Annotated in this window: 33 protein-coding genes, 1 tRNA gene and 1 pseudogene (1 of these 35 running past the window's edge); 9 read left to right on the forward strand and 26 right to left on the reverse strand. The window is 42.3% G+C overall.

Annotated features, from left to right (window positions below):
• The 8 genes and pseudogenes from recB to L2703_RS08235 all read right to left on the reverse strand — a co-directional run.
• On the reverse strand, positions 1-2,335 hold the 5' portion of the coding sequence (gene recB, locus L2703_RS08200) for an exodeoxyribonuclease V subunit beta (protein WP_248970615.1). 1,403 nt of this gene lie to the left of the window's left edge; 2,335 of the gene's 3,738 nt are visible here — the first part of the coding sequence; the start codon lies at positions 2,333-2,335; the stop codon falls past the left edge of the window.
• Entirely contained in the window at positions 2,332-6,063 is a 3,732-nt protein-coding gene (gene recC / locus L2703_RS08205; protein ID WP_248970616.1) for an exodeoxyribonuclease V subunit gamma, read from the reverse strand. The genes recB and recC overlap by 4 nt, the downstream gene beginning before the upstream one ends.
• A gap of 90 nt (positions 6,064-6,153) precedes the next feature.
• Entirely contained in the window at positions 6,154-8,205 is a 2,052-nt protein-coding gene (locus tag L2703_RS08210) for a transglutaminase TgpA family protein (RefSeq protein WP_248970617.1), read from the reverse strand.
• Positions 8,205-9,299: a DUF58 domain-containing protein gene (locus L2703_RS08215; protein WP_248970618.1), complete on the reverse strand. Its 1,095-nt coding sequence runs from the start codon at positions 9,297-9,299 to the stop codon at positions 8,205-8,207. Before L2703_RS08215 ends, L2703_RS08210 begins: the two co-directional genes overlap by 1 nt.
• Before the next feature lie 21 nt (positions 9,300-9,320).
• Entirely contained in the window at positions 9,321-10,232 is a 912-nt protein-coding gene (locus tag L2703_RS08220) for an AAA family ATPase (RefSeq protein WP_248970619.1), read from the reverse strand.
• 158 nt (positions 10,233-10,390) lie between these two features.
• Positions 10,391-12,319, reverse strand: coding sequence for a transglycosylase SLT domain-containing protein (locus L2703_RS08225; protein WP_248970620.1), 1,929 nt, complete (start codon positions 12,317-12,319; stop codon positions 10,391-10,393).
• A 108-nt stretch (positions 12,320-12,427) separates the two neighbouring features.
• On the reverse strand, positions 12,428-13,930 hold the full coding sequence (gene rmuC / locus L2703_RS08230; protein ID WP_248970621.1) for a DNA recombination protein RmuC: 1,503 nt from the start codon (positions 13,928-13,930) through the stop codon (positions 12,428-12,430).
• 226 nt (positions 13,931-14,156) lie between these two features.
• Positions 14,157-14,378 (reverse strand): annotated as a pseudogene (locus L2703_RS08235) (hypothetical protein).
• Positions 14,379-14,473: 95 nt separating this feature from the next.
• On the opposite strand from L2703_RS08235, the gene msrP reads away from it, so the two are divergent.
• Positions 14,474-15,511, forward strand: coding sequence for a protein-methionine-sulfoxide reductase catalytic subunit MsrP (gene msrP, locus L2703_RS08240; protein WP_248970622.1), 1,038 nt, complete (start codon positions 14,474-14,476; stop codon positions 15,509-15,511).
• On the forward strand, positions 15,511-16,116 hold the full coding sequence (gene msrQ / locus L2703_RS08245; protein ID WP_248970623.1) for a protein-methionine-sulfoxide reductase heme-binding subunit MsrQ: 606 nt from the start codon (positions 15,511-15,513) through the stop codon (positions 16,114-16,116). Before msrP ends, msrQ begins: the two co-directional genes overlap by 1 nt.
• Positions 16,117-16,139: 23 nt before the next feature.
• On the opposite strand, the gene L2703_RS08250 is transcribed toward msrQ, so the two are convergent.
• Positions 16,140-16,469, reverse strand: coding sequence for a hypothetical protein (locus tag L2703_RS08250; RefSeq protein ID WP_248970624.1), 330 nt, complete (start codon positions 16,467-16,469; stop codon positions 16,140-16,142).
• A gap of 411 nt (positions 16,470-16,880) precedes the next feature.
• A complete protein-coding gene (locus L2703_RS08255; RefSeq protein ID WP_248970625.1) occupies positions 16,881-18,098 on the reverse strand; it encodes a benzoate/H(+) symporter BenE family transporter in 1,218 nt (405 codons plus the stop codon).
• Positions 18,099-18,276: 178 nt separating this feature from the next.
• Here L2703_RS08255 and L2703_RS08260 point away from each other — a divergent pair, with 178 nt between their 5' ends.
• On the forward strand, positions 18,277-18,813 hold the full coding sequence (locus L2703_RS08260) for a helix-turn-helix domain-containing protein (RefSeq protein ID WP_248970626.1): 537 nt from the start codon (positions 18,277-18,279) through the stop codon (positions 18,811-18,813).
• An 8-nt stretch (positions 18,814-18,821) separates the two neighbouring features.
• On the opposite strand, the gene L2703_RS08265 is transcribed toward L2703_RS08260, so the two are convergent.
• The 7 genes from L2703_RS08265 to L2703_RS08295 form a co-directional block, all read right to left on the reverse strand.
• Positions 18,822-18,998, reverse strand: coding sequence for a DUF6435 family protein (locus tag L2703_RS08265; RefSeq protein WP_248970627.1), 177 nt, complete (start codon positions 18,996-18,998; stop codon positions 18,822-18,824).
• A 136-nt stretch (positions 18,999-19,134) separates the two neighbouring features.
• Complete coding sequence (locus L2703_RS08270; protein WP_283107837.1) at positions 19,135-20,130, reverse strand: response regulator; 996 nt, start codon at positions 20,128-20,130, stop codon at positions 19,135-19,137.
• A gap of 3 nt (positions 20,131-20,133) precedes the next feature.
• Complete coding sequence (locus L2703_RS08275; RefSeq protein ID WP_248970628.1) at positions 20,134-23,484, reverse strand: MHYT domain-containing protein; 3,351 nt, start codon at positions 23,482-23,484, stop codon at positions 20,134-20,136.
• A gap of 356 nt (positions 23,485-23,840) precedes the next feature.
• The gene (locus L2703_RS08280; RefSeq protein ID WP_248970629.1) at positions 23,841-24,776 is read right to left on the reverse strand and encodes an alpha/beta hydrolase; all 936 of its coding nucleotides are present in this window, start codon (positions 24,774-24,776) and stop codon (positions 23,841-23,843) included.
• A 695-nt stretch (positions 24,777-25,471) separates the two neighbouring features.
• Positions 25,472-25,548: transfer RNA gene (locus L2703_RS08285), tRNA-Pro, on the reverse strand.
• Positions 25,549-25,760: 212 nt separating this feature from the next.
• Positions 25,761-27,551 carry a DUF3413 domain-containing protein gene (locus L2703_RS08290; RefSeq protein WP_248970630.1) on the reverse strand — a complete coding sequence of 597 codons (1,791 nt, stop codon included), beginning with the start codon at positions 27,549-27,551 and terminating at the stop codon, positions 25,761-25,763.
• Positions 27,552-27,633: 82 nt separating this feature from the next.
• A complete protein-coding gene (locus L2703_RS08295; RefSeq protein ID WP_248970631.1) occupies positions 27,634-27,846 on the reverse strand; it encodes a YejL family protein in 213 nt (70 codons plus the stop codon).
• A 183-nt stretch (positions 27,847-28,029) separates the two neighbouring features.
• Here L2703_RS08295 and yejK point away from each other — a divergent pair, with 183 nt between their 5' ends.
• Both yejK and corA read left to right on the forward strand, forming a co-directional pair.
• Positions 28,030-29,058 carry a nucleoid-associated protein YejK gene (gene yejK, locus L2703_RS08300; protein ID WP_248970632.1) on the forward strand — a complete coding sequence of 343 codons (1,029 nt, stop codon included), beginning with the start codon at positions 28,030-28,032 and terminating at the stop codon, positions 29,056-29,058.
• Positions 29,059-29,262: 204 nt separating this feature from the next.
• Positions 29,263-30,210 carry a magnesium/cobalt transporter CorA gene (gene corA / locus L2703_RS08305; protein WP_248970633.1) on the forward strand — a complete coding sequence of 316 codons (948 nt, stop codon included), beginning with the start codon at positions 29,263-29,265 and terminating at the stop codon, positions 30,208-30,210.
• 317 nt (positions 30,211-30,527) lie between these two features.
• Here corA and L2703_RS08310 read toward each other — a convergent pair whose 3' ends face one another.
• Entirely contained in the window at positions 30,528-31,778 is a 1,251-nt protein-coding gene (locus tag L2703_RS08310) for a cyclic di-GMP phosphodiesterase (RefSeq protein WP_248970634.1), read from the reverse strand.
• A 114-nt stretch (positions 31,779-31,892) separates the two neighbouring features.
• Here L2703_RS08310 and L2703_RS08315 point away from each other — a divergent pair, with 114 nt between their 5' ends.
• The gene (locus L2703_RS08315; RefSeq protein ID WP_248970635.1) at positions 31,893-32,588 is read left to right on the forward strand and encodes a 2OG-Fe(II) oxygenase; all 696 of its coding nucleotides are present in this window, start codon (positions 31,893-31,895) and stop codon (positions 32,586-32,588) included.
• A gap of 197 nt (positions 32,589-32,785) precedes the next feature.
• Here the strand turns inward: L2703_RS08315 and L2703_RS08320 are convergent, their stop codons facing one another.
• From L2703_RS08320 to L2703_RS08335, 4 genes are all read right to left on the reverse strand, one after another.
• Positions 32,786-34,141 (reverse strand): ATP-binding protein, encoded by a 1,356-nt coding sequence (locus tag L2703_RS08320; RefSeq protein WP_248970636.1) that lies wholly within the window; start codon positions 34,139-34,141, stop codon positions 32,786-32,788.
• A complete protein-coding gene (locus L2703_RS08325) occupies positions 34,132-34,806 on the reverse strand; it encodes a response regulator (protein ID WP_248970637.1) in 675 nt (224 codons plus the stop codon). The genes L2703_RS08320 and L2703_RS08325 overlap by 10 nt, the downstream gene beginning before the upstream one ends.
• 173 nt (positions 34,807-34,979) lie before the next feature.
• The gene (locus L2703_RS08330; protein WP_248970638.1) at positions 34,980-35,645 is read right to left on the reverse strand and encodes a LysE family translocator; all 666 of its coding nucleotides are present in this window, start codon (positions 35,643-35,645) and stop codon (positions 34,980-34,982) included.
• Positions 35,646-36,034: 389 nt separating this feature from the next.
• Positions 36,035-37,342 (reverse strand): dicarboxylate/amino acid:cation symporter, encoded by a 1,308-nt coding sequence (locus L2703_RS08335; protein WP_346347546.1) that lies wholly within the window; start codon positions 37,340-37,342, stop codon positions 36,035-36,037.
• 224 nt (positions 37,343-37,566) lie between these two features.
• Here L2703_RS08335 and L2703_RS08340 point away from each other — a divergent pair, with 224 nt between their 5' ends.
• Positions 37,567-42,780, forward strand: a complete 5,214-nt coding sequence (locus L2703_RS08340; RefSeq protein WP_248970639.1) for a beta strand repeat-containing protein — start codon at positions 37,567-37,569, stop codon at positions 42,778-42,780.
• Positions 42,781-42,942: 162 nt separating this feature from the next.
• Here the strand turns inward: L2703_RS08340 and astB are convergent, their stop codons facing one another.
• Positions 42,943-44,277 carry an N-succinylarginine dihydrolase gene (gene astB, locus L2703_RS08345; protein ID WP_248970640.1) on the reverse strand — a complete coding sequence of 445 codons (1,335 nt, stop codon included), beginning with the start codon at positions 44,275-44,277 and terminating at the stop codon, positions 42,943-42,945.
• A 382-nt stretch (positions 44,278-44,659) separates the two neighbouring features.
• On the opposite strand from astB, the gene topA reads away from it, so the two are divergent.
• Positions 44,660-47,299, forward strand: a complete 2,640-nt coding sequence (topA, locus tag L2703_RS08350; RefSeq protein WP_248970641.1) for a type I DNA topoisomerase — start codon at positions 44,660-44,662, stop codon at positions 47,297-47,299.
• A gap of 67 nt (positions 47,300-47,366) precedes the next feature.
• On the opposite strand, the gene L2703_RS08355 is transcribed toward topA, so the two are convergent.
• The 3 genes from L2703_RS08355 to L2703_RS08365 form a co-directional block, all read right to left on the reverse strand.
• On the reverse strand, positions 47,367-48,626 hold the full coding sequence (locus L2703_RS08355) for a Y-family DNA polymerase (RefSeq protein ID WP_248970642.1): 1,260 nt from the start codon (positions 48,624-48,626) through the stop codon (positions 47,367-47,369).
• On the reverse strand, positions 48,614-49,021 hold the full coding sequence (locus L2703_RS08360; protein WP_248970643.1) for a LexA family protein: 408 nt from the start codon (positions 49,019-49,021) through the stop codon (positions 48,614-48,616). Before L2703_RS08360 ends, L2703_RS08355 begins: the two co-directional genes overlap by 13 nt.
• A gap of 331 nt (positions 49,022-49,352) precedes the next feature.
• Entirely contained in the window at positions 49,353-50,132 is a 780-nt protein-coding gene (locus L2703_RS08365; RefSeq protein WP_248970644.1) for a hypothetical protein, read from the reverse strand.
• Between the two features lie 386 nt (positions 50,133-50,518).
• Between L2703_RS08365 and cysB the strand changes: the two genes are divergently transcribed.
• Positions 50,519-51,493 (forward strand): HTH-type transcriptional regulator CysB, encoded by a 975-nt coding sequence (cysB, locus tag L2703_RS08370; protein WP_248970645.1) that lies wholly within the window; start codon positions 50,519-50,521, stop codon positions 51,491-51,493.
• Positions 51,494-52,047: the final 554 nt, after the last annotated feature.

Here is a 52,047-nt window from a genome sequence, read left to right on the forward strand (position 1 = left end):
CCAGGTTTTGCTCGCTCTCTAAGCGCAATTGTTGTTCATCGCTACTGTGGGTGCTAATCAGTTGTTGCTCGTACCAATTGATTAAGGCGCTACTGCCGTCAAGTTCTGTTGCCTTCTGCTGCAATAATTCCGCTAGATGCCTAAAGTCGGTAAGACGACGCTCTCCAGAGCCCTTGCTGTGAGTAAGCTCGTCGCTGTCATCGGTACCTGTGGTGCTGATCATTTTGTCAGTTTGCGACTGAGATAAATAACGATGGATTAATTGAGTTTCGCTCGCAAAATTAAGCAGTGCCGGCATGATGCCGCGTTGTAACCAGAGTTCATGCCAATGGATAAATTGGCTCAATACCTGTTGGCGTTGCTCTTCATCCTGATTGAATTGATGAATTTGCAGTGCGCTATAGCCGACAAGCTCAGTGGCTAGTGCAGCTCGGATGGCCCGCTCATTTTTTGGGGTTGCCAGAGCGTGCAATAAAATAGCCATTTCACGGGCTTCAAGGGTGGTAAAAACGCTGTCGCGACTGAGAAATACCGCACCAATGTTCCTAGCTGACAGTTCTGCCTGCATAATGGCCGCTTCGTTACGGTCACGCACTAATACGGCAATGTGCTTGGCTATGAGCGGTTCACCATGTTTGTTTTGTGCCGATTGTATGTAGCAATTGCCTTGTTGTGACTCAGTGAGCAGGCGTTTAATTTCACTGGCGGCATCGGCCGCCAGTATTTGCCTTGCTGTGGTTTTATTGAGTCCCTGCTCGCTGTCTTCGCTTAACAGTTTAATTCTTAATGCATCTGTTCGGGCTGTGGCTTCGGTTAGCACTTTATTGGCTGCAGAGGCTGGGGTTGTGACATTATCAAAAGGTATTTCACTGTTAATAAATGGATTGCTGTGCTGGCTGAATAATTGGTTAACTCCGGCCACCAATGATGCAGAAGAGCGGTAATTGGTTTCCAAGTTATAGTGTGCTTGGGTTTGCTGGCGTGCAGCGATATAAGTATAAATATCTGCGCCCCTAAAGGCGTAAATAGCCTGTTTAGGATCGCCAATCATTAATAAACTGAGCTTGCCAGTGGCGTGGTCCTGGTGTGGTTCGAGTTCAAGTTGTGATGCTAATGGTTGCTGATAAACCTGATTAAAAATAGCAAATTGCAGCGGGTCGGTATCTTGAAATTCATCAATGAGTGCAACCGGAAAACGTTTCGCGATTGCCTGACCTAATGTTTGTGGGTTTTGACTTAATGCCATGGCGAGACTGAGTAATAAGTCGTCGGGCGTCATTAAGTTACGTTGCTGTTTTTGCCCAGCAAAACGTTGGCGGATCCCGTCACGTGCGCGCACTAAAAATGATGGGATTAACTGAGTAATGAGCTCAAGTAATGTGTCGATATGCTCCAGTAAGGGAGCTTCAGCGCTGCTTGGTAGTACGCCGCCTTTGTTGAGTTTAAGGTCGGATAATGCTATTTGCTCTAGGGCTTTAATCGGTGGTAAACCTTGGCCGAAGCTGATCCAATTACTGATGTCGTCAAACACTTTGGCAAGTTTAGGGTAACCGTCACTTGCTTTACCAAAACGCTGGCCATTGAGAGGTAACTTATGCAGCAATGCTAACGTGTCGTTGTGCTTGGCTCGCCATAATAACGTAAAGCGATTTAGACATATGCTTAACTCTGCGCTGAGTTTATCAAATGCCAGTGGCTGCTTTGAGAGCAAGGCCTGGCTTGCGCCAAGTAACGGACGTAAACTTTGTGCCAGCGCGTCGGGTTCGGCAAATTTATCGCTAATGGCTTGCGCTAAAAAGGGAGGCAATGGATAACAGACTTCGCGCCAAAAATCGCGTACCGCATGGTGTAAAAATTCGCTGTCATCTAGAGTAAACTCAGACTCAAATAACAGTGAAGATTCAAAAGCCATGTCGGATAATATGCGCTGACAAAAACCATGAATGGTAAAAATGGCGGCTTCGTCTAACGACTTTAACGCTAAATCTAGGCGGCGCAGCGCGATAGGACGCTCATCTTCGCTAATCTCTTGATACAACTGTTCAATAAAGGGATCGTCAGTGGCTAACCCTAAAAAGCGTTTAAAGGCCAGGTTAATCCGTTTACGGATCCTATCGCGCAGTTCTTCTGTGGCGGCGTTGGTAAAAGTTACCACCAAAATTTGCTCGCAACTGAGTGGCATAGTGCCGCCATGGCCCAGTAATAAACGTAAATACAACCCAGATATGGTGTAAGTTTTACCGGTACCGGCGCTGGCTTCAATTAAACTTGAGCCTGCAAAAGGCAGGGTTAATGCGTTTAACGGGGTGACCTTGTTGCTGGTGATTTGCTTCATTCTTCGGCCCCTGGTTTCGCGCGCGTGATGCTGATTACCTCTGCCGATGTTGTCATATTAGGCACGGCACTGTCAGAGACAAAGCGTTCAAGCTCTGCCAGTTTACCTTTGTGATACAGACTTATCATGGGGGCTAATAAATGTTCGACTAACTGGCCAAAATGTTGCTGGCTAAAATCTTCAGGAAAATGGAATAAACGCTGATTGTGCGGGTCAAAAGCTTCGCCAAATTGTGTTTGGCCATCGTCCCATTTTGCTTTTGCTTTAAGCAGTTTATCTTCGTGCTCACCGTCCGCTTCGGCATAGGCAAAGGCGGTTTTAGGCATAAAACACAGAGGTTGGCGCTGACCTTGAATAAAGCACACAATAAAGCGCATCAGTTGTGCACGTGCTTGCTCGGCGGTGATGGGGGCAAAAGCATGAAAATGACCAATGTCGAGTAAGTAACTGTAGCCTTGTTTGGCGTTATGTTGTTCAGTTGGCGAAGCTTTATCAGCCATGGCATTGAGGCATAAATGGCGTAAATATACTCTAACAAAGTCGCGGCCATGGGCGGTGCCCGGGCGATAATTAACCAGGCCTTTTGGCAAGATATCGTCGATGCGGCCAACCAAATTAACTCGAATGTTGGGGGTGTTAGCTTCAGTGTCTGACTTGAGATTTAAGTCAAAGTCGAGGTCGACACTCACAGTGTGCATGGGTTGCTCGTCTTGCAAAAACTGCACCCGGTTAATTAATGGCATGATGTCGCGTTGATATTGGGCTAATAAAATATTATCAAACGGTGCCATGGGCAGCTCGCCGCTGGCTTTGAGGCGATTAATGAGTATGTCGTTTGGTAAGCTAAGTTTGTTTTCGATGGCGTTATCTACCATCGATAATTGCAGTATAAAGCGCTCTAGGGCATTGAGGCTAAATGGTTCATCGTTATCGTCTGCTTGAATATCTAATGATAAATCCACTTTTAAACTGCGGTTAAAAAAGAACTGCGCAGGGTTGCGATAAAAGCGGATTAGTGATGACAGCTCTAATTCGACCACTTTAATGCCTTGGTTATCAATATAACTATGAGCAAACACTTCGTCTGCTTGTTCTGCCGATAAAGGCAATGGTTGATTAAAGAATGGCATACTAATCGATCCTTGTTTAGCAGGTGGGCACCATTGTGCATTGTAACTTTGCTGTAATGGTTTAGTGCTTTTATCAACATCAGCGCGAAACAATTTAATGTCAAACGGTTGTAACGGCTGTGTTTGAATGAGTTGCTGTAAAACGAGTTTGTCAGCATCACTGGCCATAATGTCGCCAGATTGTGCTTGTTGGCATTTAAGTGCTGATGGCAGGTAGCTTAGCTGACAATATTCAACTAGTTCCGACACCAACATGGATGGGATGCGTTCAGCATTGTCGCGTTCACTGTGACCAACATAGCTGATATACAATTGCTGGCGAGCAGACAATAAGGCTTCTAAAAATAGATAGCGGTCGTCTAATCGACGCGAACGGTCACCTTTTTTAGGGCCGAAGTGGGCCATTAAATCAAACCCAATAGGATGCTGAACTCGTGGATACACGCCATCATTCATGCCTAATAAGCAAACAATCTTAAAGGGGATAGATCGCATGGGCATTAACGTACAAAAGTTAATACTACCAGCAAGATAGCGTTGTCCTACGCGCGATTCAGTTAGGCGTTGATTAAACCATTGCTTCATGACTTCGATATTTACTTGGCCCTGATGACCGGCATTGTCCAGTTCGGTCTCGAGCACCACTAACGCATCGCGAATGGCTTGAATTTGCTCGCGCTCCTCTTCATTAGCGTCATAGCAATCAACCAACAGTTGTTGCAATTGAGCTAAGCGCTCATGGGTATGGCACTCTTTGGCAAATAGTGCGTAATAGGTGTCGAGGGTTTCTAAAAAATTTAGCAGTTTACCAAGTGCCTGTGATGACTGGCCTTCGATACCTTGCACGGTTAATGCACCGTGATATATGTCTGCTTGATCATTAAAGGCATATCCGAGAATTAAGCGTTTAATGCCAAAAGCCCATGAGTTTTGTGCAAATGGTAATACGCCTAATTGAGTGCGGGTGTGTTCATCGCGGCCCCAACGTACGTTAGCGTCGTCTAGCCAACGGCGGATCAGTGATAACTCGTCATCATCGAGCTCAAAACGACGTAAAATCGCGGGCACTTCTAAAATGCTCATGATGTCGGTTAATGCGAAACGACTTTGATTAATATTTAAAAGATTTAAAAAACTGTTAATCAGTGGCGATTCTTGTGCTGCGCCTCGGTCTGCTATGGCGTAGGGGAGGTAGTAATCACCTTTTTGTGGACTTTTGTCAGCAAAATATTGGCTGTTAGCGGTACCAAAAACGGCATCAATAAACGGGGCGTACGCTGCAACATCGGGCATCATCACCACAATATCTTTTGGGCGTAAGCTATTGTCGTTTGAGAGGAGTTCGAGCAAATGATCGTGCAGGGTTTCGACTTCTCTTAATGCGCTGTGACAACTTCGTAGGGTAATGGAGTCATCATTTGGGGTCAGCTCTCGGCGAGCGTCAAGGTTTTGATATATATCGGCATCAGGCCCTAATGGCTGGCCTAATGTTTCCATTTGTAATATGTCGTATTGCACACCGTGTAGTAAGTTGTTTGGCTCAGGCTCAATATAGCAATCGTAGCCAAAGTCGGTATGTTCTGGTGGCAGGCTTAACATCAAATCCAGCAGCTCTCGACCCATTTGGCCATTGTTAGCCAGCAACGGATTACCTACTTCTAGCTTGTCTTCCCAGCCTGGTTCAAGTTGTTTTTTATTGGCGTATTGCAATGCCATTCTGGCGCGGGCTTTGGGCTCAATAATATCACCCCAATAGTGTTGGCATGGGCTTAAAGACAACATGATGACGTCAATACGCGATGCTAAATGATAAAGCACCTCTAAGGTTTGTGGTGGCATTGACGATATGCCAAATACATATAGCCTTGGGGGCAGGGATGATAAATCGCTCGCTGGATTTTTTAGTGCTGCGAGTAAGTCTGCGTGCAAGTTTGCTCGATGATAATGGCTTGCTTGCAACTGGTTACGATTGTAGTCAACTAATGCGCGCCACAAGATGGGTTGCCAGCGCTGGTTATCGTCTAATTCTAGTCGTTTATCGATTTGGCTTAATGGCTGGTTTTGCTCCCATGCTAAAATCCATTCTGGGCGATAGACTAAGTACTGGTCAAAAATATCAGCTACGCGACCACATAATTGAAACAGCTTAATGGCTTCATGGGTGCTGTCATGGCGTGCTGATGTTTGGTTTGCCTCAAGATTATTGTCGCGATTGCCCTCAGCGCTGTCATCTTGGGTTAGCTGCGGTGTTAAATATTGTTTTAGCGGGCTAAAGTCGCTGTTATCTAACAAGCTGGGTAATAAATCCATGAGTTTCCAGGTCATGGCTGCTTTTGTAAAAGCGTTGTCTTTAGGGACATTAGGCAACAACTGATGGCACAGTTGCCATGTAAAGCTAGAAGGTAAAGGAAAGGTTAGCGCAGCAGCAATGCCATTGTGCTTTGCCACCTCTAAACGTAACCATGTCGACATGCCCGGGCTTTGTACCAGTACATGCTCACCACTTAATACGCTCGTGCTATCTGAGCTAATCGCGAGCAGTTTAGCTAACTGCTGCGACAACACTTCCATTTGATTTGATTGAATTAAGGTAAGCATGGGCAACTCGCTGATTTGACATTAATTCATTCTATGGCTTCAATGGTTTTCCATCAATCAAAACTGATCATTGATACAACTAATTGCTGCTCAACTGCGCAATAAACGCAGCCGTAGTGTGCGATATAAGCGCATAAATTGCTGCATGTGTTGCCGAGTTTGAAGCGCTGTGAGTGGCTGATATTTAAGTGCCATATACGCAGTGCTTAATGCCATAAACTCCCTGGCAATTGCAGGATGCTGTTGCGCTAGAGTCGTTTGAACATGATTGGCGAAGTCATGTGCTGCCTGACCTTGTGGGCGTGTTATTCCTTTTTTAGCTAAACGCTGGCAGATAAGGTTATAGCGTTTATTTAACGGATCGTCATTACGATTAATGCTAAACAAACCGGCATAATACCCAATGACTAAGGCAATAATGATAAAGCTTAATATCATCATTAAGGCGATTTTACTGCTGGTGACATCCCCTAGCAGTTTTGATAACACCTGCTGTTTACGTTCTTCATCAAAGCCCAGTACCCACACGCTCCAATAGTAATCGAGGCTAGACAATTGCTGACGTAACTCATTAAGCCATGGGTATTGCTTCATTCGGAGTGGGCTAAAAGGACTGTCTTGTAAGTAGCTGCTTTGGCTGTCGAATGTGGCGTCAAAACCATCCAAAATACGTTGTGGCGCAATCATGGCGGTTGGGTCAAATCGTTGCCACCCTTGGCCTTCTAACCACACTTCTGTCCAGGCATGTGCCATGTATTGATAAACGCTGTAATAGCCTGCTTGCGGATTATATTCACCTCCCTGATAACCGGTGACCATACGAGCCGGTATGCCGCTTGCTCTGGCCATAAATACCAATGCAGAGGCGTAATGAGCACAAAATCCGGCGCGATTTTCAAATAAAAAATCATCGATTTGCTGCTCGCCGACGCTCGGTGGGCTTAGGGTGTAGTAATAGGCTTGCTCGGCAAAGTAATTCATCATGGCGTTAATACGTGTTTGCGGATCTGGATAGTCTTGTGCAAACCGCTGTGCTAAGGCTTGTGTTTTGAGGTTACTGTTAGGTGGCAAGGCTAAATTAAGCTGTTTGGTGTTGTCTTTTAGAGTGAGCTCCATGATGTTGTTTGGGTACGAAACCACCCGATAGCTCATACGCTGGTCGATTGGCCGCAGTGAATACAAGCGGTAGTCGGGTAATTCGACGATTTGATTATTGTCACTAAAGGCTTCATCGAGCCCATAAAGCCATTTTTGATGGCTTGGTTCGCTGATCACCATGTATTCAATTTTACGGTTATTTGCTGTTACAACGGCCTGTTCACGTTGTGGTTTTTGAAAGTAAGCTTGGCGTTGTATGGTTTTAATGCTCTGATCTTGGCGCCATGTTTTACCGTCGTAGTTTTCCATCACTAAGGTACGCCAATACAAGTCCTGGTTGGCCGGGCCTAAAGTTGAGCCATCAGGGTTTTCAAACCCGACTCGAAAAGCCAGCTCGGCTGAACGAGTTAATTTATTGATGTCACCAAACGACATTTCATCAGATAAACCAGTGGTGGCAGATTTAATGTTTGGAACCATCCACAATGGCCCTAAACGAGGAAACACCACAAATAAAAGTATGGCTAACGGCAGGCTGTGAAGCACCAACTTGACACTAAAACCAAGGTTGGCAATTTTGTTTGATTTATCTTGATAGACGCTCACTAAAATGCCGGTGTTAATGATCACCACGGCTAATAAATGCAAGGTGTTTAGCATGCTTTGTTGGTCGAGTAAGGTGAGGGCAATCAAAAAATACCCAACCAGCACAATGGCTTTAACATCTCGTTGCTCGCGCATTTCAATGTATTTAAGGGCGTAGCCCAATATGAGCAAATTGACTAATGCATTAAGCAAGCCAATTTCGGATGACACTAAGGCGAGTGTGGTTGCCGCGCCAACGGCTAAAGAGGTCACTAATAATTTAGGCGGTGCAGCCACTTTGCCAAGGTAAATTCCGACTCGCCATACAAAACAAATGGCACAAATCCCTATGCTCCACAGTGTGGCCTGTTGATAAAGTGGGCTTAATACCGCGACATTGGTTATTAATAACCAAAATAGGGTATTACGGCTGATAATGGCGTCAAAGTTATCTTTCATTATTTGACCTCAGCATTTTGGTTTGTTGAACTTGGGCTGAAGTTTGGATTGATGTTTGTATAAGCTTGATAAGTTGCGATGGCCGTTTGGCAAGCAATGCGATGAGCTTCGCCAGTGTGTTGATTGATGACAGTTTGCCCCAGTATTAAGCCAAAAATTTGCTGAGTTTGACTTAGTTTATCGACTTGCCAGGCGAGGCGACTGAGTTGTTGTTCAAGATCCTTACCACTGGTGTTTGCTAAGGTTAACCATACGGGTAATCCTTCAGGCTCGGCAAACTCTTTGGTCAACATGCCTTTATCTTGCGCCCATTGTTTCCACGCCACGTGTTTGAGCGACTCACCCTCGACATAGCTTCGTAACCCTTTGTATTCATCTACCCCTGGGCGAAGTTTTCCATGTTCATATTGACTGTCGTTGTCGCTTTGTTGGCTTGTAAGGAGGATGTCACATGCCTCAGGTTTGGCAAAAATCACATGATGAATATCAAGATCTACATAGGACCAGGCTCGGCACAACCCCAGTGGGAAGTTGGATGACACTTTAATACGGCCTGGATTTATGTAACCCCGTGTTGGGTGTGTAAATGGAACTGTTGCCAGGGTTTGTTGTTGCAACTGCTTAACACGCACATGACGTTGCTGGCTAAACTGCAAGCAAATTTGCTGGTGGCTAGTATCGTGGTATTTGTCACGACTATGACCCGTTAGCATAATGGGAAACACAGTATTGTCTCCAGCATAAGCGATAGGGGGATTAACGGCATTAAAGCTAAGTCCTGCAAGATTTTTATAACTGTAAATAATGCAGGTGTGGAATACACTGGCCAATAATAAACTTAATCCAATAACCAAATTGTTTTGGTAATTAGTGCCAAATAAATACAGCAGCACAATAAGCCCCATCCAAAACAAACCAAAGCCACTGGGCAGAATAAAAATGCTGCGGTGACTTAAGGTGATGTGCTTTTTTGGGGGTAAGCGCTTGCTAAGCCATCGGTCCCAGCGTTTGGCCATCGACCTGGGGATAAGCCGTTGCAACCACGACGGATTGTTATCACCTAACTGAGCTTTGTTGGCGTGTTGTGTGCTCATGTTAACCGTTGCCCTTTGGCATTAGCGAATGGGGTTCACACTGGCCAGGATAGTGTCAGACAGCGCCTGCCCCTGAAACTGGCTGCTACTGCGAATACGGTGCTCAGCAACGCAGGCAAATACTGCTTGAATATCTTCTGGCACCACATACTGGCGTTGATGAATAAATGCCCATGCTTTTGCTGCTTGCAGCAGTGCAATACTGGCCCTTGGCGACAAACCACTGGCAACGTCGTGTTGACGCGAAAAATCAACCAGAGCAATAAGGTAATTTAAAACCGCATCAGAGGCTGACACTTGCGCGACTTGTTGCTGGATGAGTAATAACTCTTGTGGAGTAATACATTGGGGCAATGCCGTTTTTTTTGTTGCTTGTGTGTGGGTTTTCAGCATGGCTAATTCGGCGTCATGGCTTGGGTAGCCAATCGATATTCGCATCATAAACCGGTCGAGTTGTGACTCAGGTAAGGGAAACGTACCGGCCTGATCTAATGGGTTTTGAGTCGCAATAACAAAAAAAGGAGAACTTAAATAATGAGTAATGCCATCAATTGTGATTTGTTGCTCGGCCATGGCTTCAAGCAGGGCGCTTTGGGTTTTAGGGCTGGCACGGTTTATTTCATCGGCGAGCAGCATTTGGTTAAATACCGGCCCCTTATGAAACACAAACTGTTGTTGTTCTTTACTGTAAATCGACACCCCAAGAATGTCTGCAGGCAACATGTCGCTGGTAAACTGAATACGTTGATAACTGAGGCCTAGGCTGCTAGCAATGCCTTGAGATAAGCTGGTCTTACCCATACCGGGCAGATCTTCAATCAGTAAATGACCTTTAGCCAAAATACAGGTCACTGCAAGTTTAATTTGTTCAGGTTTACCCAGTAAGACACTGCCCAATTGTGTGAGTAAGGTTTCGATAGTTGATTGCGACACTTGCACTCCCAGTGTGTTGTCCTCGATGTAATGAGGTTATAGCGTGATACTCATTCTTATTAGCGTCAACTTCATTAAAAGCCATAATGCTAATGAGTTAAACATGATGGTATGTTGTACCATCATGTTGCTACGTTATCGTGAGCGCGAGAGTAAATCTAGTATTTGTCGCTCAGTTCTTTTGGACTAAACATGCTATCGCCAGATTGTTTGTTGTGTTGGTAAATCATTCTGTAGCTCAGCACGGCTTGTACATACTCACGGGTTTCTGTGTATGGAATGGTTTCAATAAATGTCATGACGTCTAATGTGCCATTAGATGCACGTAACCATCGGCGAACACTGCCAGGGCCTGCATTGTATGCTGCAGTGGCTAACACTCGATTACCATTAAATTGTTTCAGCAACTCGCTGTAATACGCACTGCCTAGCATGATGTTTACATTGGGATCATACAAGTCTTTTACGTTGTTAAACGCAATCTTGTTCTTTTGGGCGGTTTGTTTGGCTGTTGCAGGCATCAATTGCATTAAACCACGCGCGCCGACGCCAGATGTTGCATAAGGATAAAAGGCACTTTCACGACGCGAAATGGCTCTAATTTCATCGATGTTAACCTGATATTTTTTACTGGCTTTAATAAATGCATCATCTGCTGCTAGGGGGAAGCGCAGTGCTAAGGAGTCCCACAATTTACCTTGAATACTCGACTCAACACTAAAGCCATGCCAGCCTTGTTGTAGCGCAAATAATCCATATTGTGCCGTTAGCTCGCTGTCATGGCGGCGCATTAAATAAACCCACTCATTACGGGCATCTATGTGTTTATCTAATGCCATTAATTCAATGACTCGAGCAAGTCCAGGGTCGTTAGTTAGTTGTGCCTGTAACTCAGGATTGGGCGCGAGGTTGTCGTCGTTCATTGACAATGGATGACCAATGGCCTGTGCAGCGCTAAAGCCGTAAAAGTTCCGTTGACGACTTAATACAGACTGGAGTTCTGTGGCTTTGGTTTTATCTTTACGTGCGATTATTTTTGCCTGCCAGTACATCCAGCGCGGATTGGCTTTTCCTTCGTCACTTAATAGCGCTAAATATTTTTCAACCGTGTTGAAGTCAAGCTCCCTTAACGCCCAGCGCATGCGCATTTCATATAAGTCATCAAATGCTAACAGCGGTAACATTTTGTCGATATGACTAAGTAGTGTGTTGTCTTGCTTGATTAAGGCTCGGCGAACTAAATAGCGATTAAGTTCGCGCGCTTCGTCTTTACCAAAACGATTCGCCTTTTGGTATTTAACAAACAATTTTATGGCTTGATGTAAGTCTTTTTGAGCTAATTTGCGTAAACCCGCGTCAACAATATTACTGATAATGGGTTTTGAACTGGTAAATTTGTTGATATGGCGCAGGGTATTTGGGTCCCGGTATACGGACATCAGTAATTTAGCTTCACGACTGTGTGTTGTCACTTTTTGCGACAAATAGCTCAATAAACTGGTTTGTCCGGCATCAAAACTGAGCAGCATACGAGCCCAAATCACCTCTTGGGTGCGATAACCTGCTTTTGTCCACATATCAAATACTGTGTCGCATTCTTTCGGACGAGAATAGCCATGCACCCACAAACGTTCAATGCCTTTATACGCAGTGTCTTTATTGCCCGCATCGAGTTGTGCTTGGTAATAGTAACATTGCAAGCGAATATCGTTGGGTGTGTTTGGCGATATTACTAAAAAGTCTTGCCAGCGTTGTTTTCTGCCGGCATTAAGTAAATAGCGATAACGCGCATTGTTATACAGAGGTGTGGTATCAAATTGGTTTATGGCATTTAGCGCACTATTACCGGGAGACTGAACTATTTGGTCAATGGTTGCGTGGTAGTCAAGGTACACAGTTAATGGGTAGTCGGCTAATCTATTGCGCAATGCTTGATATTGTCCTAGCTGTTTTTTATCGAGTGCTTTACGTGCATCAAGATAGGTTTGTTGCTGTGATGTCAACGCGCTAGCTTGACTGATAAAAACCAGTGGCGCAGCGATAACTAACATGCCAGTGAATAAAGTGTTAACCCAAGTGTTACGCATTTAAATGAGAATCTCCGCCTCAATACTTCGTTTGCGATAATAAAATTTACGTTTACGCACTACTATTGCGTGCGTTAATTAAATAAAGATTAATCTTAAAGGCAATAATTACTGTGCTTGCTGTTGCGTGGTTGTTTCTATCGACTCGTCTAATGCCTTGTTAAGCAATTGTCTGTCGATTTGCTTGCTGGTATCGACGCCTAATTGGCGCATAAAATGTGCCTGCCTGATTAAGTTGCCTTTACCTGATGATAATTTTGCCATAGCACTTTGGTAGCTTTTATCTGCGCCATCTAATGCGCGGCCGAGTTTTTCCATGTCTTCTAAATAGCCACAGAGTTTGTCGTAAATTCGGCTGGCTTGTTTGGCAATATTTTGTGCATTTTGGTTTTGATATTCATAGCGCCAAATATTGTTGATGGTGCGCAGTGCAACCAATAGGTTTGTTGGGCTTACCAGCATAATATTATGCTCTAATGCAAAATTAACCAGGCTTGGGTCGTATTCAATTGCCAGTAAAAAGGCCGGCTCAATCGGAATAAACATTAATACATAGTCGAGACTTTTTAGACCATGTAGTTTGTGATAATCCTTTTGGCTCAAGCCTTTAATATGCTGCCTAATGGATAGCGCATGCTCTTTTATGGCCTGTTCACGAATGTCTTTGTCTTCGCTATTAAAATAGCGCTCGTAACTGACAAGCGACATTTTTGCGTCTATCACTACGTCTTTTTGCTCGGGTAAGTGCACAATTACATCAGGTTTAAAGCGTTTGCCGTTATCGTCTTTTAAATCTTGCTGTATATGATATTCATGGCCTTCTCGTAGGCCGCTTTCCTGTAGCACTCGCTCTAAAATCACTTCGCCCCAATTGCCTTGCTGCTTGTTATCGCCTTTTAATGCTTTGGTTAGGTTAATGGCGTCTTGGCTCATCTTCATGTTGAGTTCACGCAGATGATCTAGTTGGTGTTTTAAGGCACTTCGCTCAGATTGCTCGTGAGTGTAGGATTCTTGAATTTGTTGCCTAAAGCCTTCAAGTTGTTGCTTTAACGGGCCTAATACCCCGTCTATTTGCGAAACATTTTGTTGCTTAAAGCTTTCGCTGCGTTCATCAAAAATACGGTTAGCTAAATTTTCAAATTGCAATTTGAGCCGTTCTTCGGCTGATTCAAGCAAGGCTATTTTATCTTCTAATGATTTTTGCTCAGCTTCGGCTTTAACCATGATGGTTTGTTGTATCGCATTCGATTTGGCAAGATTAAGCTGAGATTCCATCAAACGATGTTGTGTGTCTGCTAATTGCTGCTCCACAACATAAACTCTATCAGCTTTTGTTTCGGCGGTAGAAAGCTGCGAAATTAAACTTTCGATTTTGTTTTGCAGATGATTACTATGATCAATTTTATCATCAAGAGTATCTTGTAACCTAGCTAACTCTGTTTGTGCCTCTTGTACAAGCGTGAGGCTTTCTTGTTCATGCTGGAGCTTTAGCTGTTCCCAGCGTTTACGGGTTAACCGTTGATTGATAAGTGCGCCAATTAAAAAGGCAAGAAACGCAACCGCAATCAGCGCTGCAATTTGAGGAGGAGTTAACGACACTGCAAAAGGCATAACAAAAACCGATAGAAAATAATGGCTAAGGGTCGCACGGCTACAAATTGCCTGCAAGAGGCAAAATAAGGATTTACTGATTTTTTGTTGTTAATGATTAAATTTAAATCTAATCGGATGATTAGTGCGTATAGGCACCAATATTAAGATGTGCACAACGGCAAATTATGGTTATTTTTATTTAATGTGCAATAAATACTGACGTTGCCCTGTCTATTAAGTGGCATCAGACAATATGAATGTATTGGTTAGGGTCTGTTGATCTTTCAAGGTTATTTTTGCAGCGAATTGTTGGTATTTTATACAAGGCAGAGACTTTGAAGTGTAGTTATTCTACATAAAAAGTCGATAACGCAGTAAAAATGACCAACAAACGCTGCCCACAGGGTTCGGCTAAAAACGTTTTACTCTTTGTTGAATAGATTTTGCTTAGGTGGCTAGGCTTCAATCCATTTGCCTCGATTAAAACGTTTTTAACTCGAACAAAATTCAACCAGCAAAGATCAACAGACCCTAGTTAACGGTTTTTTTAAGAGGTGAACCATGGCGCGCAAAAATCGATTTACTCAAGGCATACTGCAACGAGCTCCTTGGCATTTAGCTGACAACCAAGTGACGCCTGAATCTGTATTTAATGACCGTCGCAATATTATTAAAGCTTTGGGGTTAGGTGCGTTAGGGGCCAGTTTACCTGGGCAGGTTCAAGCTGGTCTATTTGATTTATTTGGCGAGCAAACGGCTAAAAAACCTTTTACTACGCAAAGTTTACAGTATGCGACACCTCGCCAATTTACTCTCTCTGATGCTAAAACCCCTGAAGATAAGGTTACTCGTCATAACAATTTTTACGAGTTTGGTACCAGTAAATCTGATCCCTTTGACAATGCTCAGGGCTTTAATGTTGACCCTTGGACATTGGTCATTGATGGTCTGGTTGATAAACCCATTACCTTAGATTTACAGGCGCTAACGAAGCGCTTCGCCCTTGAAGAGCGGACCTACCGCTTACGTTGTGTTGAAGCCTGGTCGATGGTCATCCCCTGGGTGGGTTTCTCGTTAGCCACTTTACTTAAAGAAGCGGGCGTTAAGCAAAACGCTACTCATGTTGCATTTGAAACCTTGTTTGATCCTGAGCAAATGCCGGGGCAAAAAAATCGTTTAATGGGCGGCGGTATTCATTATCCGTATGTAGAGGGATTAACCATTGCTGAAGCCATGAACGAGTTGCCCTTTTTAGCTGTTGGTTTGTATGGAAAAACCTTACCGCCACAAAATGGTGCCCCAATTAGGTTAGTGGTGCCATGGAAATATGGGTTTAAAAGTATTAAATCGGTTGTGCGCATTCGCGTGTTAGATAAACAGCCCCCCACAAGTTGGAACCAACTGGCGCCAAATGAATATGGCTTTTATGCCAATGTTAATCCTGAGGTTGATCATCCGCGTTGGTCGCAAGCAAGTGAGCGAAGCATAGGCGAGGGCGGGCTGTTTTCAGCTAAACGTGTTCCGACACAAATGTTTAATGGTTACGGTGAATTTGTTGCCGATCTGTATAAAAATATTGATTTAAGGACGTTTTATTAATGCGTTTAAGCCCTCGACATGTGTTTTGGCTTAAAGTCATTCTGCACATTGTGTTTTTGCTTCCGGCGTTGTATCTCATTGCCCTTGTGATGACTGACAATGCGGGAGGCGATCCGGTGCAATATATTATTCATTATACCGGTATGGGAGCGCTCAATAGCTTACTGGTTACGTTATTAATATCCCCCATAGCAAAACGGGCTAAGTTGGCGGCATTAATGCAAACGCGTCGCTTAGTTGGTTTATATGTTTTTGCTTATGCTTTGTTACATATTGCGGCATTTATCAGCTTGGATTTGCTATTTGCGTGGGGATTATTATTTGAGGAAGTGATTAAACGACCTTACATTTTAGTGGGAGCCGCAGCGTTTATCATAGTAACACTGCTCGCTGTTACTTCGCCCCATGGTATTAAACGAGGTTTGGGTAAGCGGTGGCAATCGCTACACAATTGGATATATGTAGTGGCTTTGTTCGCGCCTATTCATTTTTATTGGTCGGTTAAGTCGGAAATTATTGAACCGAGTATTTATATGGTGCTGTTTGTCCTGTTGTTGTACAACCGTAAAGCCGCCATCAAAAAATGGTTATTATTAACGCGTTAATGTATTTTTTTAATCCGCTGAAGTTAGTGGCGTAATCTTGGGTTTAGGCCGTTAGTGCAAAATGCGGCAAATAAGGTAAACAGCATAACAGCACTCATAATGACGGCTAGCCTTAACCAAGGTTCTGAAAGTGTGATCCGTATGTCGATAAAATTGACGGTTGTTACTGCCCAGACAAAAATAACGCTCAACACTAAGGTGATTTTTAATAACTGATTGATTATATTGTGCCGAATAAACATTAATAGCGGCATGGTACAGGCAATAATGGCCCATTCTGTTTGGCTAAAACGAAGAAAATGCGCGCCTAATAGTAGAAACGCTAATGTAATGATGACAATTCTCCACCACATAATATTGCCTCTGATAAACGTCGAATGTGCGATAATTTGAGTTAACAGCATAAGATTTATAGCAGATTATTTCTTGATGTTTGCTCACAAATTATGCGTTTAAATGCCCTGGGGCCTGTTGAACTTTCCAGGCTGAATGAAGTTCGCGTTAAAAACGTGTTATTTGAGGCGAATTGATTGATGCTTAGTCATCTGAGCAACGCTTTATTCACAGTGCGTTATTCAACAAAGAGTAACACGTTTTTAGCCGAACCCTGTGGGCAGCGTTTGTTGGTCATTTTTACTGCGTTATCAACTTGTTATGAAAAATAGCGACACCTCAACGTCTTTGCCTTGTCGCTCATGTTTAAGTAAAGACCAATAATTCGCTGCAAAAATAACCTTTAAAGATCAACAGACCCTAGTATTGGATTATTTTTTGTACTCAGTTTGTTTAACTTTTGCGTTATTGGTGAATATTTGATGCTTACATTGATTGATACCAAAATGGGTTAGGCCAAGCAATAAGCCCCAAACGGCAGCGCCTATAGCCAAAAAACTTATCCCAGATAAAGTGCACACAAATGTGAGTAAAGCCGACTCTCGATAGTTATTCGCCCCAAATGCATTTTGAAGGCACATTAATAAAGTCCCCATGAGTGCAAGTCCCGCTAATATATCGCTAATGGCAGTGGGTAACCCCATAAATAAAGCCACGACACCGCTGGCCCATAATCCGGCAATGATATAAAAAACACCCGCCCACAATGTTGCTTTGTAGCGTTGGTTTGGATCATCGTCAACGTTGTTGTCCATACAAATCGCCGCCGAGATTGCCGCAAGGTTAACGCTAAATACGCCGCAAGGTGCTAATAGGATATTTGATATCCCCGTACCCAATAAAAGTGGTGTTCCATGAGCTTGATAACCATAGCTTTTTAACATGGCAATGCCGGGTAAATTTTGCGACAACATCGTAATTATATATAAAGGGATGCTGATGTTGAGTATGGCTGAAAGCGTAAACTCGGGGGTAATCCAAATGGGGGACGCGATAGTTAAATCAAATTGTGCCAGCAAAGATGTGCTTAGTCGATCTGCGAGTATCGCATAAGCGATGGCAACAGCTAATAAAACGGCCATTGCATATTTGGGTAGCCAGTATTTTGCTAGCATAAAACTGCCAAACAGGAGGCTAAACATTAACGGTTCGGTTGCCAGTGGCATAAATGCTTTTAGGCAAAATGGCAATAAAATAGCTGCTAACATTGCTGCTGCTAATGCAGAAGGGATCGAAGACAGCAAACGAGTTAAAGGCTTAATTAAACCGCTTATTGCGATAAGTCCTGCTGAAATCATATAAGCACCCATTACCTGGTTGATGCTAAATTCCCCCACGATCCCAATGAGCATCGCTGCGCCCGGGGTCGACCAGGCTGTCAAAATAGGGGTTTTATAATACCAAGAATAAGCCATCGAACTGAGCCCCATTATCAGCCCTAATGCCAGTAATCCGCTGCTGACTTGTGTCGAGTTTGCTCCTGCAAGGCTTGCTGCTTGGATCACTAAAATCACAGAGCTGGTATAGCCGACTAACACCGCAGTGAAGCCGGCTGACAGATGACTGATGCTAATACTGTGTTTACCCATGTTTGAGTCCGTATTGGGATATAGGCCAATTTGTTGGCAATAAGGCGTATACAGGTGTGCGCTAAAGCGCACGATTGATGGCTGAATATAGCACTGGATGTTATAGCGCACAAGGGGCTAGGTTAAAGCAGAAAATAACGTATAATGAGCTCTCAGTTGTTATTGAAGACGGTAAACCATGGATAGCAAGGCACATATGGCAGAGCATTTAAAAGCTTTGCGAAAATCAAAAGGGCTAAGCTTAGATGCTACAGCAAAATTGACCGGAGTCTCTAAAGCGATGCTTGGGCAAATTGAGCGTCAAGAGTCGAGCCCAACAATTGCCACATTATGGAAAATTGCTAATGGTTTACACGCGTCATTTTCTGCTTTTTTGTTATCGCCTAATGCAGAGCCTTTGTTAGACAAAACATTTCCAGATGATCCCAATATGCAAATTAGTACCTTGTTTGCGTATAACTCACAGACCCACTTTGAAATGTTCGAAATTAGCTTAAGCGGATTTCATCAGCAGATGTCTGCACCGCACAGTATCGGGGTGATTGAGCATGTGATTGTGCTGCAAGGAAGGTTAGCTATATTCACAGGCAATGAGTGGCAAACGTTAGAATGTGGCCAGCGTTATCGTTTTTTTGCTGATCAACCCCATGGTTATCATGCTCTTACTGAAACGGCGGTGTTTCAAAATATTGTTAGCTATCCATTTGGTACGTAGACCCTAGGCTAGGTCTGGTTTTTTTGTATTGCTTCGATTTGTTGCCAAATCACTTCAGACTCAGCAGTTAGCAGTGAATATGTTTTAATGTCACCCTTACGTTGAGCTTGCATGGCTTGTTCAAGTTTTTGATCATAGCTTTTACGCAATGCTTTAAGTGGGTCTGGCTTTAAAAATGAAAACATAATGGCACCTATGAATAAATAATGATTGTTATACGTGCCAAACAAGATTTTAGACCAACAAGCACCTGCGCTGACAAGAGGACAGTAAACGTGCGCTTGGTTAGCCATTATGTTTGTCAATGTGTATTGCCCATATTTAATCTTGCCAACGTTGTTTAATGTACAGAATACTGGGCAGACATTGTTGTAGTAACACAACTAAATTGGGGTCGAAATGAATCCCACTCTGGCTTTGGATAAAGTCCATTGCTTGTTCTACTGTCCATGCTTCTTTATAGGGGCGCTTACTGGTCAGTGCGTCAAACACATCTGCAATGGCGACAATGCGCCCTTCAATCGGGATTTCTTCGCCTTTTAAGCCATGTGGGTAGCCACTGCCGTCATATTTTTCGTGATGAGTCAGTGACACCACTTTTGCTAGTGCAATTAAATCTGAATCCGAATCGCCGAGAATTTCTGCGCCGATTTCAGGATGGGTTTTCATAATGGCAAATTCTTCGTCGGTTAGTTTGCCGGGCTTGAGCATAATGCTGTCTGGAATACCGATTTTACCTATGTCGTGCATAGGGGCTGCGTGTAATAAATTGTCGGCTGCAAACTCTGAAAAACCATAGGCAAGCGCAATAATTTTTGAATAGTGGCTCATGCGCATAATGTGCATGCCTGTCTCGTTATCTTTGTATTCAGATGCGCGCCCTAGGCGTTGTATTACTTGCAATCGAGTACGGCGTAAATCGTCAGCTTGAACAAGTGATAAATGGGTTTTCACCCGAGCTTTAACCACAGCGGGTGACACAGGTTTGGTGATGTAATCTACCGCGCCAACGTCAAAGCCTTTTGCTTCGTCAACTTCATCACTCAATGCGGTAACAAAAATGATGGGCACCGCTTTGCTTATTGGGTCAGCTTTGAGTTGTTCGCACACTTCAAAGCCGGTCATGCCGGGCATCATTACATCGAGCAAAATTAAATTTGGCAGTTCGCGTTGTACCAGGCGCAGGGCTTCTTCACCACTTTTAGCAAAAATTAGGCGGTATTGATCCTCGAGCATCTTTTTCAATACTCTGAGGTTGGCTGGCTCATCATCCACAATTAGGATGGTTTGTTTACTGTCTTGTCTGTTAAATATCATCTGTTAAGTGTTTGCTTCTTGTGCATTGATTTGCAACTCCAGGCTGGCGAGTTGGGTTAATGCTTGTTCAAATTCAAAGTCATCTAGGGCATGTTGGATCGATTGACATGGCAGGAGATACAAGGTTGGCACGGATGCAATGAGTAAATTGACATCACTTTCATTGTATTCGTTGTCCTGTGCAGCTAGTCGAATGCGCGTAATAAGTTGGTTGAGTTGGGCCGTATCCATTTTGCTTACAGCCTCGTCGTTAGACGTGACTAACTCAAGCTTTTGCTCTGTATCAAGATACTGATCTATTTGGGTGAATGCTTGCTCTATTGCTGGTAATAACGCGAGCAACTCTGTGGCCGATGACATTTGCGCGAGTCGTTCTGCATCCATAAACAATCGGGTTAACTGCGTTAGCGATAAATTTCCGGCTAAGCCTTTTAATCCATGTAATTGAGTGTGGACAGCTGGCCAATCATCGGCATTAATTAAGTGTTGTATTTGGCTTATACACTGCTGCTGTTTGTGCATAAACCCGGCTATTTCTTTGTTTAGCGTAGTTTTATCACCCCAGAGGGCAATGCCTTTTTTGACATTTACCGTGAGTTTATTGTCGATTACTTCTTGCTGTATATCCGGTGTTTGATTGTGGCTTTCAAGTTTTAATACTTGTGCAATTTCATGATTTAACAGCGCAACATCAATCGGCTTGTTTGCAAATCCGTCCATGCCGGCATCGAGTGCCGCGAGTCTGTCTTCTGGCAGTACACTGGCGGTTAATGCAATAATTGGCATGTGTGGTAATTGTTGGCTGTGTTCTTGTTCTCGGCGTAAACGTGATGCTGTTAATCCATCCATAATGGGCATTTGCACGTCCATTAAGACGATATCAATTTTGTCACTTTGCATACGCAGTAATGCTTGTTTACCGTCGCGAGCCGTGATGACACTGTGGCCTTGACGTTTGAGGACAATAGTTAATAAATCAATGTTTTGTTGAATATCATCAACAATTAAAATCGATAAGGGTTTGAGGCTTAAGCTTAATTTAGGTGCAGAGGTATCGTTTGACTGCTTTGGCGGCAGTAATGGCAACGAAAATGCAAAACAACTGCCTTTGCCATAGGTACTTTGAGCGGTAATTTTACCCCCCATTAATTCAACTAACTGCTTACTTATGGTTGTGCCTAAGCCTGTACCACCAAATCGGCGATTCATGCTGGCGTCAGCCTGTGCGAAGGCGTCAAACACCAAAGCAAGTTGGGCTGGCGTCATGCCGATACCCGTATCACTGATAGCAAATTCAATACAGCCACTGGGTTTCACACCTACATTGATGCTGACGCCGCCCTCTGCGGTAAACTTAATGGCATTACCAATTAAATTTGTTAGCACTTGTCTTATTCTATCTGGCGCGCCGTGATAAGCCGTTGCAACTGCTGGTGCCACATCGACATTTAAATATAATCCTTTGCTGTTTGCTTGGAGCCATAATGTCGATACCACAGAATCGACTTCTTCGATAACCGAAAAGTCCCTCAGTTCTAATTCAAACTTGCCTTTATCGAGTTTCGCGCTGTCGAGCACATCGTTTAGCAGGTGCAATAGTGACTTTGCTGACTGGTTAATGGTATTAAGATGTTTATGCTGCTCAGCGGTGAGTTTGTCGTCGAGTAATATGTCGCTAAATCCAATAATCGCGTTCATTGGGGTGCGAATTTCATGGCTCATGTTGGCTAAAAAAGCGGCTCTTGCAGAGGCGGCTTGTTCTGCTTTGTCTTTGGCAATCAATAACGATTGCTCCATTTCTTTACGTTCAGTGATGTCCATAATAAAGCCATCAAGCCATTTATCGGTGACGTCTAAATCATCAACATGAGTACCGTATCCAAGTAACCAGCGAGTGTCCCCGTTGGCATTGATGATGCGATACTCGAGGGCAAATACTTTGTTAGTTGCTACAATTTGCGCAATTTGTTCGATATCGTCAGGATGCACCAGTTCATAAAAGTGACGTGTAGGCTCAGGGCCAATAAAGTCACTAGCGGGGTAGCCGGTGATATTTTCAACGGCATCACTGATAAACAGCATTGGCCAGTTTTCGATATTTAAACAGCGATAAGCGATACCAGGAATGTTACTAATGAGAGAACGGAATTGGGCTTCGCGATTAATTAATGCGCGCTGCATTTCAATGCGATGCCTTAAATCACTGATGTACATGACAAACAGGTTTTTGCCTTCTATACGGACATGCCCAATAGAGACTCTTACTGGAATGGTGTTTCCGTTGACGTGGCGTGCTTCAACATCGCGACCATCACTTTTTTGATTCGTGACAGTGTCATCAGAATAACTGGACAAATAGGCATTAAAGTCATCGATAAAATCGTTGGGAATAAAATGGCGGATATCTTGATGGCAAACATCTTCTAGTCGCCACCCGAGTAAATGTTCGACAGCTTTATTGCCACTTTCTATTTGGCCTTTGTCGTTAAAGGTGATAATGCCGTCAATCGCTGTCGAAATGGTTGCTCGGTATCGTGCTTCACTTAATTTGGCTTGGTGTAATGAGGCTTGATATTTAACTAACATGTTAACGACAAGCACCAATAAAATAATCACCACAGTAATAGTGGCCACCGCAATGCCAAGGTAAAACGACATCATTTTAGTTTGCTCAGAAAACTCAAACCCAGGCGGCCTAACAAAACGTGCTGCAGCCATTCCCGTATAGTGCATCGCTGATATGGCAATGCCCATCACGATTGCCGCGATGGCATTTTTGTGTAATTCGCTTAAGGCATAGTTACCAAGGTTGTTTAAGCTAAAACGGATCCACAAGGCAAGGATGGCGAGCGCAACCGCGACAATAATAGATAAACCAAAATAAAATAGGTCGTAGCGAAGTAGCGGGGCCATTTCCATCGCTGCCATGCCCACATAATGCATGGTGCCGATGCCCGCACCCACTAATATGCCACCAACAATAAACTGGCTGGTTTTTGGATTTGCGGTTGAAATAACATTAAGGGCGACCCAAGATGCCGCAATACTAGGAATGATTGACAGTGCTGTTAAGCCAATGTTGTAACTGACAGGCGTGCATAGGCTAAATGCTAACATGCCAATAAAGTGCATTGACCATACCCCGCCACCGAGTGCAAAACTGCCGCAAGATATCAACATATGGCGTTTGTAGGTGTGGAGTGTGGTTACGGCTTGTGAGGCAACTTGCAATGCCATAAATGAAGCAAAGATTGCAATTGCGATAGAAATTAACACAACAATTGGATGAAAATTACCAACAATTAATAGGCTTTCATCTGTAACTGAGAAAAGAGTACGAATTGATTCGGGCATAATGTAATAGATGAAACCGCAATAAATAAGTGATTGATATTAAATGTATCGGCATTAAATAAAAAAACCTCAGTATTTTATTTAATTTATAACCAAAACGTGTTCTAAATCAATGTTTATGTGCTAGGTAAGCGTTATAGTGTTCTGTTTTGCAAATTATTGCTTTACAAAGTGACGGTCTGATGACGTTTGTTGTATTTATGTTTCTTTTTTGTTGCTTTGTTTCGGTGTGTAATTTAGTTAACAATGGGGGATGATTGAGGGAAATGCGCGTGTTTAAGTCAGTTTATTCTCCTAGCGTGATGAGATAGGGGAGTCTACCTCATCATTTAGCCGCTTTTATGCTCAAACTTGCACTAATTGTTGGACGTACCAAACATAAATAGTAATGGCTTATCTAAGCGTTTTGCCCATGCGTTTTCGGTGTGATCTTCACCCGGGAAATAAAGGCTTTGCCATTGGTTTTTTGGGTATTTTTGTTGCTTGAATATGTTATCGATTTGTTTTTGTAAATCAGGGTACATGGCATCAAGTGTGCGGTCGCCATAGTCAAAATACACTTTTTGATGACTGAGTTTGTGCACATTTTTGGCAATATACTCCTTGAATATCGGAAATAGCTCATCTTCTGCGCTAAATGTTCCTGGCCAATGGGTCGACATGCAAATTGCTCCCGTAAAGTAGTCGGGGTAATTAAGCAGGGTGTACCATGAAATAAGCCCGCCCATGCTTGACCCACCTAAATAACGATGTTCTGCTCCTTTGTTGACGGGGTAGTGGGCCTCAATATACGGAATGACTTCTTTTATTAAAAAAAGACTGTATTTATCTGAATACACTTTAGATGCAAATAGTGGCTGATCTGCAAACTTTTTAATTTGATATAATGCCTGCTGTTTAGCAACCGAGAGACTTTCAAACGGTTGCTGCGGAAAATACTCACTGTGGCGATTTTCGACTGCATTAGGAATGCCAACAACAATAAAAGGTCGAACTTTACCTTGTTCAATTAACTCACCGGCAACTTCATCGACTCGCCACTCTTGCTTGTTCCAAGTGGTGTTAGCATCAAATAACATGCGGCCATCGTGCATGTACAGTACATCATACTGGCTATGTTTGTTATACCCAGGCGGTAACCACACCGTTAAAAATTTGTCTTTAACGTACTGAGATGGAAAGGATTGTACTATTTCAATTTGACCTTTGCTGACCTGCACAGTGGGGGCGTTAGCGTAAGATGCAGGAGATAAAAAAGCCGTTAAGCCTAGTAATGCAATCACAAATTTCATGGCAGCGCCTTAATAATGTAAAACATCATTTTCACACGCATTGATGTTAATTCAATGTGAATACGTATGTAGTGGATATAATACCAATCAGCACAAAAAGGTTGGTTAATATCGCTTATCATTTCGTTACAAACTGTGAAGGTTGAACAACTCGCTTACTGCAATTTCTGGCTTATTTTAAGCGATTTTTTGCTAGGCAAGCACTGAACACTTATTTATCCTGATTGGCATTATTTGAGTGTAAACAAACCTGAGCTCGGGATAATAAATGCCTTTCAAACAGTCCTTTGCCCTGCTCACTGCGTTGAATCGACTTACAATAGGCTAGCTATTGACGTGTCAATTCGCCTTGTTAGCAGAACAGATGACAAGCTTGAAAGTGAGAATGGGTAACATGTTGATTTTAAATAGTATAAGTTCATCCCTTATCCCGAGCTCAGGTTAAAAAAAGGTACAAAGATAAAATTGAGATATCTTCAAGCGGTAGCGGTTGCAGCGAAATAAGTTAGATAAACGATTTAAGGGTAATGCAGACGGTAAGCCTTGCTTTAAACCACCTTTGTGGTCAGTGTGAATGCACAGTGAACGTTCACATATTTGCTTAATGTTAAGGTTAAAAAGGTTAAAAAGGACTTCTTAATGTACCAGAAGAAAAAGCTAAACGTTTGAATGTAGTAAACATTTAGCATTGAATTTGGTCGGTATGAGAGGATTCGAACCTCCGACCCCTGACACCCCATGACAGTGCGCTACCGGGCTGCGCTACATACCGAATTAGAACGTTTAAACAGCATCACTTAGCGAGTAATAACACGTGGGGTAACTAAGTGGACCTGCACTTTATCAACAGTATTTAATCTGTGCAAGCGCTTAGTTAAGTGTAATTTGTCGATTGGCTATAAACTGCCCAGTTGTGGCTGTTGTCTCTATTATCACGATAATTCTGGCTAAAACATTGATGCTAAAATAATGTGTTGAGCGTCACTATTGATTATAAAGCCTGCGGCCTTCGCGCATCACTTGGATCAATTCAGGCGCGCTCATTTTTTTGTCTAAACGTTTAGTGTAGTTAACATCATAAATACGGTATTTACCAAAGCGATCAAGTACTGTGATCTCAGACTTTTGATAAATCGCAAAACGACGGCTGTCACCTATGTATACCCAGGTTTCATTGTTTGGTTCTAATAAGCTACGGCCTGCGCTGTAGTCGGAACTAGGGTTAGTGCACCCTAATACATGGCTGAGTATGGTTGGTGCGATACCATAATGGCTGGTGCGGTAATTCACTTTATTGCCATAGGTATCTGGCCAATGAATAATTAAAGGCACATTCACATTACCTGGTGATAGGTCGTTGCGGGCATCGCTGCTGTTACTGGTAAATACTTGACCATAAGTACCGGTAATGATCACCACAGTGTTGTCGTCTACAGTATTGAGCAAGCGAGACAGTTGCTGATCGACAAAGTTAAGCGATTGACGATATTGGTTAAATAATACTTTTTGTGCAGGCTTTAACTCCATTTTAGGTTTAATGGTTTGTACTCCTAGAAAACCAATGGGCGTGTCGTAGTCTTTTGGTGCAGTGAGGTTAACTAAAGCAAACCAAGGTTGATTTTGATTTGCTTGCCAGGTGGTGATGGCATTGATGGTATTGATGTCAGCATCTGCACTGCCGTTAGCACCTTCGCTGATGTGTACTTGCATTCCTTTGAACATAGCACTTTGGGTGATGTCATTACTCACGGCAGGCGCAAAAAAAGCTTGCTGATAACCTTGTTCGGTAAAGATGTTGGTTAGCACTGGGCTGGTTACGGCAAATTCTTTACGATCGCTGTAATTGCCTTGTAAGCCATACATTAGGGTAAACATACTGGTGTCGAAATCGGTTCCGCCACTGAAGTGTTTCATAAAACGTTGATTATTATTACGGTACTGACTCAAAAACGGCATGGTATCGTTATCGACCATGTCGGCACGTAAACTGTCAATACTGATGACTAGCACGTTTTGTTGAGTGTCGGCATGACATTGCATTGGGTTAATTGGGTAGCTGAGTTTGCGGGATTTTTCACTTCTCGCCTCGGACGTTTGTAAGCTGCTATCGATGCCGTGGCTTTCCATAAACGAGCGCGCTGTCGCAGGATACGAGACAGGGTAAGCATCGTCAAAGCGGGTGACTTCTGTCATATTGGTGGCATCGGCCCAAATGTGGAATAAATGGCTGCTAACAAAACAAGCGCCTACAAAAAGCACCACTCGGTTGCCCCATTGTTTTTTTTGTAGCCTGTCGATACGTTTCCACAAAAAGTTTGCTGCGGTTAATTCAACTAATACAATGACAATAGGGGTAATGATGTAAGAGGTGCTGTGCAGTAATGCGTTGAGGTCTTGCCAAGCTAAATCGAATGCGAATGGACTTAAGTGGATACCATAGTCGTCATAAATGACGGTGTCATACAATAGCGTATAGAGCCCTAAAGATGCGATAAAGGCGGCAAATCCGCGTAAAATTTTAGAGTAGGGCAGTAATAAGGTAATTGGGAAAATAAATAATAAGTACCCGATAAAGGCCAAAAACGTAAAATGGCCAATAGTACTTATGGTGAGATAAGCCCAACCTATAACGGTTTCTGGATAGCCCACACTGCCAATATATCGAGCGCCAATTAGCATCGCTAATATGCCATTAAAGAAGGCAAACCAGTGACCCCAATTAACTAAACGCGACACGTTATCGCGTGTCATTTGTTGCTTTTTGCGCTCGATCATCTTAACTCGTATTCCTACGTTATTATCACAAACTAATCCAGTGTAACTGATTGTTAGCGTTAGTGATAAATTTTATTTTCGATTACTTAATCGACTGGGTTAACGCTTTCGCAAATTGCTCTGCCACTTTTTGGCGTGACTCATTAGGCACTTTTTTCTCGAGCAAATGAGTGACACAGTTACCGAGTACCATCAGGCTTAAATCGGTAGGTGCTTGGTGCTTTGCAAGGGTAGCAAGCAGCTCGCTGATAAGTGCTTCAACTTGGGTGTTGGTGTATTTAGATTGAATTGCCATAGTCAGAAAACTTCAATAAATAATGAATTAGCTGCATATAATAACGGATTTGGCAGCTAATCGCCTCAAGTTTTATTGAAGCAAGGTTAGGAATATCACAAACCCTTGTTCGATTTATACTGTGGGTCTGATATCATTCTTTTTTACATTATCATCTGTGACAGACTAGGGTTAATACGGTTTATGGGCATTAGCATCGAACAGGCAATTATTCACGAAATTTCTCAGGACGGTCAGGGGCAAATGCGCTGTCGTTTACGCCCGCAACCTTTGTTAAACACTGGTGCTGTGGAAACCATGCTAGAAGAGCTACACCAGACTTACTCAAGTAAAGCTGGCAAGGGGTTTGGTTTTTTTGGTACTCATGGTGACGATGGTGAAGCAAATGATGAATTTGCCAATGCGCTAACCAGCTATAGAAGTGGCGATTTAGGTTTTGTTGAGTTTAGTGGCAAAGCCAGTCAATTGTTACAGCAAGAGCTTGCAAAGTACGATTTTAGTCAAGGCGGTTTTTTGTTAATGTCGTGCTATACCAGCATGACCAGTGATTATCTGTTTGTTGCGCTATTAAGTGCAAAATCGTCGATGACGGTGTTAGATGATATGGAGTTATCGCAGAATAATCATTTAGATCTCAGTAATATTCAGTTAGCGGCACGCATTGATTTAACCGAATGGCAAGCGGATAAAACCTCTCGTAAATACATTTCATTTATTCGTGGTCGCGCAGGAAGAAAAGTAGCCGATTTCTTTTTAGATTTTATGGGATGCGTTGAAGGTGTAAACACTAAAGCGCAAAATAAAACCCTAATTCATGCCGTTGAAGATTTTGTGTCAAGCAGTGAGCTGACTAAAGACGAACGTCAGCAATGTCGTAATAAAGTGTTTGAGTATTGCTCGGAACGTGCTGACTCGGGAGACGTCATTGAAGTAAAAGATTTGGCCGATGAATTAGCAGATTCTGGCATGGATTCATTTTATGATTTTGCTTGTGGTGGCAATTATGAACTCGATGAAGAGTTTCCTGCAGATAAAGCCAGCTTGCGTAGCTTAAAAAAGTTTTCTGGCACGGGTGGTGGGGTCACGTTAAGTTTTGATGGTGGCCACCTAGGTGAACGTGTTATTTACGACCCAGTGTCGGATACCATTTTGATAAAAGGCGTACCCGCTAATTTAAAGGATCAGCTCGATAGACGCTTAAAAGGCGAGTGATCATTCACGCGAGTGCGAATTGTCTATTAGCGTCCATTTGGGGCGCTTTTTATATTGACCGATTGAATTAACGTCACAACTGGTACGACGTTAAGCATGTGATGGTTTTTTGCTTTTCATTACACAGTAGATGAGTAAACTAGCGCCAAATTTAGCGTGTTTTTTTGTTATGTCTTGACGGCGTTAATATTCTTAGGGGGAGCGATGATCACAGCATATGTTTATAAAAATAAACAACTGGTTACCACTGAGTTAAAAGTCGGTGACAACGTACCCGAATCAACTCTGTGGTTAGATTTATTAAAACCGGACGATAACGAACGTGATTGGCTCAGTTCTTTTTCAGCAGAGGAAGTACCCGACGAAGAAGATATAAAAGAAATTGAAGCTTCGGCACGTTTTTATCAAAACCAAGATGGTTTACACATTAACTCTTTGTTTCCGCAACGTGTTAGTTCTGATGTGCGTGCGGTAAACGTGTCTTTTAACTTGCGTAAAGATTTTTTGCTCACCATACGCGAAGAAGATGTCGGCTTGATCCGCTTGTTACGTAATTATTTACGCTTGGGTCGTTTAGATATCACGACACCTCAGGGGTTATTGTTAGAGTTATTTAATTTAAAAGTGGATTATTTATCCGACTTAATCGAAGACGTATACAGCGTGCTCGAAAACGTAGGTGAGCAAGTGTTTAATGATGATGAGCTTGATGATGTGTTTAAGCTTATTACCTTACAAGAAGATTCCAATGGTAAAATTCGCTTAAGTTTGCTCGATACTCAACGCTCGTTACGCTACATGCAACGCTATTACCGTGAAAGCTTGTCCGATGAGAACTTAAAATCCATTCGTGAAATGTTGTCAGACATTGAATCATTAATGCCTCATAGCCAGTTTATTTTCGATAAGTTACAGTTTTTACTCGATGCGGCAATGGGATTTAGTGGTTTGCAACAAAACAAGATTATTAAGATATTTTCGGTATCGGCGGTGGTATTTTTACCCCCAACGTTAATCGCCAGTAGTTATGGGATGAACTTTCATATTATGCCAGAACTTGATTGGCGCTTTGGTTATCCAATGGCCGTTGCGTTAATGCTAGCCAGTGCAGCAGGCACCTACTTTTTCTTTAAACGTAAAGGTTGGCTGTAATCATTTTTAGTGTGTAAATTTTTTTGCCTGCTGGTGGGTGACTGTGAGTATCACCTAAGATTGCTACCATAAAGCCATCTGCTAATAACAGATGGCTTTTTATTGCGAGAGTGTATCGATATTCTTATGGAGCTGCTAAACACTTGAGCATGTTTAATACCATTGTGCATTAATAAGTGACCACTGTGAATGCGTCCAGCTGTTTTTGATTAAGGCGTCGCTATGCAGTAATGGTTGTTCCCTTTCAAATAGCGAGAACGCAAAGCAAAAGCGGCTGGGGCATTCCTTTGTGGCGAGTTTTAAAAGGGCGTCAAAGGTTAATTTGAGCCAATACCAAAACTAATTTTATCTCGGGGATTGAGGTAATCATGAATGATTTTAGGCAGTGCTGCGGAAGGCAAACTGCGTACGACACTCATGTTGTGATGTTCTAAATTAATGATAGGAGCTTGTTCTTTTGGCACAAGTTGATCATATACAACAATGTTAGGAAACAACAATTGCTGTAAATTCACTGACATCACCATTGCAAACTGTCCACTGGATAGTTCGACAATACTGCCCGGTGGGTATATCCCCAACATTTTTATCAGTTTACCGACAAATTCTGTATTGAGTTTTTTATTATAATTTTTGTACAGTAATCCTAATGCAACGCTTGGGGGTTTTCCTTTTATTTGATTGGTGCCATTGCATAAATTGTCATATTCGTTCACTACGGCTATAAGTTGCGAGAGTTTATCAAGTTTGTCTGCTTTGAGCCCTTGAGGGTAGCCGCTGCCATCTAGATATTCGTGATGGTTGGCGATTAAAGGTTTAGCTTCTTCTGGGAAGCTGTCTGCTAGTTTTAAGAAGTTGATACTCATTAATGGGTGTTGCTTGATGAAGTTTTCTTCTGGCGTAGACAAGGGCGCTCGTTTATTTAAGATTGTACTGGGGACTTTGAGTTTACCTATGTCGTGAAATAATGCGCCAAGCCCAATGGTCTCGACTTCTTCTCTGCTCCAACCTAGCTCTTTGGCCATTAACATACACAGCATTGCCACGTTAAGGGAATGGTGATAAATGTGTTCATCGTTTTTGGCATCGCCCATGAGGTGCAAGGCTAAATTATCTGAGTGCAGTAACATATTGGTAATGTTACTTATCAGATCTTTGGCTTCATTAACGGCATTAAGCGGCCGACTACTGACCTTTGAAACCATAGAACGCATCATGGCTACTGAACGCTCGAACTGTTGCTCTGTTTTTCTTAAATCGCGTTTTAGCTTTTTTTGCTCATCAATTTTTGCGCTTTTATCACTGAGCATTTGTGCTTTTAACGCATTGAGCTCTTCTTCTGTTGGTAGTGGTTGTGCGCTGTTGGCGCTGGTGACAGGTTCTACATCACTTTTATCAGGATCAAAAAAGACATCCTTGAGCCCTAAGCCTTTGATAAGCTCAATTTGAGCAGTATTTTTAATTTTAAAACTGCTGAACATAAATGGATGGTCTTTCCATGATATGGGCAAACGAATAAATGTGCCTACTTCAAGTTGTTCTACTGCGACTTTTTGATTCTTTTTCATAAGTAAATGATAGTTACCTTGCGTAACAACTATCTATGTTGGCTTTAGGCTTTACAGGAGCTTTGCTGACGTGGCAGCATAATACTATAAATAGACAAATAATAGTTATCTCCTATGGATTTTATTGAAGTGTATCCCAATGCAATCAGTGATGATTTGTGTGACCGCTTAATTGCAGCGTTTAATGGCCACCCTAATGTTGTGCCAGGGCAGACTGGTTTTGGTGTGGATGCGGCTAAAAAGCGCAGCCGTGATTTAATGTTAGATGCTTTTCCAGATTTAGCAGACTTAAAAAATGAGCTTTTGACTGCCACCTTTCACCATATTAGTGCTTATTTTAGCCAATACTCTTTAGCATTGATGGGGGCAGTGTCGATACAGGTGACTGATGAAGAAGGCAAACCTCAAACCTTAACCCCAGATAATTTTGACGCGTTAGGTAAACCAAGAGCCAGTACCTTAACCAAGTATTTATATCGCAGTGGCACGATTAATATTCAGCATTATCAGAAAGGTGTTGGGGGATATCCGCATTGGCATTCTGAACAATTTCCGCAAAATGGTCACAATGAGGCATTGCACAGAGTTGTGTTATATATGTTTTATTTAAATGATGTCGAAGCGGGCGGCGAGACTGAGTTTTATTACCAGCAACGTAAAATAAGCCCTAAAAAAGGCACCATGGTGATTGCACCTGCTGGTTTCACCCATAGCCACAGAGGCAATGTGCCATTAAGCAACGATAAATATATTGCGACGTCGTGGGCAATGTTCAATCGTGCCGAACAATTGTATGCCCCGTTAAGTTAACCTGAGCTCGGGATAATAAATGCCTTTCAAACAGTCCTTTGCCCTGCTCACTGCGTTGAATTGACTTACAATAGGCTAGCTATTGACGCGTCAATTCGCCTTGTTAGCAGAACAAATGACAAGCTTGAAAGTGAGAATGGGTAACATGTTGATGTTAAATAGTATAAGTTCATCCCTTATCCCGAGCTCAGGTTAAGTTAAGTATTGTTAGAGATAGGAAACTCAATTATGAATGCAGCGCCACCCAAATTGCTGGTGTTAACGCTTAGTTTTCCTCCATAACTTGTGACTATCTCTTGGCAAACGGCCAAGCCAATCCCTTGCCCTGGTGACTGCGTGTCGGCGCGCATTCCCCGTTGGATAATTTTTTGCTTTTGGGTGTCATCAACGCCCTTGCCATCATCTTCTACGCACAGGCGATATAGGTTGTTGGTTTTTTGTATGCTCACGTTAACTTGATTAACGCACAATCTAAATGCGTTTTCCATGAGGTTACCCAGCAGCTCCATCACATCGCCTTTACTTAATGGTAGCCTAATATCATCACTTATACTGTGGGTGAATTTAACCCCTTTGGGTTGATAAAGTTTGGCGAGCATTTGTGCCAGTGATTCAACAATTGGCATGACTTCTGTTTGTTGAAAATACAATCCTTGCTGACCCAACATTGCACGTTTAAGTTGATATTGCACTAGATGATCCATATCGTGAATTTGTTCGAGAATTTTTTGATTCTGCTGTTGCATATTTAAGTGAGGATCGTCACTTATGGCCAAGCTTGCGGCTAGGCGAGTTTTAAGACTGTGGGCAAGATCATTCATTGCATTTTGATAGCGAGTTTGGCGAGTATCAGCTTGATCCATTAATTGATTGAGCGCAGTGGTAATTCCTTTAAGTTCTTCAGGATAGTCCTGAGATAAGCTGCTTTTATATCCACGCTGTAATTGTTGTAATTCTTGTTTTAATTGGCTTAGTGGTCTCATGCTCCAATATGCCGCACTAATTAGCATGATTAAGGCAATCGCTAATACAACAGCGAGCCTTAAATAGGTTAAGCGATTAAATTGGCTCAGCTCTTTTTTTAGTTCACTGGCGTCTTGTAAAATCAACAGATGGTACATTTGAGATTCGACATCAATACTGAGCAAGTAGGCTAAATAGTGTTGTGTTTGGTTAACGTTAAGATAAAAAGGCGGCAAATTGTCTTTAATGGCTGAGTATTGTTCACAGATTTGATTTAACTGCAGACTAATAGCGTAATCTGAACGCCACAAGGTGTGATAAGCAGCGTCGCAGGTGGCCATAATATATTGTGTGTCTATGTCATCTGTTTCATGGGCTTGGGTTATTGGGATTAAATTATTTTCGCGAAATTCAGCGGCAATAATAGGCAATTTTGCAATCAGCGAACTGGTTGTTTGGTTGTAACGCTGCTGAGCATGGAGCAAATTAATTAACCCCGCGAGCCCAAAACCGACAAGCGCAATAATACACAAGGAGGTAAAAAACATCCTGGTGAGTAAACGTTTTTTGGGTTGTAGAGTTAGTCGCATGGCTGATTAAATTTATATCCCTGGCCGCGGATAGTAGTGATGGGATCTGTCATCCCACCTTGGCTGAGTTTTTTTCGTAGCCTGCTGATCATGACTTCAATCGTATTGGGGTCGCCTTCTTTATCTGCATAAATGACATCGAGTAAACGTTGTTTTGCTACCACCTCATGACAATGACGCATTAAGTATTCTAATAGTTGGTATTCAAATGCCGTGATCTCTACTGGTTTTTGTTGCAGGCTGACTTGTTTGGCGGTTAAATCTAATTGTAAAGGTCCGCTGGTGATCACCGAACGGACAAAACCGCCACTTCGGCGCACAATGGCATCAAGTCTGGCAATGAGTTCTTCTTTTTGAAAAGGTTTCACTAAATAGTCGTCTGCACCAGCATTAAGTCCTTCGACCTTATCTTGCCAGGTTAACCGTGCGGTTAAAATAATGATAGGGGCTTTAACATTGGCATGACGCAGTGATTTGATGAGACTGATACCATCGTCATCAGGTAACCCAAGGTCAATAATGGCAACATCGATGGGGTAATTTGTTGCCTGATAAAATCCTTCTTTAGCGGTTAAAGCCACTTGTACCTGGTTACCCGCATCGCTAAGTTGCACACTTAAGTGATGAGATAAAATAGGGTCATCTTCTATAATCAATATGCGCATTTTTATCCTTAGCTAAAATGTGTGAAAGTGGCGAGCTCACATTGATATGATTTGATCTGTTAGTCCTTGGGTATTTAGCATAATAAATATGACCCAGCTTATTTGTTTTGTCAGGTAAAACCTTGGTAATTTCGTAGTGTCATTAACTTTCCAACTATGCTCTTGCGAGCCAATTAAGTTAGCCACTGACTCATTATATTACCCGCAATCGTCACCGCGACAGCAATAAAAATAATCCCTACGAGTAAGTCAATAATCGAACTGGCAGCGAGTAGTTTCTGTTGGATACGCGGCTTAGACAATACTAATGCTAATAATCCAAACCAAATAAAAGAGAGACTAAATAATAATATAGCAGCAGCTGTTTTGGTGGCATACCCCACTTGTGGGGTAATGAGTACGGTAAATAGCGTAATAAAAAAGATCAGCGCTTTGGGATTGAGTAGGTTGGTGTACAAGCCAATTTTAAATCCCTTAAATGCTGACATTTTAGGTACATTGTCAATTGGCGTTGCGACAAGTGTTGCTGGTTGACGTGTTAATTTACGTGTTTTTAAAGCCGATGTTAGCGCCCCCAATCCCATCCATGCTAAATAACTACTGCCTATGAGCTGTACTGCCATATAGGCTAGTGGTGATTGCTGGATCATTACGCTTATGCCTAATAATGATAATAATGTATGAACGAGAATGGCGGCGGCAATCCCCAAAGCGCAATACACCGCAGTTAAACGTGTTTGTTGAGTAGCCATTTTTACAACAATGGCAAAGTCAGGTCCTGGACTCATTAATGCCACTAAATGAATAACGGCCAAACTGGCTAACAAAGAAATATCCATATTTGTTTTGCTCTGATAGTGATTATTTTGGAGTAAGCCGATGATAATACCATTGCGCGTTAGCAAGTGATCTCTTTGCGAGAATTTAAAAGGGCTTAAACAAGGCGAATGACGGAACGAATAGTGATTCTCTTTCGAAGTCATGCAACGCAGTATAAGCCCTTTTAACACTCGCCAGAAAGGAATGCCCCAGCCGCTTTTGCTTTACGTTCTCGCTATTTGAAAGGGAACAACCATTACTGCATAGCGACGCCTTAATCAAAAACGCTGGACGCATTTACAGTGGTCACTTATTAATGCGCAATGGTATAATGACACAGTTGTACAAAAAAATGATAATAAAAAAGCGCTAGATTAGCGCTTTTTTAGACTCGAAATACCAACACCGGCTATTTGTTATTTAGCACCTGTTCTTCAAAGCTTTTAGCGGCTTTACCGGCTTGCGAATTGTTAAACGTCTCTTCGTTAAATTCGCCTTCTGATTTTGCGATAATTACCGTAGCAACCGCATCACCAGTAACGTTAACTGCGGTGCGGATCATATCTAGCATTCGGTCCACACCAATAATTAGTGCAATCCCCTCGACAGGTAAACCGACTTGGTTGAGCACCATGGCAAGCATGATAAGACCTACACCTGGCACTCCTGCAGTACCGATAGAGGCCAATGTTGCGGTCACCACAACAGTAGCGTAATCCATAATGCTTAATTCAATACCAAACACCTGGGCGATGAATACTGTAGCAACCCCTTGCATAATGGCCGTGCCATCCATGTTTAATGTGGCGCCTAATGGCAAGGTAAACGATGCTATTTTGTTGTCTACCCCCATGCGGTGCTCAGAGGTTTCAATTGTGACAGGTAAGGTTGCGTTTGAACTTGCTGTACTGAATGCAAATAGCTGTACGTCTCTAATTTTGCGTAAAAACATTAGAGGACTTAAGCCTGAAAACAGCTTTAACAACGTGGGGTAAACCACTAAGCCTTGAATAAATAATACGGCAACAACAAGCAGAAAATATTTAACCACACTGCCAAATGTTTCTAAACCCAGCGTTAGGCTTAATGTGGCCATTAAAGCAAAAACACCATAAGGCGCTAACTGCATAATCAGTGTCACTACGCGCATGATGACGTCATTAAGGTCATTAAAGAATGATGCCACACGCACACCACGCTCACCAATATGTGAGATGGCAAAACCAAAAATAACGGCAAATAGAATGATCTGCAACATGTTGCCTTCACTCATGGCTTGCATGGGGTTAGTGGGTACGATATTAATAAGAACTTCAGACAAGCTCGGAGCATCTTTTGCTGTGTATTCTAGGGCGTTACCTGCAAGACTGGCATTACCCGGATGGACAATCACAGCGGCTAAAATGGCGATTGTGAGGGCGATTGCAGTTGTAAATAAATAAAATGATATGGTTTTACCACCTAGACGGCCTAATTTAGATGGGTCGCTCAGTGAGCAAGTACCACAAACAAGCGATATAAACACTAAAGGCACAACGAGCATTTTTAAGCTGGATATAAAAATAGTACCAATGACATGTAAAAATCCATCTGTGATGTATTCTTGTATAAATGTACTACCGGGGAAGAAATTTCTTAATGCAAGGCCAAATATAATGCCTATACCCATACCAATTAAAATCTTACTCGTGAGTCCGAGCTTATTTTGTTTATTCACAGAGTGTTCCTTTTCATTATATTATTTTGGCTCATCATTGAATGTGCTAAAGACTAGCAGGAATCGCTCTTTTAGGAAATGGCCAAAAACTGAAAGTTTTATCTGATAAATGACACAGAAAACAATAGAGTTATGGTAAAGTTACAAGATATTTGCGTAATGTTAATCTATAAGTAACTATAATCATTATTTAGTTTAATCTTAATGTAACAGGGAGCCTGACAATGAGGTCAGCATACAAAGTTTGTTTTGCACTTTTATGTTCAATCTTTCTCTTCGCTTGTGGCGGTGGAGGGAGTATTACAGATGATGGAACGGATTCTGGGGGGGATGGTACAGCGACTGAAGTACTCTCTATATCACTGAGCACTTCATCTAATGATATATCTGCCGCTACTCCAGCGGTCTTAAAAGCAACCGTTACCAGTTCACTTAATTATTCTGTAGCGAATAAAGTTGTTACTTTCTCTTTATCTGACTCTTCATTTGGGGTTTTTACACCTGCTTCAGGTACAGCTAAAACAAATGCTGACGGTGTTGCCGAAGTCACTTTAAGCACTGCATCTTTTCAAGGTGCTGTTACTGTTACAGCATCTCTTGACTCAGGCGAGTCGTCATCAACAGGTGTTTCAATGGCTGGTGATGGCGCAGTAACTGGCGAGAATCAAATAAAATTATCTTTAAAAGATACTGCTGGAAATACGATTAATAACATCAGTTTTTTGACACCAGGCTATGTTCATGTCGATTACCAAGATCCTGCCGGGAATCCAATAGCTAATCGTTTAGTCAGTTTTGAATTAAATGATTCAGCTTTGGCGACATTCATCCCTAATAGTGGTACAGCATTAACAGACGCAGATGGCTCAGCTGTAATTAAAGTTGTAGCAGCCAATAAAGAAGGCGCAGGCACTGTTAATGTAACGATTGATGAACAAGAAACGGTTGGAATTAATTTTTATTCTAAAGGTGATGCTGGAGTTTCTGGCACTGCATCAATTACCGCTCAATTGGTTAACTCAGCAGGTACAGAGGTAACAACAATTTCAAATGAATCCCCTGGTAGAATAGTAACAACACTTTTAGATGCATCAGGTAATCCACAACCAAATAAAGTAGTTAGTTTTTCTTTAACAAGTGCTGAACATGGTATCTTTAATCCGGCTAGCGGTACTGCATTAACTGATGCATCTGGTGTTGCTTCGATTCAATTACGTACTTCAAACATTGAAACAGCAACAACAGCAAACATATCGACAGAGTCAGGTGTAAACACTTCAATCAGCTTTTATATGCAAGGTGATGGCACTTCTCAAAATGTCAACAGCCTTACTTTGCAGCTTGTTGACAATGCAGGTAATCCACTTTCAATTGTGAGCAATAACTCACCTGCAATAGTACTTGCAACTTATTTAAATGCAGATGGGCAGGCATTATCTGGTCAGCTGGCAACTTTTACTACAGGTCTTGGTAAACTAAGTGTACCTTCAGCTGTAACTAATAGCTCAGGTGTTGCAAATGTGAATTTAACTGCAGGTCAAATTGCTGGTGGGGCAATTGTTAGTGTATCTATTAATGGTCAAACAGCTAGTTTAGCATTTGAGACATTAGGTGATGAACCATCAGGTAATAGTGTAGAGCTTAGTCTTAAGGATGCTTCTGGTTTGATTATTAGCCAAATTGAAGCAGCTACACCAGGGTACTTACACGTAAATTATAGCGACGCACAAGGTAACCCAATCGCTAATAAAGTGGTTAGTTTTGATATAGATGATGAAGCGTTGGCAACTTTTGTACCAAACAGTTCGACAGCCTTAACTGATGCTTCAGGCGAGGCTGTAATTAAGTTAGTTGCAGCTAATAAACAAGGTGCAAGTACTGTTACGGCAAACATTGTTAACGAGCAACCAGTGAGTTTGGGTTTCTCATCTAAAGGTGATGGTCTAGCTGCAGGTGTGGCTGCTTTATCAGTGAAATTGGTGAATGCAGCAGGCGCTGATATCACAACGATTTCTAGTGCGCAGCCAGGGTTTTTAGAAGTCACATATTCAGATACTAATGGTGTTGGACTTCCTAATGAAGTCATCACATTTGCACTAAACGACAGTTCAGTGGGTGTATTTGACCCAGCATCGGCAAGTGCGTTAACCAATGCAAGTGGTGTGGCACGCATTAAATTGTTAACTGCCAATGTAGAGACTGCCGCGTCAGTACTGGTGTCGAGTGCGACAGGTATTAGCACATCAATTAGCTTCTACATGCAAGGTGATGGTGTTGCTGTTGGTACCAATAATATTTCAGTGCGACTAATTGATAGTGCAGGAAGTGCATTGTCAGTCATTAGTAATGCAACACCGGGTATTATTGAGGCGACCTATCTTGATTTAGATGGCCTACCTTTGGCCGGTAAACTGGTTTCATTTACAGCAGGTTTAGGTAAATTATCTTCAGCTAATGCGGTAACAAATGCCTCGGGTATTGCAACCGTTAACTTAACGGCAGGTCAAGTTTCAGGTGCAGCGATAGCAACTGTTACAGCAGAGTCTTCTACGGCAAGTGTTGCGTATGAGACAATTGGTGATGAACCGAATCCAATTGATGCATATTCATTATCAATCGTTGTTGAGGATTCTCTTGGTGCTGAAAACAGAAATATTAGCCAATCAAAACCTGGTTATGTTTTTGCTACGCTATTGAAAGATGGTATGGCGGTTCCTAATGAATTAATACAATTCACCATTATTGGCCAAGGCCAAATAAACCCTACATCAGGTCATGCATTAACTGATGCATCTGGTGTGGCTAAAGTTAACTTGTTAACTGGTTTAGTTGAAGGCGCTGGTACAATTGAGGCTGCATTTGTTATTGGGACTGAAATACTAACAAACTCTTTCAATTACAGTGTAGCTGGTGATGCTCCTGGTGGAGATGGCGAAAACTTAACATTAAGTATAGAGTTATTTGATGCAACGACAGGACTACCTACAGTCAATGTCAGTCAAGCCAGTCCTGGTCGTGCACGCGTATATTTAGTTGATCGTGATAACAATCCTGTGCCAGGTGCGGTTATCAGCTATACCAGTTCACTTGGTGAGTTTTTACCAGCAGTAGGTACAGCGTTAACTAATAATGCAGGTCAAGCTGAAATTTTAATTACAGCTGGTACCGTAGAAGGTGCAGCTACCATTACTGCATCATATGATGTTGCAACAGCTAATATCAGTTTTACTACCGCTGGTGATGATATTGATGCAGTGGCGGCAGACCCTTCAATTAGTTTTGAAATATATGACTGTAACGATGCGCCTGCGTTTGATAAAGCGCTTAAAAACTTTGAAGTTTGTAGCGTTACGGACAATATTACCAATCAACGCCCTGGTATTTTAGGCGCAATTGTAAAACTAGAAGGCTCAAACCAACCATTAAAACAAGTTTTAGTCTCAGCAGGTACAACGTTAGGTGCAATTAGCCCTGCATCAGCTACCGCTATTACTAATGCTGACGGTAAAGCTGTTTTAGATCTTTACTCGAATGGTGATGTTGGTGCGGGTGAAGTTAGTTTAAAGGTTAAGCAAGTAACCTCGACTAAAGCATTTGAAATTGGTCGTGTTGATATTAGCCTAGAAGTTTCGACTTATATCGGTACTAATACTTTACCTGCTGGCGGTTCAACTGTTATTGAAGTAACGGTTAAAGATCCAGACAATAATGTTGAGACAAGTCAGCCATTTACACTAGAGTTTAGCTCTCAATGTATGGCAGCAGGTAACTCTGTTATCGACTCTCCTGTAGTCACCAATGCAGGTAAAGGATTTGCTACTTATCGCAGTATTAACTGTGAAGGTACAGATACTGTTACTGTATCAGCCATCACTGGTGCATCAACGGTAACTGCAACTACAGACATTACTGTTAATACAATTTCAGTTGGCTCGATTCAGTTTGTTAGCGCAAGTCCAACAGAAATAGCGTTAAAGGTATCTGGTGGACTAGATAGTAATGCAGGTAATCGTTCAGAAACTTCTCAAGTAGCATTCAGATTGCTCAACGAAGTTGGTCAAGCTGCTGCTTCACAGAGAGTTTGTTTTGAACTATCAACTGAAGTGGGCGGAATGATTTTAACTCCTGCGCCAATTGCTGATGATTTTGCAAATTGTCCAAACTTCCCTAAAGCAGGTGATCCTGAATATCCAACCGATCTTACTGCGCCGAATAAGTATGCCGTAGCCTACACCGATGCTAATGGTGATGTAAGTGTTACTGTGCGTTCAGGTACGGTACCAACGCCGGTTAAAGTGTTTGCGGTATGGCAAGATGCGGCAGATCCAACAAGTGAGATAATTGCAAATGTGTCTGATAGTTTAACTGTGACAACTGGTTTAGCTGACTTTAATAGTTTCTCGCTAGCCGCATCAATTTTAAACCCTGAGGGCTGGAGTCATGATGGTGAAACAGTCACCTTTACCATTCGCTCAGCTGATCACTTCAATAATCCTGTTCCAGAAGGTACTGTAATCAACTTTAGAACTGAAGGCGGTTCAGTAGGCGCTAGTTGTCAAACTGTTGGTAGAACGGGTGCTTGTGATGTTGAATGGACTAGCCAAAATCCACGTCCATTTGATCAAACTAGTTCCAGTTGTCCTCAAGCCTTTAATGGTTCATTGTTACCACCTTGTACAGGTACAACCTTTGCTGGCTACTTAGATGGCACTAATTCAGTTATTGTAGAACCGCGCCCGGGCCGTGCGACAATTACTGCTTACGCGATTGGTGAAGAGAGTTTTGTTGACCTAAACGGTAATGGTTTATTTGATTCTGGCGAGCCTACAGAAGATAAATCTGAAGCGTTTACTGATCATAACGAAGATGGCCAATATCGTGGCGGCTCTACAGGTTCTGTTGAGGAAGAGTTTGTTGACTTCAACAACAATGGTAGTTTCGATTTAGGTGATGGATTATACACAGGTATTCTATGTGCGGCGGGTTCTGAAGCAAGTTGTACTAATACTGGAATAGACAACTATCAAGCTCAACTTAATGTGTTTAGAAACTTACCAATTGTGATGTCTGGTTCTGTTCCTTATGGTCGATTAGTTGATATCGATAATGCAGGAAATATCACCCCTGCTGACGATATTGATTTAACCACAGCGACAGGTGAGGCTAGCCAAACTGTGTACTTATTCGTTTCTGATGTGAATAACAATACACTACCATTTGGAACAACCATTTCTGCTTCAAATGATAATGGCGATTTATCTGGTACAACAAGTTTTACAGTAGGTAGCAATAATTCGAATAGACCATTGTTATATTCGTTTACGTTAACTCGTGAAGCAAGCCCTAACCAGAAAGCTATCGGCTTTTTAACCATTACCGTTACAACGCCATTAGGTGAGCCTACAAGCTACACTGTTAATGTAAGAGATGACGGTTAATCGTTAATCCTAAACGGCCATCAATGATGGCCGTTTTTATTTGTTCACACATGCGATAAAAACAAAAGCCCAAGTCGTTTGACTTGGGCTTTTTATGATCATTAGATTTACTAATCCGTAATCCGTAATCCGTAATCCGTAATCCGTAATCCGTAATCGCTATTATTTCTGGAACTGGTACACGCTTCCAAGCTTTAAGATTTGTGTGAGTTCATCTAATGCGGTGCGGGACTCGATAATCAGCTGTGGGTCTGCTAAATCTTTAACGGTAAGTTGATCACGGTAATGCTTATCAACCCAGGTATTTAAGCGGGTAAATAAACCGTCATTCATTAAGGTGTTTTGATTCACTGCAGCGACTTCTTGCTCATTCATCGCGACTCTTAGGCGTAAGCAAGCTGGACCACCACCATTTTGCATGCTCTGTTTTACATCAAAATAGCGAACTTGTTTTATTGGTGTGCCGAGTGTGACGAGCTCATTTAAATAGGCAAAAACAGCTGGGTTTTCTTGGCAATCAGTTGGAGCAATAATGGCCATTTCACCAGACGGCAACGTAATAATTTGTGTATTAAACAAATAGCTACGTACCGCATCATCAATTGACACTTGGCTAGTTGCAACTTTAACAAAATGCATCTCTGTGTTCATTTTTCGTCGGATTTCATCAAATTTTGCTTCGGTATTTAAAAACGCTTGCTCGTGATAAAACAATACGTTTTGGTTACCGACAGAAATCACGTCATTATGAAATACACCTTGATCGATCACATCAGGGTTTTGCTGCATAAACACACAACTTTCATCGTCAAGTTGATGTAATCGCGCTACAGCTTGTGATGCTTCTAAGGTTTGTCTTGCGGGATATTTTTTCGGTTTTACAGCGCTTGGATTTGTTGCTTCTTGGCCATAGACAAATAATTCGACTCCAGCGTGACCATATTCATTGCATAAACGAGTATGATTTGCCGCGCCTTCATCACCAAAGCTTGTGTGTTCTGGTAAATGTTGATGGTGTTTAAAGTGGCGGTCGTTATTAAATGTCGCCTGTAGAATGTTACCCGTGGTAATCGGTTCGATACTGCGATGTAGTTTATCGACTAAGTTTGCCGGAGTGAAATGGACTTTTCCGTCGCGAGTATCGGCGCTAGGTGACACGGTTGCTGCGTTGGCAGTCCACATACTTGATGCACTGCAACAGGCATTAAGAAGAGCAGGTGCTTGCTGAGCCGCTTTTTGTAAAACTTCAGCATCTGACCCAGAAAAACCAATTCGACGTAATGTGTACACATCTGGGCGCTCCTGTGGGGCTAATACGCCTTGTACCATGCCTAGGTCTGCTAAAGATTTGGCTTTTTGCAAACCTTGTTTTGCTGCTGCTTTGGGGTTTGATGTTAACGCTGCATTATTTAATGAGGCTACATTACCAAATGATAATCCAGCATAATTATGGGTTGGTCCAACCAAGCCATCAAAGTTCGCTTCAAAATGCTTCATTCGTGATCCTTGAGAATTTTTGTGAATAATTATTATTGTAGTTACACTTTTTTGTGTTACTTATAAAAAAGGAAACGTGATTGCTCATGTCAGTTAACGCTAAATTAACGCCAGTATACTGAAGCTATGAGGGTTAACAAGGTGTGTTAATTTTGTACAAACACGCATAAATGACTAAAAATGCACTGAAGATGCTCGCAAGTATCATTAAGTGAAAAATTACGTTTAAAAAACGCATATTATTTTTTCTATTTTTTACTATTGTGTAAAAAATGACTTAATAACCTATATAAAAGAGGGATTAACTTGAAACTATTGTCTCAACCCTCTATATATGGAATCAATTTTCTATATTTTGAGACTTTTTGGCGCAAATAAAACTATGGGTAAATCGCTAGTTATTGTCGAATCGCCGGCCAAAGCCAAGACAATTAATAAATATCTTGGTAAAGATTTCATCGTGAAGTCGAGTGTAGGTCACATCCGTGATTTACCGACTTCGTCAACATCTGACGGAACAGCTGCGACGAAAACCGCTGCAGAAGTCAAAAAAATGTCTCCTGAAGAAAAAGCGAAATATAAGCTTATCAGGGATAAACAAGCACTTGTGGCGCGTATGGGCGTCAATCCAGATAAAGGCTGGGCTGCAAAATACCAGATTTTACCGGGTAAAGAGAAAGTGGTTAAAGAGCTCAAAGCTTTAGCTGAGTCTGCCGACCAAATCTATCTCGCAACCGATTTGGACCGTGAAGGGGAAGCCATTGCCTGGCATTTACAGGAAATTATTGGTGGCGACGCTTCACGGTATCAACGTGTGGTATTTAACGAAATTACCAAAACAGCTATTCAAGATGCATTTAGCAAACCATCGGTACTTGATACCAACATGGTCAATGCTCAACAGGCGCGCCGCTTTTTAGACCGTGTAGTGGGCTTTATGGTGTCGCCATTGCTGTGGAAAAAGGTTGCTCGTGGCTTGTCTGCTGGGCGAGTACAATCGGTGGCAGTGAGGTTAGTGGTTGAGCGTGAAAGTGAAATTAAAGCGTTTGTTCCTGAAGAGTTTTGGGATATTCATGCCGATTTAAATACTGCCAACGCTGAAGGTTTAAAAATGCAGGTGATGAAATATCAATCTGCTGCGTTTGAACCAATAAATGAAGCGCAAGCTCAAGTGGCGGTTGAGGCGTTACGCAATGAAACCTTTGTGGTGTCTGCGCGTGAAGATAAAGCTACATCAAGTAAACCTTCTGCACCATTTATTACCTCAACATTGCAACAAGCTGCCAGCACTCGTTTAGGGTTTGGCGTGAAGAAAACCATGATGATGGCGCAACGTTTGTATGAGGCTGGTCATATTACCTATATGCGAACTGACTCAACAAACTTAAGCCAAGAAGCCGTTGAAAATGTGCGTAACATGATTGGTTCTGAATTTGGCGCTAAATACTTGCCAGCAGATCCTATCCGTTATGGTAGTAAAGAGGGGGCGCAAGAGGCTCACGAAGCGATTAGACCGTCAAACGTTGCTGTTCAGTCTGCATCTTTGACCGACATGGAGCGTGATGCTCAGCGTTTGTATGAGCTGATTTGGCGTCAATTTGTGGCCTGTCAAATGACACCTGCACAATATGATGCGACTCGTTTAACGGTTACTGCTGGCGATTATGAATTAAAAGCCAGTGGCCGTACGTTGCGTTTTGATGGTTGGACGCGCGTTCAGCCACCAATGGGTAAGAAAAACGATGAAGACAATACGTTGCCTGTGGTTGAAAAGGGTGACAAGCTTACACTCGATAAACTACTGCCAAAGCAACACTTTACCAAACCGCCAGCGCGTTACAGCGAAGCATCATTAGTTAAAGAGCTTGAAAAACGCGGTATTGGACGTCCATCAACTTACGCCACAATTATTTCAACCATTCAAGACCGTGGTTACGTGAGAGTGGATAACCGTCGCTTTTTTGCCGAAAAAATGGGCGAGATTGTTAGCGAACGATTAGTTGATAGTTTTAAAGATTTAATGAGTTATGACTTTACTGCCAGCATGGAGCAAACATTAGATGATGTTGCTCAAGGCAAGTTGGATTGGAAAAAAGTCCTCGACGGGTTTTACGGTGACTTTACCAAACAACTCTTATTGGCTGAATTAGAGCCGAGCGAAGGCGGTATGCGCCCAAATGAGATGGTGCTAACTGAAGACATAACGTGTCCAACTTGTGGCCGCCCAATGGGGATCCGTACCGGTTCAACAGGGGTGTTTTTGGGTTGTTCTGGTTATGCACTACCACCTAAAGAGCGTTGTAAAACCACGCTTAACTTAACCCCTGGTGAAGAAGCGGTTAGCGATAACGAAGATGCAGAAACCGATGCATTACGCGCTAAACATCGTTGTGGCAAGTGTGGTACGGCAATGGACAGTTACCTTATTGACGAATCACGTAAACTGCATGTGTGCGGTAATAACCCATCATGTGACGGTTACGAAGTCGAAGCGGGCCAGTTTAAGATTAAAGGCTATGAAGGCCCCATCATTGAGTGCGATCGTTGTGGCAATGACATGGAACTTAAAAATGGCCGTTTTGGTAAGTATTTTGGTTGCACTAATACTGAGTGCAAGAATACCCGCAAACTGCTTAAAAACGGTGAAGCTGCGCCACCAAAAGAAGATCCGATTTACCTGCCAGAGTTAAAATGTACTAAGTCTGATGCCCATTTTGTTTTAAGAGATGGTGCAGCGGGGATCTTTTTAGCGGCGAGCACTTTCCCTAAGTCACGAGAAACTCGAGCACCACTAGTGGAAGAGCTGGTTAAATATCGTGAACTGTTATGGCCTAAATATGCCTATCTTGCTGATGCGCCAGTTGAAGATGACGAAGGCAATAAAGCGGCAGTTAAGTTCAGTCGTAAAACAAAAGAGCAATACGTTGCGACCGAAGTTGATGGTAAAGCAACAGGTTGGTCAGCTAAGTTTGTTAACGGAAAATGGGTTAGCGAATCAGCTAAGAAAAAAGCTAAGAAGTAATATTAACACTTAAAAAGATAGCGTTACCTTCGGGTAGCGCTTTTTTTATGCTTGTCATTTTGCCAACTCACTCACAACGAATAATTGGAATATGACGCCAGTCGGTGGTGTATTGCGGGCTTAAAAAGTTTCTGTGCATGGCCCATTTTTGCTGTGTGCCTTGAGCGCCTAAATATAGCGTGTCGCGACCATAACGGTGATTGATGTTATCGAGCACCTGCATCAATTGTGGTTTGGCTTTGCTGACATTAAATAAGTCGAGCTGTTGATGTTGACTGTTTATAAGGTCGAGCAGACCTACGCCTACTTTATAGTAATGCACACCAGGGCGATAAAGCTTATGTATAACTGAAGATGCAGCATGGCTCATTTCAGCGCTGCAATTGGTTGCACAGGTAAAGTTTACGTTAACTTTAAAGCTTTGCGGGTAACTATCGTGAGGTGAATTATGGGCAAATAACATCATCACTTTACACAATGAGTTTTGCTTTCGAGCTTTGGCTGCGGCAATCGAAATATGCATGCATAACGCTTGGTGTAAGCCGTTAATATCGGTAATTCGCTCGCCGACGCTACGGGTTGAGAATATTTGTTGCTTATCAACCTTTACATTATCCCATTGCTTACACTCTATCCCGTTGAGCTCACGAATTGTGCGTTCTATTTCAACATTAAATTGTTTATGCATCATACTTGGTGAGGCATTTGCTAGTGCCCAAGCTGTATGAATATTCATCGCAGTTAATTTTGCAGCCGTTTTTCGGCCAATCCCCCATATATCGCCAACAGTCAGTGCACTTAATGTTGCTCGGCGAGCTTGTTCATTATTTATGATGCAGATCCCTTTAGAGGAGGGCGTTAATTTAGCGGCTTTATTGGCGACTTTAGCTAGTGTGAGTGTTGGCCCAATGCCTACGCAAACAGGTAGACGTGTGTATTGCCAAACAGTTTGTCTTATCCGTTTGGCATGAGTGGCTAGGCAGGGTATCGCCTGCTGGCAATGTTTAAATGACAAAAAGGACTCGTCAATGCTATAGATATGCTGCTCTGGCGCAAATTGACCAATCACCTGCATCATCTTACTCGACAAGTCCGCGTATAATTCATAGTTACTCGATAATACGATGACATTATGGTGCCGACATTTTTCGGCAATTTGAAAGTAAGGCTGAAATTTAGGCACCCCTAAATTTGTGGCAAGGCGATTGGCTGCAACAATACAACCATCATTGTTAGATAATACTACCATTGGTCGATTGCGCCACTCTGGGCGAAAGACTTGCTCAGCACTGCAATAAAATGAAGTGGCATCGACTAACGCGAACATAAATTAATCGCCTCATCGTGGCAGCGTATTGAATACGTCACAACACCTTCAATGCTGAAGTCATCATACTGATTAATGACAACATCGGGATATTCATTGTTTGAGGAGAGTAACAATCTTCTTTTAAGATCGATCATTTTACAGACAAATTCACCATTAAGATTGGCAACTATCACTTGGCCATTTTTAATGGTAGCGCTACGGTCAACAATCACTAGGTCGCCGTCAAAAATACCAATGCCAGTCATTGAGTCGCCTTTGACTTTACCAATAAAGGTCGCGCTTGGATGAGTGACTAATAGTTCATCTAGGCTTAATGGCCGCTGTTGGTACTCTGCCGCTGGTGACTCAAAACCGTTAATGCCGCCAGCAATGTATATTGGGATCACTTTCATATCTGCACCAAGATATCACGCTAAAACACTGTATAAATAAACAGTATTTTAGCAGCAAAATAGAAATCTTCAAATAATCATTATGACAATGTGTCATCGGTGGCCAGGTTGTGCTATTGCGGGCTATTCAGTGATGATCTTTAGTGTTGTTGCTATTTGAAAAGAACAAGTAGGGCGACATAGCGCAGCCTTAATCAAAAAACGTTGGACGTATTTTGAGTGGATACTTATTCATGCGGGTTGGTATTCATGAACAAGAACGGGATAAAAAGGCACAAAAAAGCCTCTTTACGAGGCTAATTTGATTGCGATAATGTCGGTTTGATCATGTTTACCATTTCTTTTTAGGTTGAAATAGCATATCAATATCGTCACCTTCTTTTTTAGGTTTAGGTGCACTAGGCTCGGTACTACGTTGTGCGCCCATGATTTCATCGAGCAGTTGTTTTGCTTCATCTACTTTACGTGCAATAAACGGATCATTGGGGGTTTGAGCCTTAATGGTATGCAATGTATTTAACGCTTTAGTCACCATTTGTTTGCTTGAACCATACTGTTTCATAAAGCAGGCGGCACGAGCACGGCTGATCATTGATTCAACATTGATGCGTAATTGTAAGTTATCAATACGCATTTCTTCTTCTGCAAATACGGTAGGATCAACTTTTCCCTTATTATGCTCAGCTCGTAAAATGGCTTTTAGCTTTTTTAGGGTTTTTACCAATTCAAGCACTTGCTTGTCGTTATCGGGCAAGCGAAAATTTTCAATGGCGGGCACTTGGCTGGGTGAATTAGATACTGTGGTAACTTGTGCTTTAATATCAGCTAGGCGACGCTCATAATCAGATTTTAGTTGCCCTGATGCATGTGCGATTGATTGTTCTAATGCATCTTGAATGCGGCGGTACAATACAAGCATTATGTGGCTAGAGCATGGCGCCATACCTGTATTAGACAGTACGCCATCGGTTTCATCGATAATGGCCCGCTGACGAGAAACTTCTACACGGCGCTCAGCTTCTGCGCGCTCTTTTTGTTGTTGGACGATACTAAAACCGATAATCAGTAATAGTAGGGCGCCGATCAGGATTAATACCAAAATTAAGGACATAAAGGTTCCATTTTATCTTTCATATCACATGGTAAAAACAGCCAGTAGTGATGGCTAAAAAGTCATTTTAACGAGTCAAGAAATGAATTAACAAACTTCATCAAAATTACTCTATATCTTAGCGTATGTTATTACGGCTGTCGTTGAATAATAAGTCGTTTTATGGATAAATCATCAAACTGCGCGAACAAATCACTTGTTGAGTGATGAAAGGGTATATTTAGTGGTTTTTTTCTTGCTCGTTATTACCGTTTGTATTACATTTAACTATTAATATAACGTTTTTGCATAGTTGAACAATGGTTCATATTCTGTAAAACGCCAACTGACTTTGCTCTTGTTCGCATTATGTGTGAATAGGCGACGGTAACATCAAGGATCACACCATGAAACTGCAGCAACTTAGGTATATTGCAGAGGTCGTTAAACATAATCTTAATGTGTCATCGACCGCAGAGAACCTGTATACCTCACAACCTGGTATCAGTAAGCAAGTTAGAATGCTAGAAGATGAATTAGGTATTCAAATATTTGGTCGTAGTGGTAAACATTTAACACATGTAACACCAGCGGGTCAGCAAGTGATTGATATTGCAAATGACATATTGAGCAAAGTTGATAGTATTAAAAAAGTCTCTGAAGAATACACCAAGCCCAATCAAGGCGAATTAAACATTGCCACAACAGATACACAGGCGCGTTATGCGTTGCCACAAATTATTCGTGAGTTTATAAAGCGCTATCCAAAAGTTAACTTACATATGCACCAGGGAACGCCATCGCAGATCAGTGAGCAAGCCGCCAGAGGTTATGCCGATTTTGCTATCGCGACAGAAGCGATGCATTTGTATACTGATTTAATTATGTTGCCTTGTTATCACTGGAATCGTTCAATTGTAGTGACTCGGGAGCATCCTCTTGCCAGCCGCACTAATATTACAATTGAGGATCTGGCGGCTTATCCGTTAGTAACCTATGTATTTGGATTTGATAAAGCATCCGAAATTGAAAAGTCATTTAAACGCGCCAATCTTGATCCGCGCGTTGTGTTCAGTGCAACCAGTGCCGATGTGCTTAAAACTTATGTAAGATTAGGACTGGGTGTAGGCGTTATTGCCTCAATGGCCATAGATCCTACGGTAGACAAAGATTTGGTTGCCATTGATGCGAGCCATTTATTCGCTCACAGTACCACCAAAATTGGATTTAGGCGCGGTAGTTTTTTGCGTGGTTACATGTATGATTTTATGTTGCACTTTGCACCTCATTTAACTCGCGATGTGGTAGAAAAAGCGGTTGCGCTGCGTGATCAACAATTGATTGACGAGATGTTCGCTGACATCGCTTTGCCAGTACGGTAATTATACCATTGCACGTGAGTAAGTGATCTCTTTGCGAGAATTTAAAAGGGCTTAAATAAGTCGAATGACTGAGTGAATAGTGATTCTCTTTCGACGTCATGCAACGCAGTGTAAGCCCTTTTAACACTTGCCATAAAGGAATGCCCCAGCCGCTTTTTGCTTTACGTTCTCGCTATTTGAAAGGGAACAACCATGACGACATCGCGACGCCTTAATCAAACACCGCTGGACGCATTCACAGTGGCTACTTAACCTGAGCTCGGGATAAGGGATGAACTTATACTATTTAAAATTAACAGGTTACCCATTCTCACTTTCAAACTTGTCATTTGTTCTGCTAACAAGGCGAATTGACGCGTCAATAGCTAGCCTATTGTAAGTCGATTCAACGCAGTGAACAGGGCAAAGGACTGTTTGAAAGGCATTTATTATCCCGAGCTCAGGTTATACCATTCCGCGTTAGCAAGTGATCTCTCAGCGAGAATTTAAAAGGGCTTAAACAAGGCGAATGACTGAATGAATAGTTATTCTCTTTCGAAGTCATGCAACGCAGT

Source organism: Shewanella basaltis, assembly GCF_023283885.1.
Lineage (GTDB): Bacteria > Pseudomonadota > Gammaproteobacteria > Enterobacterales > Shewanellaceae > Shewanella > Shewanella basaltis.

Coding starts and splice junctions, on each gene's coding strand:
- recC (WP_248970616.1), bottom strand. CDS start 6,063: ATGCTTACCTTAATTCAATCAAATCAAATGGAAGTGTTGTCGCAGCAG.
- L2703_RS08210 (WP_248970617.1), bottom strand. CDS start 8,205: ATGAAAGATAACTTTGACGCCATTATCAGCCGTAATACCCTATTTTGG.
- L2703_RS08215 (WP_248970618.1), bottom strand. CDS start 9,299: ATGAGCACACAACACGCCAACAAAGCTCAGTTAGGTGATAACAATCCG.
- L2703_RS08225 (WP_248970620.1), bottom strand. CDS start 12,319: ATGCGTAACACTTGGGTTAACACTTTATTCACTGGCATGTTAGTTATC.
- rmuC (WP_248970621.1), bottom strand. CDS start 13,930: ATGCCTTTTGCAGTGTCGTTAACTCCTCCTCAAATTGCAGCGCTGATT.
- msrP (WP_248970622.1), top strand. CDS start 14,474: ATGGCGCGCAAAAATCGATTTACTCAAGGCATACTGCAACGAGCTCCT.
- msrQ (WP_248970623.1), top strand. CDS start 15,511: ATGCGTTTAAGCCCTCGACATGTGTTTTGGCTTAAAGTCATTCTGCAC.
- L2703_RS08250 (WP_248970624.1), bottom strand. CDS start 16,469: ATGTGGTGGAGAATTGTCATCATTACATTAGCGTTTCTACTATTAGGC.
- L2703_RS08255 (WP_248970625.1), bottom strand. CDS start 18,098: ATGGGTAAACACAGTATTAGCATCAGTCATCTGTCAGCCGGCTTCACT.
- L2703_RS08260 (WP_248970626.1), top strand. CDS start 18,277: ATGGATAGCAAGGCACATATGGCAGAGCATTTAAAAGCTTTGCGAAAA.
- L2703_RS08265 (WP_248970627.1), bottom strand. CDS start 18,998: ATGTTTTCATTTTTAAAGCCAGACCCACTTAAAGCATTGCGTAAAAGC.
- L2703_RS08270 (WP_283107837.1), bottom strand. CDS start 20,130: ATGATATTTAACAGACAAGACAGTAAACAAACCATCCTAATTGTGGAT.
- L2703_RS08275 (WP_248970628.1), bottom strand. CDS start 23,484: ATGCCCGAATCAATTCGTACTCTTTTCTCAGTTACAGATGAAAGCCTA.
- L2703_RS08280 (WP_248970629.1), bottom strand. CDS start 24,776: ATGAAATTTGTGATTGCATTACTAGGCTTAACGGCTTTTTTATCTCCT.
- L2703_RS08290 (WP_248970630.1), bottom strand. CDS start 27,551: ATGATCGAGCGCAAAAAGCAACAAATGACACGCGATAACGTGTCGCGT.
- L2703_RS08295 (WP_248970631.1), bottom strand. CDS start 27,846: ATGGCAATTCAATCTAAATACACCAACACCCAAGTTGAAGCACTTATC.
- yejK (WP_248970632.1), top strand. CDS start 28,030: ATGGGCATTAGCATCGAACAGGCAATTATTCACGAAATTTCTCAGGAC.
- corA (WP_248970633.1), top strand. CDS start 29,263: ATGATCACAGCATATGTTTATAAAAATAAACAACTGGTTACCACTGAG.
- L2703_RS08310 (WP_248970634.1), bottom strand. CDS start 31,778: ATGAAAAAGAATCAAAAAGTCGCAGTAGAACAACTTGAAGTAGGCACA.
- L2703_RS08315 (WP_248970635.1), top strand. CDS start 31,893: ATGGATTTTATTGAAGTGTATCCCAATGCAATCAGTGATGATTTGTGT.
- L2703_RS08320 (WP_248970636.1), bottom strand. CDS start 34,141: ATGCGACTAACTCTACAACCCAAAAAACGTTTACTCACCAGGATGTTT.
- L2703_RS08325 (WP_248970637.1), bottom strand. CDS start 34,806: ATGCGCATATTGATTATAGAAGATGACCCTATTTTATCTCATCACTTA.
- L2703_RS08330 (WP_248970638.1), bottom strand. CDS start 35,645: ATGGATATTTCTTTGTTAGCCAGTTTGGCCGTTATTCATTTAGTGGCA.
- L2703_RS08340 (WP_248970639.1), top strand. CDS start 37,567: ATGAGGTCAGCATACAAAGTTTGTTTTGCACTTTTATGTTCAATCTTT.
- astB (WP_248970640.1), bottom strand. CDS start 44,277: ATGAAGCATTTTGAAGCGAACTTTGATGGCTTGGTTGGACCAACCCAT.
- topA (WP_248970641.1), top strand. CDS start 44,660: ATGGGTAAATCGCTAGTTATTGTCGAATCGCCGGCCAAAGCCAAGACA.
- L2703_RS08355 (WP_248970642.1), bottom strand. CDS start 48,626: ATGTTCGCGTTAGTCGATGCCACTTCATTTTATTGCAGTGCTGAGCAA.
- L2703_RS08360 (WP_248970643.1), bottom strand. CDS start 49,021: ATGAAAGTGATCCCAATATACATTGCTGGCGGCATTAACGGTTTTGAG.
- L2703_RS08365 (WP_248970644.1), bottom strand. CDS start 50,132: ATGTCCTTAATTTTGGTATTAATCCTGATCGGCGCCCTACTATTACTG.
- cysB (WP_248970645.1), top strand. CDS start 50,519: ATGAAACTGCAGCAACTTAGGTATATTGCAGAGGTCGTTAAACATAAT.